General features: G+C 41.0%; 52 protein-coding genes and 1 pseudogene (2 of these 53 cut by a window edge). 29 read left to right on the top strand and 24 right to left on the bottom strand.

The window, feature by feature from the left end:
• Positions 1-254: the 3' end of a type I restriction endonuclease subunit R gene (locus tag KUL10_RS16535; protein ID WP_110430058.1), read on the top strand. Its footprint begins 3,037 nt before the window's first position; the window shows 254 of its 3,291 coding nt (coding positions 3,038-3,291); the start codon falls outside the window, past its left edge; its stop codon occupies positions 252-254.
• Between the two features lie 5 nt (positions 255-259).
• Entirely contained in the window at positions 260-1,087 is an 828-nt protein-coding gene (locus tag KUL10_RS16530) for a M48 family metallopeptidase (protein WP_110430057.1), read from the top strand.
• Between the two features lie 73 nt (positions 1,088-1,160).
• On the opposite strand, the gene KUL10_RS16525 is transcribed toward KUL10_RS16530, so the two are convergent.
• From KUL10_RS16525 to KUL10_RS16510, 4 genes are all read right to left on the bottom strand, one after another.
• Positions 1,161-1,454 carry a hypothetical protein gene (locus tag KUL10_RS16525; protein ID WP_110430056.1) on the bottom strand — a complete coding sequence of 98 codons (294 nt, stop codon included), beginning with the start codon at positions 1,452-1,454 and terminating at the stop codon, positions 1,161-1,163.
• Between the two features lie 439 nt (positions 1,455-1,893).
• Entirely contained in the window at positions 1,894-2,424 is a 531-nt protein-coding gene (locus KUL10_RS16520) for an adenylate kinase (protein ID WP_110430055.1), read from the bottom strand.
• A 102-nt stretch (positions 2,425-2,526) separates the two neighbouring features.
• Complete coding sequence (locus KUL10_RS16515; protein ID WP_110430054.1) at positions 2,527-3,036, bottom strand: hypothetical protein; 510 nt, start codon at positions 3,034-3,036, stop codon at positions 2,527-2,529.
• Between the two features lie 75 nt (positions 3,037-3,111).
• Complete coding sequence (locus KUL10_RS16510) at positions 3,112-3,699, bottom strand: TetR/AcrR family transcriptional regulator (RefSeq protein ID WP_110430053.1); 588 nt, start codon at positions 3,697-3,699, stop codon at positions 3,112-3,114.
• 251 nt (positions 3,700-3,950) lie between these two features.
• On the opposite strand from KUL10_RS16510, the gene KUL10_RS16505 reads away from it, so the two are divergent.
• The 6 genes from KUL10_RS16505 to KUL10_RS16480 are packed head-to-tail and all read left to right on the top strand — an operon-like array spanning position 3,951 to position 7,744.
• Complete coding sequence (locus tag KUL10_RS16505) at positions 3,951-4,175, top strand: hypothetical protein (RefSeq protein WP_110430052.1); 225 nt, start codon at positions 3,951-3,953, stop codon at positions 4,173-4,175.
• 2 nt (positions 4,176-4,177) lie between these two features.
• Positions 4,178-5,617 carry a S9 family peptidase gene (locus KUL10_RS16500; RefSeq protein ID WP_110430051.1) on the top strand — a complete coding sequence of 480 codons (1,440 nt, stop codon included), beginning with the start codon at positions 4,178-4,180 and terminating at the stop codon, positions 5,615-5,617.
• Between the two features lie 36 nt (positions 5,618-5,653).
• Complete coding sequence (locus KUL10_RS16495; RefSeq protein ID WP_110430050.1) at positions 5,654-6,376, top strand: NAD(P)-dependent oxidoreductase; 723 nt, start codon at positions 5,654-5,656, stop codon at positions 6,374-6,376.
• A 12-nt stretch (positions 6,377-6,388) separates the two neighbouring features.
• Positions 6,389-6,793: a DUF4440 domain-containing protein gene (locus tag KUL10_RS16490; RefSeq protein ID WP_110430064.1), complete on the top strand. Its 405-nt coding sequence runs from the start codon at positions 6,389-6,391 to the stop codon at positions 6,791-6,793.
• 47 nt (positions 6,794-6,840) lie between these two features.
• On the top strand, positions 6,841-7,299 hold the full coding sequence (locus KUL10_RS16485) for a hypothetical protein (protein WP_110430049.1): 459 nt from the start codon (positions 6,841-6,843) through the stop codon (positions 7,297-7,299).
• A gap of 1 nt (position 7,300) precedes the next feature.
• Entirely contained in the window at positions 7,301-7,744 is a 444-nt protein-coding gene (locus tag KUL10_RS16480) for an acyltransferase (RefSeq protein WP_110430048.1), read from the top strand.
• Positions 7,745-7,828: 84 nt separating this feature from the next.
• On the opposite strand, the gene KUL10_RS16475 is transcribed toward KUL10_RS16480, so the two are convergent.
• Positions 7,829-8,059, bottom strand: coding sequence for a hypothetical protein (locus KUL10_RS16475; RefSeq protein WP_146216799.1), 231 nt, complete (start codon positions 8,057-8,059; stop codon positions 7,829-7,831).
• A gap of 86 nt (positions 8,060-8,145) precedes the next feature.
• Positions 8,146-8,535, bottom strand: coding sequence for a serine hydrolase domain-containing protein (locus tag KUL10_RS16470; RefSeq protein WP_110430046.1), 390 nt, complete (start codon positions 8,533-8,535; stop codon positions 8,146-8,148).
• A gap of 178 nt (positions 8,536-8,713) precedes the next feature.
• Between KUL10_RS16470 and KUL10_RS16465 the strand changes: the two genes are divergently transcribed.
• From KUL10_RS16465 to KUL10_RS16450, 4 genes are all read left to right on the top strand, one after another.
• Entirely contained in the window at positions 8,714-9,082 is a 369-nt protein-coding gene (locus KUL10_RS16465; RefSeq protein WP_110430045.1) for a GntR family transcriptional regulator, read from the top strand.
• Between the two features lie 14 nt (positions 9,083-9,096).
• Positions 9,097-9,936, top strand: a complete 840-nt coding sequence (locus KUL10_RS16460) for a hypothetical protein (protein WP_110430044.1) — start codon at positions 9,097-9,099, stop codon at positions 9,934-9,936.
• A 133-nt stretch (positions 9,937-10,069) separates the two neighbouring features.
• Positions 10,070-11,155, top strand: coding sequence for an AraC family transcriptional regulator (locus KUL10_RS16455; RefSeq protein WP_233499867.1), 1,086 nt, complete (start codon positions 10,070-10,072; stop codon positions 11,153-11,155).
• Between the two features lie 60 nt (positions 11,156-11,215).
• The gene (locus KUL10_RS16450) at positions 11,216-11,599 is read left to right on the top strand and encodes a hypothetical protein (protein ID WP_110430042.1); all 384 of its coding nucleotides are present in this window, start codon (positions 11,216-11,218) and stop codon (positions 11,597-11,599) included.
• A gap of 98 nt (positions 11,600-11,697) precedes the next feature.
• On the opposite strand, the gene KUL10_RS16445 is transcribed toward KUL10_RS16450, so the two are convergent.
• Complete coding sequence (locus tag KUL10_RS16445) at positions 11,698-12,735, bottom strand: trypsin-like serine protease (protein WP_110430041.1); 1,038 nt, start codon at positions 12,733-12,735, stop codon at positions 11,698-11,700.
• 372 nt (positions 12,736-13,107) lie between these two features.
• Here KUL10_RS16445 and KUL10_RS16440 point away from each other — a divergent pair, with 372 nt between their 5' ends.
• From KUL10_RS16440 to KUL10_RS16430, 3 genes are read left to right on the top strand one after another with little or no spacing between them, the layout of a single operon-like run.
• Positions 13,108-13,683, top strand: coding sequence for a gluconate 2-dehydrogenase subunit 3 family protein (locus KUL10_RS16440; protein ID WP_158525414.1), 576 nt, complete (start codon positions 13,108-13,110; stop codon positions 13,681-13,683).
• 31 nt (positions 13,684-13,714) lie between these two features.
• Positions 13,715-15,418 (top strand): GMC oxidoreductase, encoded by a 1,704-nt coding sequence (locus tag KUL10_RS16435; protein WP_110430039.1) that lies wholly within the window; start codon positions 13,715-13,717, stop codon positions 15,416-15,418.
• A 43-nt stretch (positions 15,419-15,461) separates the two neighbouring features.
• On the top strand, positions 15,462-16,331 hold the full coding sequence (locus tag KUL10_RS16430) for a DUF1080 domain-containing protein (protein ID WP_199509299.1): 870 nt from the start codon (positions 15,462-15,464) through the stop codon (positions 16,329-16,331).
• Between the two features lie 27 nt (positions 16,332-16,358).
• On the opposite strand, the gene KUL10_RS16425 is transcribed toward KUL10_RS16430, so the two are convergent.
• Genes KUL10_RS16425 through uxaC form a run of 5 tightly spaced genes read right to left on the bottom strand, consistent with a single transcriptional unit; the run spans position 16,359 to position 22,173 of the window.
• The gene (locus tag KUL10_RS16425) at positions 16,359-17,657 is read right to left on the bottom strand and encodes a TRAP transporter large permease (protein WP_110430037.1); all 1,299 of its coding nucleotides are present in this window, start codon (positions 17,655-17,657) and stop codon (positions 16,359-16,361) included.
• On the bottom strand, positions 17,657-18,181 hold the full coding sequence (locus tag KUL10_RS16420) for a TRAP transporter small permease (RefSeq protein WP_199509297.1): 525 nt from the start codon (positions 18,179-18,181) through the stop codon (positions 17,657-17,659). Before KUL10_RS16420 ends, KUL10_RS16425 begins: the two co-directional genes overlap by 1 nt.
• Positions 18,178-19,167, bottom strand: a complete 990-nt coding sequence (locus KUL10_RS16415; protein WP_199509295.1) for a TRAP transporter substrate-binding protein — start codon at positions 19,165-19,167, stop codon at positions 18,178-18,180. Before KUL10_RS16415 ends, KUL10_RS16420 begins: the two co-directional genes overlap by 4 nt.
• Positions 19,160-20,761: a mannitol dehydrogenase family protein gene (locus KUL10_RS16410; protein ID WP_110430035.1), complete on the bottom strand. Its 1,602-nt coding sequence runs from the start codon at positions 20,759-20,761 to the stop codon at positions 19,160-19,162. Before KUL10_RS16410 ends, KUL10_RS16415 begins: the two co-directional genes overlap by 8 nt.
• The gene (gene uxaC, locus KUL10_RS16405) at positions 20,758-22,173 is read right to left on the bottom strand and encodes a glucuronate isomerase (RefSeq protein ID WP_110430034.1); all 1,416 of its coding nucleotides are present in this window, start codon (positions 22,171-22,173) and stop codon (positions 20,758-20,760) included. Before uxaC ends, KUL10_RS16410 begins: the two co-directional genes overlap by 4 nt.
• A 251-nt stretch (positions 22,174-22,424) precedes the next feature.
• Between uxaC and KUL10_RS16400 the strand changes: the two genes are divergently transcribed.
• A complete protein-coding gene (locus KUL10_RS16400; RefSeq protein WP_110430033.1) occupies positions 22,425-23,804 on the top strand; it encodes a hypothetical protein in 1,380 nt (459 codons plus the stop codon).
• A gap of 5 nt (positions 23,805-23,809) precedes the next feature.
• On the opposite strand, the gene KUL10_RS16395 is transcribed toward KUL10_RS16400, so the two are convergent.
• The 6 genes from KUL10_RS16395 to KUL10_RS16370 all read right to left on the bottom strand — a co-directional run bounded on the left by KUL10_RS16395 (position 23,810) and on the right by KUL10_RS16370 (position 31,440).
• A complete protein-coding gene (locus tag KUL10_RS16395) occupies positions 23,810-24,280 on the bottom strand; it encodes an FKBP-type peptidyl-prolyl cis-trans isomerase (protein WP_110430032.1) in 471 nt (156 codons plus the stop codon).
• A gap of 107 nt (positions 24,281-24,387) precedes the next feature.
• Positions 24,388-25,728: a DUF4861 family protein gene (locus tag KUL10_RS16390; protein WP_110430031.1), complete on the bottom strand. Its 1,341-nt coding sequence runs from the start codon at positions 25,726-25,728 to the stop codon at positions 24,388-24,390.
• Positions 25,718-26,509 (bottom strand): gluconate 5-dehydrogenase, encoded by a 792-nt coding sequence (locus tag KUL10_RS16385; protein ID WP_110430030.1) that lies wholly within the window; start codon positions 26,507-26,509, stop codon positions 25,718-25,720. Before KUL10_RS16385 ends, KUL10_RS16390 begins: the two co-directional genes overlap by 11 nt.
• A 13-nt stretch (positions 26,510-26,522) precedes the next feature.
• The gene (gene kduI / locus KUL10_RS16380; protein WP_110430029.1) at positions 26,523-27,353 is read right to left on the bottom strand and encodes a 5-dehydro-4-deoxy-D-glucuronate isomerase; all 831 of its coding nucleotides are present in this window, start codon (positions 27,351-27,353) and stop codon (positions 26,523-26,525) included.
• A gap of 160 nt (positions 27,354-27,513) precedes the next feature.
• Complete coding sequence (locus tag KUL10_RS16375; RefSeq protein ID WP_110430028.1) at positions 27,514-30,081, bottom strand: glycoside hydrolase family 2 TIM barrel-domain containing protein; 2,568 nt, start codon at positions 30,079-30,081, stop codon at positions 27,514-27,516.
• Positions 30,082-30,090: 9 nt separating this feature from the next.
• Complete coding sequence (locus tag KUL10_RS16370) at positions 30,091-31,440, bottom strand: alginate lyase family protein (RefSeq protein WP_110430027.1); 1,350 nt, start codon at positions 31,438-31,440, stop codon at positions 30,091-30,093.
• Positions 31,441-31,921: 481 nt separating this feature from the next.
• On the opposite strand from KUL10_RS16370, the gene KUL10_RS16365 reads away from it, so the two are divergent.
• The 5 genes from KUL10_RS16365 to KUL10_RS16345 all read left to right on the top strand — a co-directional run bounded on the left by KUL10_RS16365 (position 31,922) and on the right by KUL10_RS16345 (position 38,652).
• Positions 31,922-34,822, top strand: coding sequence for a TonB-dependent receptor (locus tag KUL10_RS16365; RefSeq protein WP_110430026.1), 2,901 nt, complete (start codon positions 31,922-31,924; stop codon positions 34,820-34,822).
• A 163-nt stretch (positions 34,823-34,985) separates the two neighbouring features.
• A complete protein-coding gene (gene uxuA, locus KUL10_RS16360; RefSeq protein WP_110430025.1) occupies positions 34,986-36,179 on the top strand; it encodes a mannonate dehydratase in 1,194 nt (397 codons plus the stop codon).
• Between the two features lie 179 nt (positions 36,180-36,358).
• Positions 36,359-37,063 (top strand): FadR/GntR family transcriptional regulator, encoded by a 705-nt coding sequence (locus tag KUL10_RS16355; RefSeq protein ID WP_233499866.1) that lies wholly within the window; start codon positions 36,359-36,361, stop codon positions 37,061-37,063.
• A gap of 29 nt (positions 37,064-37,092) precedes the next feature.
• On the top strand, positions 37,093-37,719 hold the full coding sequence (locus KUL10_RS16350; RefSeq protein ID WP_110430024.1) for a bifunctional 4-hydroxy-2-oxoglutarate aldolase/2-dehydro-3-deoxy-phosphogluconate aldolase: 627 nt from the start codon (positions 37,093-37,095) through the stop codon (positions 37,717-37,719).
• Between the two features lie 276 nt (positions 37,720-37,995).
• On the top strand, positions 37,996-38,652 hold the full coding sequence (locus tag KUL10_RS16345; RefSeq protein ID WP_110430023.1) for a phospholipid-binding protein MlaC: 657 nt from the start codon (positions 37,996-37,998) through the stop codon (positions 38,650-38,652).
• A 161-nt stretch (positions 38,653-38,813) separates the two neighbouring features.
• Here the strand turns inward: KUL10_RS16345 and KUL10_RS16340 are convergent, their stop codons facing one another.
• A complete protein-coding gene (locus KUL10_RS16340; protein WP_110430022.1) occupies positions 38,814-39,320 on the bottom strand; it encodes a DUF4920 domain-containing protein in 507 nt (168 codons plus the stop codon).
• 249 nt (positions 39,321-39,569) lie between these two features.
• On the opposite strand from KUL10_RS16340, the gene KUL10_RS16335 reads away from it, so the two are divergent.
• From KUL10_RS16335 to KUL10_RS16325, 3 genes are all read left to right on the top strand, one after another.
• Positions 39,570-42,305, top strand: a complete 2,736-nt coding sequence (locus KUL10_RS16335) for a pitrilysin family protein (RefSeq protein ID WP_110430021.1) — start codon at positions 39,570-39,572, stop codon at positions 42,303-42,305.
• A gap of 185 nt (positions 42,306-42,490) precedes the next feature.
• Entirely contained in the window at positions 42,491-44,647 is a 2,157-nt protein-coding gene (locus KUL10_RS16330) for a S46 family peptidase (RefSeq protein WP_110430020.1), read from the top strand.
• A 269-nt stretch (positions 44,648-44,916) separates the two neighbouring features.
• Positions 44,917-45,255 carry a hypothetical protein gene (locus KUL10_RS16325; RefSeq protein ID WP_110430019.1) on the top strand — a complete coding sequence of 113 codons (339 nt, stop codon included), beginning with the start codon at positions 44,917-44,919 and terminating at the stop codon, positions 45,253-45,255.
• A gap of 458 nt (positions 45,256-45,713) precedes the next feature.
• Here the strand turns inward: KUL10_RS16325 and KUL10_RS16320 are convergent, their stop codons facing one another.
• The 3 genes and pseudogenes from KUL10_RS16320 to KUL10_RS16310 form a co-directional block, all read right to left on the bottom strand.
• Positions 45,714-46,577 carry a hypothetical protein gene (locus KUL10_RS16320; protein WP_146216797.1) on the bottom strand — a complete coding sequence of 288 codons (864 nt, stop codon included), beginning with the start codon at positions 46,575-46,577 and terminating at the stop codon, positions 45,714-45,716.
• Between the two features lie 91 nt (positions 46,578-46,668).
• Positions 46,669-46,893, bottom strand: coding sequence for a hypothetical protein (locus tag KUL10_RS16315; RefSeq protein ID WP_110430017.1), 225 nt, complete (start codon positions 46,891-46,893; stop codon positions 46,669-46,671).
• A 542-nt stretch (positions 46,894-47,435) separates the two neighbouring features.
• Positions 47,436-48,996: pseudogene (locus KUL10_RS16310) on the bottom strand (transposase).
• Positions 48,997-49,310: 314 nt separating this feature from the next.
• Between KUL10_RS16310 and KUL10_RS18565 the strand changes: the two are divergent.
• The 5 genes from KUL10_RS18565 (at position 49,311) to KUL10_RS16290 (ending at position 51,809) form a co-directional block, all read left to right on the top strand.
• Positions 49,311-49,493 (top strand): hypothetical protein, encoded by a 183-nt coding sequence (locus KUL10_RS18565; RefSeq protein ID WP_146216796.1) that lies wholly within the window; start codon positions 49,311-49,313, stop codon positions 49,491-49,493.
• Positions 49,483-49,686 carry a hypothetical protein gene (locus KUL10_RS16305; protein WP_110430016.1) on the top strand — a complete coding sequence of 68 codons (204 nt, stop codon included), beginning with the start codon at positions 49,483-49,485 and terminating at the stop codon, positions 49,684-49,686. The genes KUL10_RS18565 and KUL10_RS16305 overlap by 11 nt, the downstream gene beginning before the upstream one ends.
• Positions 49,664-49,942, top strand: a complete 279-nt coding sequence (locus KUL10_RS16300) for a type II toxin-antitoxin system RelE/ParE family toxin (RefSeq protein WP_110430015.1) — start codon at positions 49,664-49,666, stop codon at positions 49,940-49,942. Before KUL10_RS16305 ends, KUL10_RS16300 begins: the two co-directional genes overlap by 23 nt.
• The gene (locus tag KUL10_RS16295) at positions 49,942-50,235 is read left to right on the top strand and encodes a HigA family addiction module antitoxin (protein WP_110430014.1); all 294 of its coding nucleotides are present in this window, start codon (positions 49,942-49,944) and stop codon (positions 50,233-50,235) included. Before KUL10_RS16300 ends, KUL10_RS16295 begins: the two co-directional genes overlap by 1 nt.
• 416 nt (positions 50,236-50,651) lie before the next feature.
• Complete coding sequence (locus KUL10_RS16290) at positions 50,652-51,809, top strand: iron-containing alcohol dehydrogenase (protein ID WP_110430013.1); 1,158 nt, start codon at positions 50,652-50,654, stop codon at positions 51,807-51,809.
• Between the two features lie 103 nt (positions 51,810-51,912).
• On the opposite strand, the gene recD is transcribed toward KUL10_RS16290, so the two are convergent.
• Together recD and KUL10_RS16280 are read right to left on the bottom strand one after the other, a co-directional pair.
• Entirely contained in the window at positions 51,913-53,802 is a 1,890-nt protein-coding gene (gene recD, locus KUL10_RS16285; RefSeq protein ID WP_110430012.1) for an exodeoxyribonuclease V subunit alpha, read from the bottom strand.
• A protein-coding gene (locus tag KUL10_RS16280) for a UvrD-helicase domain-containing protein (RefSeq protein ID WP_110430011.1) crosses the window boundary here: on the bottom strand, positions 53,799-57,671 show its 3' portion. 213 nt of this gene lie beyond the right edge of the window; only the last 3,873 of its 4,086 coding nucleotides appear in the window; its start codon lies beyond the right edge, outside the window; the stop codon is at positions 53,799-53,801. The genes recD and KUL10_RS16280 overlap by 4 nt, the downstream gene beginning before the upstream one ends.

The raw sequence follows: 57,671 nt of genomic DNA, 5'->3' as shown, positions 1-57,671 counted from the left end.
TCAAGCATTTGTTTGACAGTGATTTCTTAACTGAAAAGACACTAGACAACGACAAGCTGGTGTCTCTTGCTTTTAATATTGATGCTGTTGTGAATGATGCGGTTGCTGAGTATTCAATTAACCCTACGGAAATCGAAAACGCCATACACATGAAGTTGTTGCCGATGTTGTTTGGTGAGCTTGGGCTTGAAAGCGCTCAAAAAATAATTGAAGAAGTGCTCAAGATCACCCGCTTAGGTTTGGCGAGAGGTTGATATAGGTGAGCAAGCAATCTGTTGCAGCAGCTATCACACAAAACGAAGAGAGCACCTCAAACAATGAGCAAGGTGCTTTTGTTTATGGCCATCACACCATACTTTATGATGTGATTCGAAAACATAAACCTGATGACGCTCTTAAAAAAACAGCTCGCAAGGTTGTAATTAAAGTACATCCAGATCAACGTGTCGTCGCTACTGTTCCATTTGATGCAACTGAAGACGCCATTCAAGCGGCAATGCTGAAAAGAGCGCGATGGGTATGGCAAAGCATCGAAGACTTTTCAAAACAAAAAGATACAGTGTTACCAAGGCGATATGTTAGTGGTGAAACCCAGTTTTATTTGGGTAAACGCTACGTACTAAAAGTGGTAATTGATGCTGAACAAGTAAGTAATGTAAAGCTAAGTCGGGGCAAGTTGCAGGTAACGCTAATGCACGCATCTGAATTAAATAATAACCAACAACAAACAAAAGTAAAATATCTTGTAGGCCAATGGTATCAGACAAAAGCTAAGGCAATATTTCATGAAAGGCTAGCCGAATTGCTTCCACAAGCTACTTGGGTAACAGGCATTCCTTCTTTTCGTGTAATGGCAATGAAAAAACAATGGGGAAGCTGCTCAGTAAAGGGCAACTTAATGCTTAACCCACACTTGGTGAAGGCTCCAATGGAATGCGTTGACTATGTAATCCTTCATGAACTTTGCCATATCGCGGAGCACAACCACAGCGATAAGTTTTGGCGCTTGTTAACCCAAGTAATGCCCAATTGGAAAGAAGTAAAAGCTAAGTTAGATGATATGGCGGAGATGTATTTAAATGGTTAATAAATGTGTAGGTCAGGCCAGCCCTTTTTAAGGCTGGCATCGCCATTTAATAGTCAGCTTTAGTAGTTTAAGTTTACGGCCAAATAGGGCTGTTAAGCCAATCAGCAATAATAGTCATGTCTTGCTGGTTTAATGTTCTTGCCGCATCAACGAAATCAAATTGAAAACGATTGTCTTGATCCCATATCGACAAGATAAAATTTCCGCGAAGATGTTCTCGATGGGAAGCCAAGGTGAAATAATCCTCGACATTCTCGTCAATGCGCTCTTGTTTCTCAAAATCAAACATATACGCTAAGTCTGGCATCTTCTCCTTTACCCATAATGCAAACTTTCCCGGATCTTCAGATGTAGAATAATTAGTCATGACGTCCTTCCTTGGTTGAGGTGAAATCCACTCATAAGATTTCTCTACTCATTAATGTAACCGATTTTTTTTGAAACGACCTAAAAGATAAATTTTTTTTAAGGAATGCAAACTAGACACTCTTTTATCAATAAAAAACTTTACCACGAAACTTTGCCACAAAAACAGAGTTATGATATCTTACCTATATAAATCAATAGGTTGTGTGTCAAAAAGAACCTCGGGGAGAATCCCTCTCTCTCCGCCAGATAATAATGGAGCCCACTAGCGCAGTGGGCTCTGTCGTTTTTAGCATTTTAAAAACTCGTCTCTGCCATTTAACTCTGCCACAAATTGCATAGTGCATAGATTTAAAAACGTATGTGTAACTTGGTGAAAGGGGTTAAACGGGCGCTTTCAGTTGTATCGCAGTTCAAAAGAATACTCAATTTGAGCCATCTCAGTTTTCACTACACATGTTTTCTACGAGACTATTTAAGTCTGCAAGTGAGCGAACAATATACACACTTTTTTCATTCTTCAAAGCTTCTATAGAAAGTAAAAATTTGTCATTCCAGAACTTTGGACAAAGTCGAAGTGTTTTAATTGTATTAACGGTCCCATTCAATATTGAACTGTGTTTGGGCCACCCTTCCGGTCGCTTGTGAAAACCCATAAAAAAACGTTTTGCGACAAGCCAGTAAGTAAGCGAATAGGGTAAGTCTATATATACAAGCGTATCGGCGGCATCAATGCGTTGATAGAATGAACTCAACGCATTTAGCGGTCCAAAACCTTCGATGATCCATTCCTCAGAAGACATAATATGAGCGTGCTTGGTTTCATAGTCTTTTCGGTCTATTTCTTCACCATTATCTTTATACAATATGGAATCGAGAGGGTATAACTGAATGCCTGTTGCCAAAGCTAAACGACGACTGAATGTTGATTTGCCGTTCGCTGGTTTACCGAAGACTGCTATCTTTTTCATTATTCGACCAATTATTTAGTGTTGATTATATTCCCGAAAAATCGAATTATGTGGAGCTTCTATGAAATGCTTAACCTGTCTCCACAATCTCTATATTAATCTTTACCCGTTGAAATCTTTTGATGAGTGCTCAATATCAACAGGTCCTGATGCGTCAGAATTTTTAATGCAAAGAAAGTAAGCCCATGCAATCAATAAAAGCTGCAAAGGTGTTCGAATAAGTAAATAACTTGCACCCCACAGGTGTCCGCCTAGACCAGTTGCATTTAATGCAGCGTAGATATTTGCAGGAAAGAAAACAACGAAAATAACAATGGCAGATTTTGCTGCAGAATTTTGGAATTTGGGTATAAAAAGGGCAATACCGACGACCAGTTCCAACACACCTGTAGCGTAGATTATTAGGAGTCGGTATGGCACCCAAGATGGAAGCATATGAACCATCCCTTCAGCTTTAACCGCGTGACCAATTGAGAAAAAAATAAATGCCACACCCAAGCCCCAGCATGCATACTTTCTAACAGTCAGTTCGGAACCATTGAATTTAGCTATCAGAAACGCTAAGGCCAGTGGTAATGTTAGTAAAACGAGAATAATGATTGGAGTTGTCATAGTAATATTAAGCCTATTGTCTAAAAATACTTTTTTCTTAACTCGTAGTGCCCAAGAGCAAGTTTAACTTGCAAGTTAATCGAGAATCTTTGTTAAACCAAAACGGTAGAGTTTTTCTAACTCTGACCTTTTTGCTCCAGCTCTTGTACGTAGACTTAGCGTTTGCATCAACCCCTGCAAGAGTTGTGCTCTTAAGTCGCTATTATCACTTACTTTAGCAGTTTCAAGTCGGTCTTGAAGAAGAGCATCAATTTTGCAAATGATAGCGTTATAAAAACTGTTGACCGTTCTGTTTTCAGCAGCTTCAGCAGGCATAGTGCTTGTTGCCATGCAACCTAGGTTGTCCTCGCAATAGAAGTCCAATAAACAATTGAAGAAGCGTATAAATGCTTCCTGCAAAGATTCATATTTCAGCGCTTGGGCGAGCGGTGTTGAAATCGTTTCGAAATAATGCTCAACACACTGAGTAAAAATTGCTTCTTTATTCCCAAATGCATTGTACATACTGGGTCTTTTTATTCCCATCGCATCAGAGAGTTCGTCAAGGGACGTAGCTGAATAACCTTTGCTCATAAATAGAGCGACAGCGCCATCCAATGCTAGTTTTTTATCAAACCCTCTGGGACGCCCACGCCCTTTTGATGTTGTCGTATTAGTTTGCATAAATTTACTTGAAAAAAATTTCTTAAATTAATTGTATGCGAAGTGGTACAAAAATAAAAGTGACATATTTAGGATGTTAATTACGAAAAAATGTCGGTGTATTAGCGGTAGATAAATTGTCGCAAGAATGCTTAAAAACAAACAACTTATATGTGCTACTTGTATTTGTAGTACATGTGAGCTATTATCGGCTTATTGTACTGTTAGTTCAAGTGGTACAAGTTATGTGAAATATAAAGGAGCAAATCAAAATGAAAATAAACAAACCTCAAAGAATAGTATTCGCGGATTTAGTCATTGGAGGAGCGATGTTTTTACTTGCGTACTTATTGAAGGATGCGACACCAGAAGCACAGACCCAGGGATTAATCGCTATTATGTTTGCCATATTTTTGCGTTTGAAGAGGCAAGACAACAATACTCTATGCAATGACACAAAGTGTTTGCGCGGATCGAGCGAAACAGCAGGAGAATAGTCATGAGAGTCTTAAGAAATGCACTAGCACTTCTATTAGTGTGTAATTTCTTATTGTCTTTTCCTTCAATTGCAGAGGGGTTAAAGGGGAAATGGGAAGGGAACATTGAAATTGGAACTCAGTTGGTACCTGTAGTATTCAATATTACTGTTAGTGATAACCAACTCAAAGCAACCATGGATAGTCCTATGCAAGGTGCTAAAGATATTCCCATTGAATCAGTTTCTGTCAGTGGCAACCAGGTAGTATTTGATATTGCAGTCGCGGGCGCGCGATATGAATCAATTAAAGAAGGGGGCAGTCTAGTTGGCACTTGGAAACAAAGTGGTCAATTATTGGCGCTTACGATGACAAAGCAGTCCAATCAGGCCACAACTACCAAAGCATCACAGCCAGTAAAAAAACTATATAGGCCACAAGAGCCAACGCCGCCGTTTGATTATGTCAGTAAAGAAGTTAGTTTTCTTAACTCAAAGGATGGAATTGAACTGTCAGGGACACTCACCTTGCCCAAGAAGCCAATAGCGGCAGTTATATTGGTTTCCGGTTCAGGACCTCAAGACCGTAATCAATTATTTATGGGGCACAAGACTTTCTGGGTCCTAGCTGATTTTTTGTCTAGTAACAGTATCGCAGTGCTGCGTTTCGATGATAGAGGGGTTGGTAAATCACAAGGCGTATTTGAAAACTCAACGAGTTATGACTTTTCAGAAGATGTCAGTGCTGGAGTTGATTTCCTAAAGTCTGTTCCAGAGCTCAATGGCAATATATTTGGGATTATTGGTCATAGCGAAGGTGGTTTGATTGCTCCGGTAACGGCAAATAACAACGCAAATGTGGATTTTATTGTTCTGATGGCAGGACCGAGTCAAAGCGGGCAGTTTGTATCTGAAAATCAGATGAAAAAAATATTACTTTCAAATGGATTAACTCAAGAGGCCGCTAAGGCGGGTAGTGAAATTACCACTGAATTAAACAAAACTGTGCTCGAAAATACTAGCACACCTTATACGGAGTTAAGGGCGAAGCTTTTAGCAGCCTATTCGAAAAAATGGGACTCACTATCGCAAGATGTAAAGCAACAAATTAAGCGACTAGGTGGAGGGACGTTGCCTGAACAGAGAATAAAAATGCTGACAGGGAATTGGTACAAAACTTTTCTAACACATAAACCGAGTGTGTATTTAGCGAATTTAGATATACCTGTTTTGGCCTTGTTTGGTGAAAAAGATGTTCAGGTAAGTGCATCTGAACATTATGAATTGATGCAACAGACATTAAAAAACGGACATCAGCATTCTCAGTCCATTATTTTAGAAGGCCACAATCATCTTTTTCAACGTTCTGAAACAGGCGCAATGAGTGAATATCAGCATATAGAGGAAACCTTATCCCCAGTGCTTTTGGAAAAAATAAAAACGTGGATATTCGCTGCAAAATAGTACAGCACTGAAATGAAGTCTTAAGGTAGAGGAATTATGAACAAAGTATTGGTATTTGGAGCCAGTGGATCCACAGGTAAACAAGTAGTCAAAACGCTACTGGATAGGCAAATAATAGTGACTGCGGTAGTAAGAAATTCAGTCTCTTTTTCTAAACATGTTCCCGATGAAGCAAATCTAGTTGTGTTGGAAGCAGATATTACTAATGAGCCAATGTCTTTTTATTCAAATTGTATTGATGAGAATGATGCGATCGTCAGTTGCTTGGGCCATAACATGACGCTGGCAGGTGTATTTGGCTCACCGAGACTTCTTGTTCACGATGTCATGCAAAATATTGTCAATACAATAAAAGACACTAAGCCTAAAGCTTTAAAAAAGCTGATATTGATGAGTAGCGCTGCGGTAACAAACGCCCATATATCTGAAGTTCCACCTTTATCAGAGCGTTTGGTAGTGAGCGTTTTACGCACATTTGTACCGCCGCATTTAGACAACGAAAAAGCAGCTGAACTTCTTCATTGCCAAGCGACGAAAAACAGAAGTATCGAATGGGTAATAGTGCGCCCTGACGCACTTTTTGATGAAAAGTATGAAAGTCCATTCGATGTTTGTGATTCTCCGTCGCGAAATTCAATATTTAACTCTGGAAAAACGAGCAGAATAAATGTCGCCAACTTTATGTCCAAACTAGTGACCGACGAAGCCTTGTGGCACAAGTGGAAAGGTAAAATGCCCGTTATTTACAACAAAATATAGGAGGATATGCAAGTGAGTAAAAACATAATCGAACGACAGATTGAGATTGCTGACAACGCAATAATGGCAAGAGACTATGATGCGTTGATGTCAGTCTATACCGATGATGCGGTCTTGGTTATTGAACCTATGCGCAATGCAGTTGGCAAAGAGCAAATTCGAAATGCCTTTATGAAAATAAGCGAATTTTTTGATAACGGATTGAAAGTGGTACAAAACGGGTTAGAAGTCTTAAAGGCAGGCGACACTGCACTGGTATTGGCAAACACGGTCGTTTCTGGTCCAGATTTTCAAGCTGTTGAGCGCAAAGCGACCTACGTCTTTAAAAAATCAAATGATGGGATTTGGCTTTGCGCTATAGATAATTCCTACGGTCATGAAATTATTCAAAAACCACCTATCAAAAGCTTACTTTGAATAGCTTTACCAAAGAAAAAACATAGAAAACACAATTTAGGATACACATGAAAATACTCAACACCATTTTGATTCTTGCATTTCTTTCGTTCTCGGCTAATGCGCAAGACGACTCATGTAGCAATGATTGCAAGAAAGATCTAGTCGAAAATTATCTAGACAATATTGTCAAAATTTTTGTTCTTGGTTCTACAATAGATGACATCGACGTATTTCTATCTCAACTCCATGATGATATAAAATATGAGCATGAAGAATATGGAGCAAACTTTACTAAGGTATCGTGGCGGGATGCGTTTGCTCGTCAACTCGAAAAGGGATTTTACCAAGAAAGACGTAGAATGGATGGAAGGATATTAAAAATCATTTATGGAAAGAATCATGCGGCAGTTGAATATACCTACGGTATATATTCAGAGGAAGGTAAATGGGAGAAAGACCACGTGAAGTTTGCTTTATTTGGATTCAAAGAGAGTAAGATTTCGTTAGTAAGAGAATATTGGTGATATGCGCAAAAGAGCCTCGTTATCAGAATACGTCAAAATAAGAAATGGTGTCCCTCTTGGTGCGCAGCATTCTTTGAGAAACATGCTGCATCGTTCTTTTGGTGCAGGCTCTTTTGCTAAGTTCTGGAATTATTGGAATCCTATCTGGGGTTTTTATCTTTCGAGACTTGTCATGAAACCCGTGAAAGCATTCGCCCCGACGTGGATTGCCGTTCTTGTCACGTTTGTGATTAGCGGTTCACTGCATGACCTTGCTATATCGCTATTTTATCAGAATATTTATTTTCTCTTCACACCATGGTTTGGCTTAATAGGCCTAGTCGTCGTCTTTACCGAAAAATTCAATATCTCATACGCAGGCTATTCATGGGGTGTCCGAGCGCTTACAAACAGCTTTTTCATTGTATCGAGCTTTGGCATTGTCCATATAGCAATGGTCTATTGACCAACACAAACGTTTAAGTACTCGTTCGCCCAGTGGGACGCAGCCTATCTAAAGACTGCGTCGTGGTGAATTTCATGTTCGGCTCTACATCTTATAATTTGACTCATGATAATCACTGTCAAACGTTTCAGAGAGTGTTTTAGCCCTGTTAAACGCTGTTTGCGCGGAATGTTTATCTCCAAGCAAATAATGTACATAAGCCAAGCTATCGTATGCCTGTGGAGCTTTAGGATAAAAGTGGCTAAGTGTACTGATAACCTCAAGTGCTTCTTTTTTGGCACCACTTTTTGCCAGTTGCAAGCCTGTCTCGTTCAAAGGTCGGCCCAGGAAACCCTTATACCCTTTGGTCTTATAGATTTCAGCAAAGTCTCGTTTAATATTCGCCAGCCCTAACGCTCTGATTAGTCAGGGCTGCTTTCTTCACGGTGCAAAGAACTATTTGTCGCAATGGCATCGTCTAAGCCCAAATCAAATGCTGAGAGAGTAGTTTCGTAGGACAGGTTTCCTTGCTCGATCATTTGCAAGACTAGAACTGCTGTGTAGTGTTTCGCGATTGAGCCAATATTGAAACGGATACTGGGGTTGTTGGGTATATTATCTGCGATATTGGCAAAACCAAAAGAACGTATCGATAATTGTTCGCCGCTTTTTGCAATCAAAATATTTCCTGAAAACCAACCGCGCTCCACATAGTCATGGATTATCCGATCAGTGTCATCCAAGGATGCTGCTGAAGAATACGCTGTGTAAATAAGCGCAACGACTACAAAAAAGACTTGTTTAAGGCTCATACTGATTCCTTGGAATGCCAAAGTTGATAATTTTTTCTGTGTTTATTGATGCACTAGTAAGGTGAGTGGTACAAATTATTTTATTTGTACTATCAAGTCAAGTGGTACAAGTGGATTGGTTTATTGTATAATTCGTTCAATAAGCGGTCGCGTCAGAATAAAAGAGACTAAATTTGGTATGAATATCAAAATAGATATAGAGAGTGATATACCCATTTTTACTCAATTGGTGGATCAGATTAAACAAGGAGTCGCAAGGAAAAATCTAAAGCCTGGCATGCCTCTACCCTCTATTCGCAAACTGGCAAATGAACTCGGTATCAATCCCAACACTGTGTCTAAGGCATACAAATTGTTGGAAAGAGACAGTGTAATCATTGGTAAAGGGTACCGGGGGACTTTCATTCACGAGCAGGCACAAGAACACTGTGAAACAGACCTAAATGCAACAGCACTTGCTGTTATTGCAACTAGTGTTAAGCAGCTTCGCGATCTTGGGCTCACTGATTCTGAAATACGCAATGCCTTTACGACATCCATGAAATAGAGGGAAATAGTCTAGTGAACTTTTTAAATGCTCCCCCTTTATTGCTGATTAACCTCGCTTTTCTATTTCAGCTATTTTTTATTTCAATCTTTATTTCCAGAGCATGGCGAAAGCGTCGAAAGGTGTTATTAACCAACTACCCGCAAGCGGTGTTTACAAATCTATATGCGCAAGATGAACAAACCGAACATCAACGTCTAATCGTTCGAAAATGGCTTGATTACTTGGCGTTTGCGATTGGCCTAACAATCCTTATTGTTTTGAACTTTGTGGGTAAAGCGCAAGAAGTGCTAGCGGATTGGATGCTTATGATCGGGTTAACTCAACTTGTCCCGTTGTTTATCTCTGCCTACTGGTGCAATCAGAATAGTCAAATCCTATCTACGCGTTACCCCGAAAAGGTTCGCAAGGCCCAATTACATGTCAACCGTCTAACTGACTATATTTCAATTCATAGAGTCGTGGTGGGAATAGTCATGTACGCTGTCACGGTTACTTTGGCTGCATACATGCACTTCTTTGCAATGCAAGGAGAGCATAAAATCTTGTACTTAATCGCGCTCAGCAGCGCAGTGATTCTTTATATAAGCAGCTTAATCTGGAAGCTAGTATACGGGCATAAAAAAGACCACTTTATTGATCAGCAAGAAAGAGCATTGAAAATATCTGATAAGCTCCAACATCTTATATCATCACACACAGCCTACAGTTGTTTTGTAGTTATTGTCCTGCTAGTTGATATGTTTCAGCTAAACCAAAGCTACATGAATCTCTTTGCCTGTCTGTTTACTCAAGCAATCGTTTTTCAAACACGAAATCAATATTACCCTATCAACCCGAGTGTTTATAAATAAACCGAACAACAGCTGTTAAGGAAGTAGTAAAGAGCTTTCATTCTCCCTATACTCCCAATGGTCATCTAAACTTTGTATTGGCTTTTTAGTGGTTAACGTTTTTCCAACAGTTATATATTCCTGCATGGTGGGCATGACAGTGCTTGCACTATTAGAAGTGCTCGGACGGGGTAGCGAAAGACAAAATGTTTGTCTTAAAGCTTTGTTGTTACTACTGCTAGTGCATTTAGCCGGTGAGCTTTTTATATTTACGGGTGCATACACATATGCGCCGGAACTTGCAGGTGCGCATCTACCGTTTAGAGTTTTACTGGGGCCCGCCTTGTTTTTTTATGCTCATGCTTGTATGTCTTCAAACAAGGCAATCGATAAAAGAATTGTCACTTTGACTGTATCGGGTCCGATTATCGTATTACTGGCCATGTTACCCTTTATTTTTATGATCAGTGCTGCTGATAAATTGGCGCTAGCAAATCCGGCAACCCGCGATCCAAAGCTATGGGAAATAGCCTTGTATACTTGCTTTTTCGCTACTATTGTCTTTGTGGTGTATACAATAATGTTTTTATTTTTTGCGTCTAAGTTGCACCTTTTACACCGCAAGCAACTGATGGAACGTTTCTCAGAAATTGAGCAGCGTTCATTGGATTGGTTTAGGCCGATGTTGTTTGTTTGGGGGGCTGTATGGCTTATGTATGCAGCAGAGTTTTTGCTAGGAGCAATTGGTTGGCGATGGTTTGGTTCAGGAGTGGTGTTGCCAACTTTTGAAGTAATTGCGCTGGCTTCATTTATTCAAAAAGCACTTAGCCAGAAAGTGCTTGAAGCGACTGACAAAGGGCAACCATGCACAACTGTTCCCAAGGCTGGGCTGCTTAGCACTGAAAAAATGCAGCGAATTGCAGAAAAACTAGAGCGGGCAATGACTCAAGATAAGTTATTTTTACTAGACAACTTGTCACTCAATAAGCTGTCAGAGGCGGTTTCTGAATCTGAAAATCATATTTCTGAAACTTTCTCTCAATATCTACATACTAATTTCTTCCAATTTGTTAATGGTTATCGCGTCGAAGCAGCAAAATTGGCGTTAAAAGAGAGCGACAAATTAGTCACAAGTATAGCTTACGATGTTGGCTTTAATTCTAAATCTACTTTCAATACTGCATTTAAAAAAGTAGTCGGCCATAGCCCTACAGCCTATCGAAATTTGCAGGAGCACTGATACCCAATCAGGCTTTTGCAAATTAGTGACTTGCACTAGTGGGGATCAGAAAGAGGCGTTATGATCTGCTTGCATCCAACCCCTCTTGATTTTACAGTGTTGGAATTAAACAAAAAACAAAGTCCAAATTTGAGTTTATTGAAGCGTTCTATTTTTACTGACATTGCCTCTGCTTTAGCAATTTTGTCACTTATTTTGTTGACGCTAATGTGGACAGAAGCTCGAAAAGATGTCATTTACTTGTGTAATAATGTTCACGTTGGGGTAAGCAAAATACGTGTAATTGGCTTGCTAAATACCTACAGGTTTATTCGTTTTACAGACTCACAAACACCGTCTGGTAGCAAAATTGTGGCGGACAGTTGGTTGCATTTCGGCATGTATAATTGCACAGTAAGATTTGGGGTTTTTGACCAAGTTGTACAAAAAGAATTTGGACAGTGACTTACAAGAATGGCATATAAAAGAAGGACGTATCAACAGTGCGAAAAAAGCCCAATATTACATTAGCACTGGGCTTTAAAATTGTGTTCTGTGACGATTTAATTCTTGGCCGTAACAGCTACTTTTCGTCGTGTAAGCGTAAGCAGGCCAAACATACCGACAGCACTTATTAATAATGAACTAGGCGCTGAAATCGGGTTTGCAAGGTTATTTAATGTAGTTTGTGTCGTGTCAATCCAATCCAGAAATGAGCTGACTCGGGTAGAACCAGAAAAGTCTCCGTAACTGCCATTAAACGGAGCAGGACGACCCTCTAACCCAACAGTGAAAGAATGTACGCCAGCAACGTACCATTCTCCATTTTCCTCAACAAAAAAGCCACCGCCGCTATCACCACCGCCAATTGTATATTCCAGGTCCAGTGCTGTGCCTGAAGGCCGAGTTGTTATTGCTGCGATAGGGTTTTCTATAAAAGATAGTCCGTCGCCTACCGTGCCATCACCATTTCCATCTACTAATGCTGGATCTGTTCCTGCTGGAGCATCGAAATCGTCATAAATTATGCGGTCATGATCTTCACCGAATAGTCCGGTACCGTCTAGTTGGTTGTTTCCCGCACGCTTTGTTCCTGACGCTTGTGTTGCACCCAATAAACCATTTCCGGTTGCACCGAAGCCTACGTGCGTACCAATGACTTCACCTTGTTCTCCAGTGTCATCTCCACCTGTGTCATACAGATTGGCTACATCGACACCAAATACGTTTTCTGACAACATCATCAAAGCAATGTCCCAGCCAAGAAATACACTGGAATCTGGAACCCAATTTTCGTGTACCATCCATGCTTCACCAAAGTAAAAGTCGCCACCAACTTCAAAGCGAGTCACTGTTGTATCCGCATTATCTAAACAGTGTGCTGCAGTGAGCACCATATTTTGCGCAATTAAGGTACCGGAGCAGCGACTACTAAAGCTAGACCCTGCTCCGCCGGTATTAAATAATAAATCACCGACTGCCTGAAATTGTGATTGTTGTGCCAATTCACGATACAAAGCATCGTCCACGTCGTGTCGAATGACGCCTGCTTGCGAAGAGAGAGAGAGCGCTACAAGGATGCTCGCGAGAAACTTTTTCATGGGGTAATTATTATAAGGTTTATTATTGCTCTATATTAGACATTTATTGAGCAAAATTGAAACACTAATTACTAAAAAAGTAAGTAAGTTTCAATAAGATAAACATTTAGTGTTTTACGGCGGGTTTTGCCTTGTAAATATTTGCTTCAAATTTCATTTCTTATCGATGAAGTATCAAAAATATGCGTGGATAATGCATAAGATTGATAAATGTAAAGCGATTGTTATATTAAGTACGACTGCATGGTAAGACTGCATGCGAATAACTACGACAAAACGCAGGAATAAAGGAGTTTAGGTATTAACAATCAAGATGCTAGAAAAAAGACGTTTGTTAGTAGACGAAAAGTGCTGTTTGGAATGTTAGGGGCAATGGGGTTTGTTGTCACAAGTGTTCAGGCCAAAGCAATTATGCGTTTTGTTGCTAGTGATCTCACAAATGGGGACAACATTGGCCACAAACAAGCGATTCCATCTATAGATTTACAGTTTTATACACCAACGGAGTTTGAAATATTGACGCATCTGGCCAACCTAATTATCCCAAAAACCGATACATTGGGTGCAATTGAAGCAGGTGTGCCTGTTTTGATGGACGTTCTTTATTCAAGCTGGGCGAGTAAGCAAACTCAAGGCGAGCATAAAGCTCACTTAAAGTTACTGCTCAAATATCTCAACCAACAAATTCCCTCGTTTACGTCGACTTCCAAAATTCAAAAAACAAACGTCATCGAACATATTGATAACTTAGCCTTTGTTAACGTACAAGACAAAGAAACTAAGACCAACAAGACAATCCTTGAAGCATACAAGTCGATAAAGCATATGGTTACCCGAACATACTATTCAACAGAAGTAGGCGCTAGCAAAGAGCTACGTTATTTACTAATTCCGGGTAAATGGGATGGTTGTTTACCAATGACAGAAAATACGCGCACATGGGCTTAGAGCAAACACAAGACAAAGGAATGAAAGCAAGATGACTGAATATGATGCCATTGTTGTAGGTTCAGGAATTAGTGGTGGGTGGAGTGCAAAGGAGCTTGCTGAAAAGGGCCTGAACGTGTTAGTGCTAGAGCGCGGCCCTAAATTGGAACATGCAAAAGATTACGATGATTTTAAAGCACCGTGGCAACGACCTAATTTTGATTGGATCAATCAAGATGAACTTCAAAAAGACTACCCGATTCAAAGTCGTCACGCAGGTTATGCAATGCATGAGAGTAATAAGCATTTTTGGGTGAAAGACAGTGAACATCCATACTCAACGCCAAAAGACAAGCCTTATGCATGGGTCAGAGGTTACCACACTGGCGGCCGCTCACTTATGTGGTGGAGGCAATCTTATCGCTTAGGGCCGCAAGACTTTACCGCTAATCTAGAAGATGGTCACGGAGTTGATTGGCCAATACGCTATGAAGATTTAGCGCCTTGGTATGACTACGTTGAAACCTTTGCCGGTATCGCTGGCACACAAGAAAACATTCCGCATTTACCGGACAGCGTTTTTCAGCCTCCTTTTGACTTAACGTGTGTTGAAAAGGACTTTAAAAAGAAAGTTGAGCAGCATTTTAAGGGGCGAAAAGTAATACCCGCGCGCGTTGCCCATTTAACGAAACCAACTAAAGAACAAATGTCATTAGGTAGAGGGCAGTGCCAAGTGCGAAATCGCTGCGCTAAGGGCTGCAGTTTTGGTGCGTACTTTTCGTCATTATCTGCAACGCTACCCGCGGCAATGCGCACAGGACGCTGCACTGTGGTTCACAATGCAATCGTTCACTCCTTAGATTATGATGAGCTTAACAATCGTATTCAAGGCGTTAAAGTCATCGATGCCAACACGAATGAAGTCAAAAGGTATAAGGCTCGCTTGGTATTTTTAAATGCATCTACTATCGCAACAGCCATGATATTATTACAGTCTAAATCAAAGCGCTTTCCTAATGGGCTTGCCAATGACTCTGGGCATGTGGGTCACAACCTTATGGATCATGTTAGCGGTGGTCATGCTACTGGGGATATTGCTGGATATACAAATATTTATTATCACGGCCGCCGACCGTCGGGTATTTATGTACCGAGATTTACAAATATAGGCAACGATCAGCGAGAGTTTAAACGCGGTTTTGGTTATCAGGGGGGCAGTCATAGAGTTGGATGGTCAGGAGAGCGAGCGGGTGTGGGTGAAGCGTTTAAACTTGCTAATCAGAAACCAGGTACATGGAGAATGCATCTATACAGTTTTGGTGAAGTGTTGCCCGACTACAATAATCATGTCTCGTTGCACAAAACTAAAAAAGACAAGTGGGGACTCCCTCTTGCTCATATTTCTGCAAAGATGGGCAAGAATGAAGAATTAATGATGCAAGCGGCGCAACAAGAAGCTTATGCAATGCTTAAGTCTTTTGGCGCAATCAATATCAATAGAGGTCCAGATGCGCCAATCAATGTCTCTACTCCCGGTGATAGAATACATGAAATGGGAACAGCGCGAATGGGCCGAGATCCAAAAACCTCAGTGTTAAATAAATGGAGTCAAGCTCATGACGTCCCTAATTTGTTTATTACCGATGGTGCAGCGATGACTTCGGGGGGCTGTCAAAATCCTTCGCTAACTTATATGGCACTGTCTGCGCGCGCGGCAGATTATGCTGTTAAGCAGTTTAAGGCTAACAAGATTTAGTGATTTACTCACTCTCGTAGAAAATAAATAGGAAGGGATGATTTTGAAAACGCGAAGTTTGAGTGTGTGCTTGATTGGAATACTTTTATTGCCGTCTTGTGTGGTGATTGTTGATAGCGGCATCGGTAAACAAAAAAGTAAACCACAGCCCAGTGTTGAAGCGTCAAAAAGTAGTGGTGAGCGCAACCAATGGCGAGCTATATTTAATGGCAAGGATTTATCTGGATGGACACCTAAATTCGCAGGTCATGAGGCTGGTATAAACTACTTAAATACTTTTCGGGTTGAAGACCAAAAGCTGATTGTCGATTATGAGCGATATGAAGACTTTATGGGCAGTCCCTTTGGGCACCTAATTACGAATGTACCTTATCAAAATTACCATCTAAAAGTTGAATATCGCTTTGTTGGAGAGCAAGTCACAGATGATCCGGCATTGTCATGGGCTTACCGAAATAATGGTCTAATGCTGCATTCACAGTCTGCTACTAGCATGCAACTAGACCAAGCATTTCCAATGTCAGTTGAGGCTCAATTACTTGGAGGAAATGGTGAAGTACCTCGTACTACAGGCAATGTGTGTACGCCGCTGACGCATATTATTCAAAATGGAAAATTAATAAAAAAGCACTGCATCAGTTCATCCAGTGCGACCTTTCACGGAGACCAATGGGTAACCTTCGAAGCTAAAGTATTTGAGTCTGGAAGAGTTGAGCATTTTATAAATGGTGATTTGGTTTTTGAATATGACCAATTAATCGTTGATACCTCTGACAGTGCCGCCGAGAAGATAATTGATAGTATGCAACTTGATCAATCTTCGGGTGTGTTTTATTTGAACAAGGGGCATATCGCTATTCAAGCAGAAAGTCATCCGACTGAGTTTCGAATGATAAGTATCAAACCGCTCTAGCTGCGCGCAACCGGCGCGGGGTGATGTTTACATCAACCCCAATAATCGCGGTAAGAACAAACTTATTTGTGGGACAAATGCAACTAGCATTAAGCCGACTAGCATGGTTAAAAATAAAGGTAGTAAAGGCCTAATAACAGATTGAATCTTGATTTTAGCGACACTACAGCCCACGAAGAGCACTGAGCCAACAGGCGGTGTGCAAAGGCCAATACACAGATTAAGTATCATCATAATTCCAAAATGAACTGGATCCATGCCAGTCGCGGCTACTACGGGCAAGAATATAGGTGTAAAGATTAACACCGCAGGTGTCATGTCCATGAAAATACCTACGCAGAGTAGAACTATGTTGATTATTAGTAAAATAATGATTGGATTGTCACTGATGGATAGCAACACCGTAGTGATGGTTTGAGGGATATTTTCATATGCCATCACCCAACTTAGGCTGATTGAAGTCGCGACAAGGAATAACACGATACAGGTTGTTTTAATGGTATCCAAAAGTAGTGGACGGATTTGCGCTATTGCAACCTCTTTATAGATGAAAACCAATACGGCTGCATACAAAACGGCAATGGCGGATGCCTCTGTGGCGGTAAATAATCCATTGACAATGCCACCAATCACAACCACTAACATCAATAAGCTAGGTAATGCCGATACAAATGTTCTGACTATTTCGTTAAAGCTTGCTTTTTCACCACGAGGATAATTTCGTTTCTTAGCCATGATACCGGCGGTCAGCATGAGTAATGCACCGATTAACAAGCCTGGTAAGTAGCCAGCCATAAATAGCGCAGCAATAGAAACGCCACCCGAGGCCAATGAGAACACAATCAAAGTGTTGCTTGGTGGGATAATTAGACCTGTGGTTGCTGAGCTTATATTAACTGCTGCCGAATAGCTTTTATCGTAGCCTTCTTTTTCCATTCTAGGCCCCATTGCACCACCAATAGCAGAGGCTGATGCAACCGCCGAACCTGATATCGCACCAAACATCATATTTGCCACGATATTTACAAACGCTAGACCTCCTGGAAGCGCGCCTACTAAAGCTCGTGCGAAATCGATGAGTCGACGTGCAATACCCCCACTGTTCATAAGTTGACCAGCGAGAATGAAAAACGGGATGGCCAATAAAGTGAAACTATCTAAGCCGGTTGCCATACGCTGAGCAACGGTGGTTAGGGTAGCCATTGCAGGCACGCTGACTAATAAAGTGATCGTTGCAGAGATAGCGATGCTAAACGCAATGGGAAGTCCAATCCCGAGTAAAATAATGAAGCTAATTACTAATACTAATACTTCAGTGATGGCCATTATTGAATCTCCTTTTGTGTTTGTTCATCCATTGGGGCTAATGCTAGGCATACGCAATATGCAACGATAAAAATGCCGCTAACCGGCAAAGCCAAATAGATGTAGCCCATGGGTAGCTGAAGTACGGTAGATGTTTGTTCTAGGGTCAGGGTTATTTGAACGAGGTTTAAACCGCCAATAATTAAAACGCCAATGGCGAAAATAGCCATCAGTAGTAACAATAAACGAGACAAGAAAATTGCTTTTGGGGGGCTTAATTGGTCACTTAATAAATCAATCGCTAGGTGTCCTTTTTGCCCAACTACCCAGGCGGCGCCGAGTAAGGTTAGCCAAATCAATAAGAATCGGGCCAGTTCATCTGTTACCGTACTCGGAGCTTGTAACACATAACGGCTAAATACTTGCCACAAAACAGCAACGACTAACACACTGATTATAATGACTAACGCTGGCTCAAGAAGGTTATCGAGCATGCGTCTAACCTTTTGTGAAAGGTAGTTTTCGGTTTGAGCTAGATTGTTCATTGTGTGACGTCCATGGCTTTTATGCGTTTGATATAATCATAAACTTCTGGCGAAGATTTATACTCTTCAAACATTGCTTGTACAGCGTCTGCAAAAGGCTTTTTATCTGGGTAAATAACCTTCACTCCCGCGGCTTTAACGGCGTTTAATGCTTCTTCTTCTGCTTCTGCCCATAATTTGCGTTGATGGACAGATGAAGCATCGGCGGCAGCCTGTAACCAAGCTTGTTGTTGTTCATTTAGTCGATTCCATAGGTGTGTTGAAATCATAAGTACATCGGGTACTGAGGTGTGTTCATTTATAGAATAGAACTTCGAAACTTCGTAATGGCGTGAGTAATAAAAACTGGGAGGGTTATTTTCGGCACCATCAACAACGCCTTGTTGCAGAGCTGTATATAATTCACCCCATGCGATTGGGGTTGGAGCTCCCCCCATCGCTGAGACCATGCTCATTGCGGTTACACTGGGTTGAACACGAATCTTCAGACCTTTCAGGTCATCCGGTGTGTTAATAGGCTTGTCGTTACTGTAGTAGCTTCTACTCCCAGCATCGTAAAAAGTTAACCCTCGAAGCCAAAATTGCTCGCTTTCAGTAAGTAAATCTCGTCCAATATCACTATCCATCACAGCATGTGAGTGTGCTTTGCTTGAGAAAATATAAGGAAGACTCACAACTTTTACATTTGGTGCAAAGTTTTCTAGCACAGCGGCTGACACTTTGGTCATTCCTACACTGCCTATCTGAAGTAACTCTAATGTTTGTCGTTCGCTTCCTAATTGTTGGTTAGGATAGATATCAATTTTCATCGTGCCATTAGATGATTTAGCTAGCTCATCAGCCATGAACTGCATACCTAAGTGAACGGGGTGTTGAGTATCTAAACCATGCCCTAGCTTTATCGATACTTGCGGGGATTGTTGCGAACAAGCGCTTAACACTATCAGCATGAATAGCAATAGTGGGCCTTTTAGGTAATTATTCATCTTTACATACATCCTTATGAATGTTTACTGCGGTGTTTAAACAAAAAGCATTAATGGTTTTTGGAATACTTTTGGTCGTTTGTAACATTTGGTACTGCTCACTTATCAAATCAATCAACACTTCTTGGTTTAAAAACACCTGTCCGAAAATAGGTTCAAAACGAAGCAGTGCGACGACTAAAGACCTTGCATCACCTGTAAATTTGATGTGGATTTCCTTTAAGGTTTCAGCGTAAGGGTCTTGCACATCGAACGGGTCTCCTTGCAGGTCGATACCTGATACATAATGACACCAAGCTGCGAAAACCAAACATATGGCCTTGCAATGCTCAGATTGATTAGGTGTGGTTTGGAGGTGATATTCAATTACTCTGACAAGTCTTTGTGGAAGCTTTTGAGAGCCATCCATTGCGATTTGATAAGTTTGATGCTTTAAATGAACATTGTTGAAACGTGCTAACAATTGCTCGCAGTATTTTTGTATTTGGATGCCGCTAGGCACATCTACGCTTGGGAGTATTTCTTGAATCATAATACGCTTAATAAGCGCAGCCAAATTTGCATCCTGCATGACATCAGAAACATAACGTTTACCGGCTAGATATCCCAAGTATGCAATAGACGAATGGCTTCCATTGAGCAAGCGAAGCTTCATGGTTTCAAAAGCATGGACATCTTCGACAAGCAATGCTCCTGCTAGGTCCCATGCAGGACGACGGCCTACAAATTTGTCTTCTATCACCCACTGCTTAAAGGGTTCAGTTGTCACAAGCCCATGGTCGCTCAAGCCGGTCATGGTCGAGAACTCATGTAAATCGTCATCAGATGTAGCAGGCACGATTCTATCTACCATGGTTGAGATAAACGAATAGTCGTCGCAGATTCGCTGTGCAAGTTCCGGATCTACTTGAGTCGCAAACGCAAGAACTACGCGTTTAAGTAATTCACCATTATTTGGTAAATTGTCGCAACTAAGTATGCTAAGTGGTGCTCTGCCTTGGTCAATTCGGTTTTGAATGGCTTTTACTAAAAAGCCAATCGCCGTCTTCGGTCTTGTTAAGTTGACTAAATCATATTGGATGTCAGGATGTGTTAGGTTGAGCGTGCCATTCGCGGGGTCGTGGCAATAACCTTTTTCGGTAATAGTAAGTGTGACTACATGAGTGTTTGAACAAGATAATTCAGTTAACACGGCATCTGTTGATTCAGGCGCAACCAAAACCCGATCAATAACATTGATTAGTTTTAACTGAGTCGATGTTCCTTTTTCAACAACTGTGTACAAGCCATCTTGTGGATTCAGTTGTTTGGCAACACTATTACTGCGCAAGCTTACACCTATTATGCGCCATTGCTCGTTTGCGTTTTTTGAGCCTGTTTGCTGAGCTGCATTAGCATCTTGCGTGAATACAGCCTGATGTGCACGATGAAATGCACCGATGCCTAAGTGAACCACTTTTGGTGACACGGATGTGTCCAGTCTTGTAGGCGTGTGCTCACCTTTAAATGTTTGACATAGCGCTACACTTTGCTTATTCAGCCTTGGTAGAGAAGCCATTTTTGATGACTGTTGGTCGTCGAGGGCTTTACTCATAATTTGTAGGCCTTTTTGGCTAATCCATAGCTCAAATCATGAGCTAATTCGAATGCTTCATCCTCATCTAAGCGATGCTCTGCAACTAATTGAGATAAGAAGTTACAATCCATTCTCCGCGCCACATCGTGACGGGCAGGGATCGACAAAAATGCTCTGGTGTCATCATTAAAGCCAACAGTATTATAGAAGCCTGCGGTTTCTGTGACCTGCTGTCTAAAGCGTCTCATGCCTTCAGGACTGTCGTGAAACCACCATGACGGCCCGAGTTTAATCGCAGGGTAGTGTCCTGCTAACGGCGCCAGCTCTCGGCTGTAAACTGTTTCATCAAGCGTAAAAAGAATAATGCTGAGTTGTGGGTGATTCCCATACTTATCCAATAGTGGCTTGAGTGCGTTAACGAACTCAATTTGCATGGGAATATCTGCTCCCTTATCACGCCCAAAATGCTCAAATAAATTTGGGTTGTGATTTCGGAATGACCCAGGATGAATTTGCATAATCAGACCATCCTTTATGCTCATTTTGGCCATTTCTGTGAGCATCTGTGCCCGAAATAGTTCTGCTTGTTCGGCGCTATGGTGTCCACTTCGTACTACCAGATATAAATTAGCGCATTCGCTAGGTGACAAATCTGCTGTTGCTGCGCTTGGGTGTCCATGGTCGCTGGCAGTTACCCCCGTGCTTATGAAGTATGCTCTACGAATAAGTAAAGCCTTGATATAACTATCAAAATCTCCGCAGTGCTCACCCGTCATCTGGGCTAATTTATCGATATTGGCGTTAAAACCCTCAAAATCCGGATCAACAACGGGATCGGGCCTAAATGCCGATATCACGCGTCCTTGCCAATCAGATTTAAGTATTTTTTGATGGTGCCGTAAGTCATCTAGGGGCGACTCTGTAGTCGAGATAACTTCTATGTTGTAACGCTCAAATAAAGCTCTAGGCTTAAATGCGTCTTGACTTAGTTGTTGGTTGATTCTGTCAAAATATAAATCCGCAGTAGATGCATCTAAACGTTCTGTGAAACCGAACACCTTCGCAAAAACATAATCTAACCAAAGCCTCGAAGGCGTACCTCTAAAAAGGTGATAGTTGTTTGCAAAAAGCCGCCATACTTTGCGTGGGTCTTGTTCGTAATTACCCCCCAATGCGCTTTTAATGCCAAGTTGCTGCATGCTAATACCTTGGCTATATAACATTCTAAGTACATAGTGGTCGGGGGTGAGTAAAAGAGACGTCGCATTTTCGAAATTATCGTTGTTTGCAAACCAACTAGGATCCGTGTGGCCGTGTGGGCTGATAATTGGTAAGCCTTTAACTTCGCTATACAAGCGTTTACAAATTTCTCTCGCATTACTCTCTGCTGGAAAGAGTCTCATTTCGTCCAGATGTAGCTGTTTGCTCATTTTTTGTCTCTATGTAAATTGGTCATGCCGCCTTACCACTATGTAAGCATTATGTTAATTGTAAGTCAATGCTTGTTTTAATGGAAGAAAATGATTGGTTAATTGATTAAATTTGAATGAAAATGATTTTTTGATATTTTGGTCATGGCATTAATAACCATCGTTCAGTCGAGGGAAAATTTGGAGTGCACAAGCTAAATTAAATAGTTCATACTTTATTTACTTGAGTCCATAAAATTTAGGAGCTGCTCATGGTGAGCAATACGTCTTTGCTAAACCTCTTTTTCCTTCTATTAATCGCTCCTTTCATAATCATTTCATGCGATGCTACGGCAACTACTAAAGTCACTAATCAAGCCAATAATGTGAATTTAGGAACGTACTTTAATAAAGTAATGAATGCCACGCCAATAATGCCGGCTAAGGCAAATTATTCGCATGTAATGACAAGTGTTTGCTTATCTCCACAAAATGCAAATTCACCAGCGAACAAGTTTAAAACAAACAAGCAAAGTCAAACTGAGCTTATCAATTGGGAAAGTCGTGTGGCTCATGATTGGACGTTTTTTAATATAAGCGCCGATGATGGAAAAATCTTGGTTATTGATTTTAAACAGCTGGATCAAAATGTGGGTTTTAGGTATTTGGCAAATGCTCATACACAAACTGAGTTGTATGAGCCATGGAGTTCATCAAAAATTCAAGCATATTCAGCCGCGATGGCCAAAATACGTGCACAAAATAAAACCTTAGGCGCAAACGCCTTCATTGGCGACATTGCGATAGCAGATATGATTAGCAGTATTAATTCGTACGAACAAACGGGACTATCACCTGATGACTCAAATGCGCTTGCGAGTCTTTTTGCCAATATAGCCGGACGTGATTATTTAACCGATTTGTTTTACCAAGAGTGGTTGAATCTAAGTCAACAGGGCGCTTTTTTCCGCGGTGCATATGGACCGTTTGCTCTTGAAGTTGACGATGAAATAGTAAGTTTAGGTACTACAGCCCTTTCACTTGAAACGCGTTATTACGAAACCGCGATTGACGATCCTGGCTATCTAGCATATCGATGCAGTGATTGCGGACTAACGGGCAATAAACCCATGTATACGCTAGCCCAAGCAGAGTGGCTAAAACGCTTAGCCACTCATCAATCACATAAAGAAACTCGTCATCCTTATCTAGAACAGCAGGATGTAGATGTTTTGTTCTATGGAAATGCAGTTTTGTCCGCTAGCTCGCCAATTGGCGGTATGAAAAACGGTATCTCCAATATGTTACAGATAGCAATTGCACAAGCCATTTCTGCGAAAAACATCAATAATGATCTTGAATTGGCTAAAAAAATATTGGATAGACACACTCAAGGCGAATGGAGAGTGTTTCAAAAAATAGGGTGGGGAATAAGTGAAACACGCTCGGCGACCGAGAATGTTGTTCTAGCGCATGTATGCCTTCCGAACTATCAAGGTGGAAGAGCTTTCACCGTCGTAGCTCAAGCTGCTATTGGTCTCGGTAGCGATATAGAATTAATGAATCAAGAACAAGAATATGCAGAACTTGGAAGAGTAGGGCAAAAAATGCAAACAAATCTTACCGTGGCAATGAAAAAACTACTTCAATAGATAAGCTACTCAATAGCGAGTAATTCAACTTCGAAAACCAAGGTTGAACCAGGTTTAATCGCCCCCGTACCTTGATTTCCATAAGCAAGTTCTGAAGGGATAAAAAAGCGAAACTTATCGCCGACGACCATGAGTTGTACGCCTTCGGTCCAACCTTTTATCACTCGGTTTAATGGAAAGCTGATGGGTTCACCGCGGTCGACGGAGCTGTCAAATACAGTGCCATCCAATAAGGTACCGTGATAATGCACTTTAACTACTGAGTTTGCAGAAGGGTGCGCTTCGCCATCTCCTTTTGAGATAATTTCATATTGCAGGCCAGACTCGGTTTGCGTGATACTTTCTTTGCCTTTATTTTCTAGCAAAAATTGCTCGCCAATTGCAATGTTTTCTTGCGCATCTTTTTTATTGTTGGCACTTCTCATAATTAAGAAAATGACGGCGACGATGACCAATGCCAAAATTACAAACTTCATATAGATTTCCTTTCAGGACTTTACTACAAGCTTAGTGCTTTGTTTATTAAAGAACATATCATTCTTTCAACACCTCGCATAGCCTTCAGTTAAACTCATAATAGAATTTAGAATGAGAATTCAATACTTCTTAGCATTTCGGTTTCACGCTTCATTTTACTTGTAAATGCATCTATTGAGTCGATGTTTTTAAACCGCGGTTGCCAAATTGCGTAGAACCGATACTCTATTGTTTCATTAACTTTGGGCTTAAAAATGCTCAGTTCTGATCGTTCAATGCCTGTTACTGATTCACCGATTGAGTCAAATGAACTATGCTGGTTTGCGCGAGATAAAACAGCCATGCCCAGTGACGTGTTCAGCTCAGCTTGCAGACCGAAAGTGCTCAATAGACTTGTACCTTCTGCTTTAATTCTATCTAAATTTGCATCATGAAAGTTTACAATCCCAACTGCTAACGAGAAAGGGAGGGAGCTAGACTCGCTGATTGTAACCTGGCCAACATAATGGTCTTGCTTTGACCATATTGAAATACGATGCTTTAAATCGAAGATCGCTCCATTAAAACTTAATGCGTGGTAATCAATGTCGAAAATACTCCTTATTGGCCCTTCTTTAACTAGGGTGAAGCGACTTGTTTTCGCTTGACTAAGGCGCTTATATCTTTGCTCAATATCATTAGCCAACGGGTCAACAAATGCTAATCCGCCAGCGCCTAAAGAGCGTCCTACCTTGAGGATATCCATTCCCCAGTCTTGCATTTCATGGTAATTTTGCCCAAGTCCTACTGTGTCTAATACTAAATCAGAATGTGTTTTGCCAAAAATGTCAAAACCATTGCGTTCGTCAAAATATGAGCGAAAACCAATTCGTTGATTTTCCCATGATGGACCTTCCATTTGAAATTGGCGGGCAAAGTCATTAGCAAGGCCTTGTGCACTGCGCGATAAAACTGAAAGTTCTGTAGCGCTTGTTTTCTCGGGATTAGAAAATTTTGCAAAACGGATATTGGTGCTGTTGTTTAGTGGCACCATTTTAATAGTAGGAAGGCTTTCAACACGGATGAGCACCTCATCATTAGCTGGTAAATCTATTAAAAACACCAATTCATCCCATTTTCCATCAGCGTTTAGATCGTCTTGTTGGCTAGTTAGGCGTTGGCCATCAGTAATCAAGCTAAGGCGAGGGTTTAAAATAGCCTTAGCCTGAAGCTCTTCAGTTGCTATCTCGTTGATTAGCTGTTCTCTCGTCACCGTCACTGGCACGTTTTCGAACGCTAGCGTGCTTGTGTTTTTTATAGTCAGAATTGAAAGTAAATGTTGGTTGGCTTGTTGATGATCAGCCGTTATGTCCAAGGAAGTTTGCTCACTTTCACTTGGTTTTGAACAAGCATTTATAAGCAGCAATGACAGAAACAAGGATAGAATTTTCATCTGACTAAACTTCATTGCTTGGCTTTCCTATTGTTGCCAAAATTCCACCGTCGACATACACAACTTGGCCGTTTACAAAATCGGATGCCTTAGACGCGAGAAAAACGGCAGTTCCTTTGAGTTCACTTGGATCTCCCCATCTTCCTGTAGGCGTGCGATTAATAATAAATTCATTGAATGGGTGTCCGTCAACTCTTATAGGAGCTGTAATATCAGTAGCGAAATAACCAGGGCCGATACCGTTGACTTGAATACCATCTCTGGCCCATTCAGTTGCTAAGTTTCGAGTGAGCATTTTAAGACCGCCTTTTGCAGCTGCGTAGGCCCCAACGCCGTCCCGTCCCAATTCGCTCATCATCGAACAGATATTGATAATTTTGCCATGTCCTTGGACTTTCATATGGCGGTACACTGCCTGTGCGACTGCAAATGGCGCGGTTAAATCAGTATCTACTATGCGTTGGAATTCATTAACCGGCATACTTTTCAGTGGCTCCCTTGCAATGATGCCCGCATTGTTTATCAAGATATCTATACCACCATGAGTCATCACTAATTCATCAATACAGGCTTGCAAGTTATCATAATCAGTAACATCGAAAATCGCAGCACACGCATCAACTCCTTTGGCATTTAGGGCTTCACAGGCTTTATTGACCGCGTTTTCTTTGCGACCGTTAAGCAGTATTTTAGCACCAGCCTCTCCCAAACCTGTTGCCATAGCTAAGCCTAGACCTTTATAGCCACCCGTCACTAAGGCTACTTTTCCGTGTAAATCAAAAAGAGATGTTGTCATATAATTCTCGCGTTTATTTAAAGTGGTCTAAATCGATTGCATCCATGTCGTCAAAAGCTTGGTTTTCTCCCGCCATCGCCCATATAAATCCATAGTTACGTGTACCAGCTCCACTGTGTATGGACCAGCTTGGAGATAATACCGCTTGATGGTTTTTGACAACGATATGGCGTGTTTCATGGGGTTCACCCATCAAGTGCATGACGCGATCATTTTCTTCTAAGTTGAAATAAAAGTAGACTTCCATTCGACGATCATGCGTGTGCGCCGGGAAGGTATTCCAGACGCTGCCTATATCTAGGATGGTGAGTCCCATGACAAGTTGGCAACTTTGAACGCCTTTTTCGTGTATGTACTGATAAATTGTGCGTTTGTTACTGGTTTCTAATGCGCCTAAATGGATGGGATTAGCATCGTTTTGAGTACTTTTACTTGTCGGATATTCGGTGTGAGCTGGTGTTGACACCATATAAAAAAGCGCGGGATTAGCTGCATCATCGCTACTAAATGCTGGATCAGGTTTGCCTCGCCCAATGTATAGACAGTCTAGTCGGTCCAAGCGATATGTTTGCTCACCTACGGTTACAGTACCTGTTCCACCAACATTTATGATCCCTAGTTCACGGCGTTGTAAGAATGAACTTGCACGCAATGCGTCGCCTGCTGATAGGGTTAGCGCTTTTGTTTTTGGCACTGCGCCGCCGGTAATTACACGATCAATTTGTGAATAAATTAATGTGATTTCATCGTTTACCATGAGTGTTTCAATTAGGTATTCCTCACGCAGGCGCGACGTATCGTAGTGTTTTGCATCTTTCGGGTTGGTTGAATGTCTTATTTGCATGGTTTATCCATTTCTTTGATTGATCGTATTAACTTATTTCAGTAAACGTTTCTTTAACTGAAAACCTTATGTTAACTTGCATCTACTACTCCATAACCAGTGGCAGCCAATAGCGGTGAACAGGCAATTTAGCGATGCTTTGCAGTGGACGCCTGCCATGCTAATGCCCCATCGATCGCGCAGTGTTTCCACTGGCGGCTGGCACTTCAACATACACACCTTTTATATTTTGTGTTCTAAATTCAATCGTACTTGGCTTATCTCCTGCAATAAATTCAATCGCTGCATAGCCACTGCCCATTTCAATCGTGCTGCTTTTAGTAGGAGTGCCATAGTTTTCACGTAACTGACCTTCATCGCCAATATTGAAAAAATTGACTCTTTCTTGGTAGCTCAATACACGATTACCTTTTTTATCACGTGCCTCAGCTTCGATTAAATAACGATTATTGCCCAACGCTTTGGCCGTAAGTTTGATGTGGTCGAACTTACCGTGTTTGCCGACCAAATAAGTGATTTCGCGCGCATCTTCAGCGACTTTTTTGTTGTCAATGAAACCGTTAACGTCTAGTTCATTTAAACCTTCATTAAACGGAACTTGCCAAACCAAACCGCCCGCTGGCACAACGCCTTTTTGCTTGGTTTTTTTACCTAATGACTCTCCGTTCAAAAACAACTCTGCTTCTTGAGTGTTACAGAATACAGTTACGTCGCGGCCTTCATTAGGGCCATTTCTATGTGTCCACGTGTCTGATTCGATCCAACAGAAAGGTTCTTTTTTCCAGTAGCTGGCGAATACGTAGTAGGCATCTTTTTTGTTACCTTCGCGGTCGACCAAGCCTTTTTGATTCATGTAAGGCAATGGATTTTCTGGGCGCAGTGGTGTACCGAAGTCTTTAAATGCCCATTGCGCGTTTCCTGCAAAGTTAGGCAGGCTTTCGGAAACGTTTAAGTGCCAATCGAATAGGTCAACGATATAGCTTTCATTCCAATCGGTGTCTTTTGCCACGCTGCGCACTACCGCTTGATTGACTGCTTCTTCAACTGATACTTGGGCACCACGCAAACCAGCTTCGGTTACTGGTGTTTCGGTATGACGGCCTACGTGACTCGAACCGCCGTATTCCATGTGCAAAAACGCAGGGTATTGTTTCATTGCTTTAGTCAGTGCTTCTTCGTACTGGTTGTATGAACCGCCGTACCAACCAGCCCAAATACTGGGTGAAAATGCATCCACGATGTCCCAACCCGGATAGTATTTGCGGATAGTGGTGAGCCTGTGTGGATCAAGCGCTTTTGTCATATCGTTGAGTTTGGTGAGATAGGGATTAATGACTTCATCTGCACCACCGCCCACAAAGTCTTCTTCCCAATACATTTCATTGCCCAAAGACCAAAAAATGATACTTGGATGATTGTAATTTTGCGTGATCATCGCTTGCAATTGGTGCTCGGTATTGCGCTCCCATTCTTCACCGCCTTTACCACCACGGCACCAAGGAAGTTCATCCCATATTAATAAACCCAATTCGTCAGCGGCTTTATACACTTCGGGATCTTGCGGGTAGTGACCTAAGCGAACAAAGTTTGCGCCCATGTCTTTGATCATCTGCATATCAATTCTATGCTGTTCGTTAGAAACGGCTGCGCCAACTCCTGCATGCTCTTCATGCCTGTGTGTGCCGCGAATTAACACTCGCTCTCCATTGAGAAAGAAGCCTTGGTGTGGGCGCATTTCAAACCAACGATAACCAAAGCGTTCTGAATCACTATGCGTTAGTTGATTATCTATCTTGAGTTGTACATTAAGGTGATAAAGGTTTGGTGAATCGGGCGACCACAATGTAGGCTGGCTTATGTCGGGCAAGTTGAGCTCGGCATTGTTATCACCCTTGCTTAAACGCAAGCTTTTGCTTGTTTTGGCAACTGTTTTGCCTTGTGCATCGATGATTTCGGTGATTAATGTGGCTTTGGCTTTTTTGTCTGCAAGGATGTTAACACTGGCGAGGGTGCTTGCGCTCGTTTTACTCACGCGAGGTGTCGTGACAGCCGTGCGCGTAATGTAAGTGTTTGGCGTATGTTCTAACCAAACATCACGTGTAATGCCACCAAATAAGAAAAAGTCGGATTTTTGAGAAGGAATTAGGTTAGGGTTATAGTGATTAGATACTCTTACCAATAAGCGATTAACAGCTTGCTGCTCTTTGTTTAGAAAGTCAGTGATATCGAAACGAAAGCCGATGTAGCCGCCGATGTGTTCTCCGACTAAGCGGTTGTTTAGATACACTTGTGTTTCGTAGTTAGCACCTTCGAAATATAAAATAGTGCGCCCACTTTGATTGATTTCACTGCTGTCGATTTCACGGCTATACCAACTCGCGCTTCTCCGATAGCCAGGGGTTTGATCAACTGTGTCAAACGCATTCCAAGTATGAGGCAGGTTTAACGATACCCAGGCGCCATACTTGGAAGAACTAAGCCGTTGATTAAGCTCTTTAACTGAACTTGCATTGTTTTCAAAGTAGCCCCAGTTGTCATTAATGCTATGTTGTTTCGTTGCATGCTTTGTCAGGCTTATTAGGCCACTAGTACCTTTGTTGGAATGAGAGTGGGATTGCACATGTGATGCGGTACTCAATATTGACAACAAAAGAATAAAGCGGACAAGGAATCCACAATTGTTATGTTGGTTTTTCGTTAAGCATGACGGTTTTAATCGCTTTAGCATGATGACTTCCTACTGTAATATTTTACAAGGTTTATAAATTGATAGACGTTCTCTTAGTGCCAGCGAGTCTGAGAGCTTGCGTTGATCTAGCATTACCAGATATTGGCTTTGTATTTGTTGTGAGTCGTCAGTGATACGCCCTTTACTTAATAAACTGCAACGTATCCGTTCTTTTTGTGCTTCTTTATGATTGGCTAAGAGCTCATCATTAAAAGGCGGTATTTTTATGTCTGTGTAAACTTGCTGAAGCAATGTGCTTGTAGCAATTAAACGCTCTACTGGTAAACGTTTTTCTTGTTCACCCGGCCAAATCGTCGAAGTATTTAAATTGTTGTACAAGTAATTATGAGCGCTAATTAGACGAATTGCCTCTCTACTGCCCTCAGAGAAAAGTGACGTTTCTAATCGTTGCGCCATGTTCACTATCGTACTAAACGCATAAAGGTTAAAGACACTATAATGAAAAGGTTTGGTGCGCGCTAATTCGTGTGCTTGTTTTCCTTGCTCATCAATTTGCGTAAATACGCGCTTTCTTGAGTTTGTCATGAGTTGAATAGCTAGTTCTGGCATGTCTAAATATGAAGCCAAACCGATCAATGTCGCATCATAAAATGTGCCGTGGTTATTGCGTTTTTTAGCCTCATCTTGACCGTTTTTACTTTCGATTAACCAACCTAAAAAGACGCTAAACCACGTGTCTAAATTGTCTTTGGTTTTTTGATTCAATGCTGGTGAGGTAAGTGTAATTGCATCAAGCACGCCGAGTATTTTTCTTATTTCGATGATGCCGATGCCTCTGCCATTTGATTTTCCGGGCACTGCCTGTGCAAATGACATATGTGGTGTCATGCCTAAATCGTTGTCAAGAAACCAAGCTTGCAAATGACGCTCTACTGATTTGGAGTACTTACTGTTGCCAGAAAAATAGTAAGCAAGGGATAGTACCTTTAAGCGTTCAGCTAGGTTATCAAACAGCTTTGAGTCAGAGTTTGGCCCCCGAACACGGTGATTAACTTGACCATCCTTGTTTATCCAAGGTAAGCCGTCGCGTTTCGATGCATCTGGCCACCAATAAGGCCCAATTGTAAAGTAGTCGCGTAAGTTTCCGCTTTCGGGTAGCGACTGATTTTGTGTCACACTTAAGGGCGGTGAACCTGCATAAGCTTCAGCTTTAGAAAAGAGTTGTACAGCAAAAAGGTTACTCGAGTTTTTCGTATATAAATTGAACTTTGCATTTGCTAGTGCATCTGCATCCAACAACAAGAGTTTATCAAGTCGTTGTTCATCAGCTGATACAGTCAAGGTGACTGACAGGCTTAAAAGCAGAATAAAAAACGTCCTTGTTAAAATTGAATACATTGCTAGTGCCTATTTCAGTGAATCAAGTTTAAGGGTTTTGGTAAACACCGAAAATAGTGCGTCTTTGCTATGCTTTCGTTGTTCTTTCATTTTCAAATGCTCGTTTTCAGTTTTACGTATTTATGCTTTAAGCCAATGCGAAATAAATAACATGTAATATCCGGTAATGTGGCATGACCAATTTTTGTAGTTTGCAATCAAATTTATCGAAAAGCAAGAGAATATATTTACATTTGGCTAACAAAATTTATTAAACATATATTTTCCTCACAATTCTCAATTTATTTAAAAAGATATTTTAAATATTTAATACTTATAAAAAACAATGTTTTAGATTTATTTTAAAACATTTTCTTGGTGTTTTCTGTCAAAGTCACTTAAAATAATTGGCATGACCACTTGACAATATGACCGTTCTTGCGGAATCTATGTAAAGGATTTGTTAATAAGACCAAATGAGGCACATAGCCCGGAGCATCACATGCAAGTAAGACCTACACATACCGTTAGACAAACCTTTAAACAAAGTTTAATAGCCGCAACGGTTAGTGCATCCATGGCACTGATCAGCTTGAATGCATTCGCGCAAGAACAGAGCGACACAACTGCAAGCGACAAAAAAGTTGAAGAAAGCTTTGAGGTAATTGAAGTCACAGGCATCGCTGAATCTTACAGAAATGCAATTGCAGAGAAACGCAATGCGAGCACTATCGTAGATGCTTTATCGTCTGCGGACATTGGGGCTTTGCCTGACTTGTCAGTTGCTGAAACACTAGAGCGGATAACGGGGGTTGCAGGTGATCGCTTCAAAGGCAACGCAAGCGAAATTTCAATTCGTGGTTTAGGGCCATTTTTAGGTCTTTCTACGGTTAATGGTCGCGCCATATCTTCAGGCAGTGGTAATCGTTCAGTTGCCTTTAGTCAGTTTCCATCCGAGCTTGTCAACGGGGTTGTTGTTTACAAAGCACAACAAGCTGACCTTGTCGAAGGTGGGGTATCGGGTACAGTTGATCTAAAAACAATCAAACCAATTGATTATGGAAAAGAGCGCTTTCAGGCTGAAATGCGCGTAAATTACAATCCGTATCACGCAAGGCAAAACGGCGAAGATGGTATAGGTTATCGACCATCATTCTCCTATACAAATAGCTTTGATTTAGACAGTGGTGGAAAACTTGGCTTTGCTATAGGTTATGCCGGCGCTGATGTTTCAGCTCCTGAAGAGAGCTATAATACAAGCTCTACACTGCGAAATTGTAACTCCGATTTTGCGCTCGACGGCGGCAGCAATTGTAGCTTTAGTGATTCCAATGCCGCTGCAAATGGCGGAAATGCAGAGGACGGGCCTTATTACTTTATACCCAATTCATTTTTTTATCGCCAAATGAAATCTGAAGAAGACAGAGATGCCATGATCTTTGCGCTTCAATATCAACCTAACTCAGACCTCGACATCAATATTGATGCTGAAAGTTCAAGCCGAAATTACTTTGAAGATAGACATGACTTGCTTTTCGATGATGGTCGTCGTCGCATCGCAAATTGGCAGGCTAATGATGCTGGTGCGCTTGAGTCATATAGTGGTAACTCAAGAATTAGCTCATATGGAGAATATCGCGTCCGTAATGAGGATTATAAAGGTTTTGGCGTGAATGTTGATTGGAACGCGACAGACAAACTCAATGTCAATTTTGATGCTTCATATTCTGACACTGAACGCTATCAAACTCGCACGTATACCCGCTTTAGAAGTGACCGTTTTTATTACGACGTTTCAAATGCAGGCAGCGACAACTTTCTAAATGTCACCAATGTTTATACTAACTTTGACGATCCACAAGGCTCTTCTTTTGATTGGACAAATAGCATTCAAGATTTGACCTTTTTTGATGCCAATAGCGAAGCAAGAAACTATCGTTTTGACATTTCAGATAACATTACTGCTTATCGTTTAGACTTTGACTATTTGCTTGAAAGCGATGTATTTAACAGCGTTAAAGTGGGAGTCTATCGCTCAAACCACGACCACGATAACTTTCAAGAAGAGCGCCGTTCGCTAGCGACACCAAGTGGTGAGCGTGATGATAAACTAGCACAAGTGGGTGCGAATTGTGCGATTGATTGGCCACAAAAAGACTATGGTGAAGACGCAAATTCGCCAGTGTCTCAATGGGCGACTTACGATACTCAGTGCGCTTATAACGTGCTAGTGGGTGATAACGACTTATCTGTCGACCCTAGCAGTCCTTCATCGGGTGATGTGGTACTAAGCGAAGATGTGACTTCGCTCTATGCGATGCTATCGTTTTCAACGGAATGGGGGGATATTCCGGTAGATGGTAACTTTGGGATTCGCCATGTGATGACCGACATTGAATCTATTGGTACACGCAATTCATATTCCGTACAGACCGATCCTGAAGGCAATATCCTGTTTAATGAAAACTCGGATACCGAACGAAATGTCATTAACAATGACTTTAGTAATACATTACCTAGCTTAAATCTAAGCGTCGGTTTGACTGATGACTTACAACTGCGATTTGCTGCATATTCAGCATTGTCTAGACCTGATATGTGGTTCTTTGGTGCAGGGCGTGAAATTGGTGGGGTGGACTCAAGTGATGAATTTACGTCGGTGGTTGAAGCCTTAGAAGATAATGTGAGAGCTCGAGGTAATCCTTTCTTAGAAGCATTGGAGTCAAACAACCTTGACCTAAGTTTAAATTACTTTATGGGCGCTGATACCTTGCTGTCAGCAGCGATTTATCACAAGTCATTTGATGCGCGTTTTGATTCACAAAGTGAAGTCGAAAATATCATTGTAGATGGTCAAACTTATCAGGTGGAAGTAGATGGTAGACCCACGATTTTGGATGAATCATCCAGTATCAAAGGCCTTGAGTTAACTGCTCAACATCGATTTAGTTCGTTGCCAGCACCCTTTGACGGCTTGGGTCTGGTGATAAATTATAATCACGCTGACTCTGATTTTAAAACACCAGAGGTTGGTGGTTCTATCACCGATGAGGTGCGGGATCAAATTGTACCCGCCAATATAGCAGGCTTATCTGACAATACACTCAGCTCTCAGGTGTATTGGGAAAATGATAAAGTATCAGCGCGTTTGTCATACAAGTTTCGTTCGGAGTACTTAAAGCCGTTTGGTCCAAGCCTAGCGCAAACAAATCGCTATGTAGATGACCAGTCTTCTCTTGATTTTGATTTGTCTTATAAAATCACGAAAAACTGGACGGGGCGGTTCCAGGTAATCAATATAACTAACGAACCTTACGTTGAGCAACGTGTTGCACGTGGTGCGTTTAATAGAATTGAGTATTCTGGCACTCGCTACTTCCTTGGCTTGAAGTACCGTATGTAGTTTTCTGAGACTGATAGGATGAAGGCGACCACTATTTTGAAATCCTTGAAAGTATTGAGATATAAAGTCGCCAAAATATAAATATAAGTTTAACAACAGTTCAATTAGCAAAAGCGGAGACTGAATAGCCTTTAGTTCTCGCTCATTTAAAAAGGTAATCCTTGTGATAGAAACTTGGAGATGGTTTGGTCCTAGTGACTCAATTACGTTAAGAAAAATCAAACAAGCGGGTGCAAGCGGCATTGTGACGTCGTTACACGAAGTAGCAACGGGTGACGTTTGGACAAAAGAAGATATTAATGCCCGTAAAGAGATGATTGAAGCAGAAGGATTAACATGGGAAGTAATTGAAAGTATTCCTGTACACAACGACATTAAAACGCGCTCACGAAACTATCGTCAGTTGATTGAAAACTATAAGCAATCGGTTAAAAATGCAGCCGAATGCGGCGTTTATACTATCTGTTATAACTTCATGCCAGTGGTTGATTGGACGCGCACTAATTTAATGTATCAACTGCCTAATCAAAGTCACGCCTTAAGATTTGAGATGAGTGATTTTGCAGCGTACGATATATTCATGTTACAACGTGAAGGCGCTCGTGAGTCATACAGCGCTGCGGTTGTTGCGAAAGCAGAGCAGGTATTTAACGCGATGCCAGAATCTGCTCGCTTGATGTTAGAGAAAAACATTATTGCTGGTTTACCGGGAGGTGAGGGATCTTATACCCGAGACACAATCAAAATCGCCATCGAAGAATTTATTACACTAGGCACTGAAGGTTTCAGAGAAAACCTTTTCGCGTTTTTGCGTGAAGTCGTTCCCATTGCTGAAGAATATGGTGCGCGCATGTGCATACACCCAGACGACCCTCCGTTTTCACTTTTTGGTCTACCTAGAGTCGTATCAACGGCTGAAGATGCGCGTAAATTACTGGCGGCTTACCCGAGTGATGCGAATGGCTTAACCATGTGTGCGGGCAGTTTCGGTGCGCGAGGTGATAATGATTTAGTACAAATGGTCAAAGAGTTTTGTGAGCGAATTTACTTTGTGCATCTGCGCAATGTTACCCGAGAAGAAGATGGTTCATTTTATGAATCAGACCACCTCGATGGTGACAATGATATGGTCGGGCTGGTGGAGGCCCTAATGAGTGAAGAAAAAAGGCGTCGAAATCAAGGATTACCCAGTGCGTTGTGCGGCATTCCCATGCGTCCGGATCACGGTCACTTATTAGAAGACGAACTCAAACAAGCCGATATAAAACCTGGCTATGGTTATATGGGCAGGTTAAAGGGCCTAGCAGAGCTAAGAGGAGTGATGCACGCAGTTTCAGCGCTAATGAAACGAAGCTAATCATGTTACATGCGTCCTGTTGACTGATAGGTTTTTATTATTGCTTGAATAACGACCAGTTCTTTACGAAATTTGTGATGCTTTATGGTTTTTTGCATTTGTAGTTATTTCTGTTACAAACTAGAATGCTTTATGAGTAAAGTTTTATCAATGAAATTGGATCGCAAAAGAGAATAACAATGAAGTCGTTGCAATTACAGGTAGTGAAGAACGACCGTCTTTACATGAAGGTGGCAGAACAACTTAGAGGTTTAATAGAGAACGATACTATTAAACCCGGTGAACGTTTTCCATCTGAAAGAGAGTTAGCAGAGCAACTTGGGGTCAGCCGCCCAACGGTTAGAGAAGCAATGATTGCGCTAGAGATGACAGGCGTAATTGAAATCCGCTCTGGCTCGGGCATATACGCTTTAGAATCTAAGCCTATTAATTCACTAACGTTGGATGATACTGGCATTGGCCCCTTCGAAATTTTAGAAATACGGCAACTGATTGAATCAGAAGCTTGCGCGCTTGCAGCATCTCGGATAACCAGCGCAGAGCTAGATGAACTTCGACAAGCTGTGCGCGACATGGAAGAAGAAGAAAAACGCCCAGACGCGTCAGAAAAAGCTGACCAACGCTTTCATGAAATTATTGCTCGCTCTTGCCAAAACAGCGCTATTGAGTCTGTCGTTTCTTGGTTGTGGAAGCTTAGAAATGAATCAATGCTAAGCACTTCATTTTTAGAGCGCATTAGAAGCGAAGGTATACACCCGTCTATCAGTGAGCACCAAGCAATCCTGACCGCGTTAGAACAACGCGACCCCATTGCGGCGCGCAACTCAATGAAAAAACACATTGAGTCAGCGACAGAAAATGCAGCGAGGCATTTTCAGAAGTAGTTATCCAAACCAATGAAAACGGTCAATTGATGCCTAGTAGATGTGATGTTACGCAAACGCTTTTAGATTCAAAAGTCATCGCGATTGTTCGTTTGAAAGAACAAAATCAGGTTGCCGATTGCATTGACAGTTTGGTTAAAGGTGGCATTAAATGCCTCGAAATCACATCTAATACACCAGGATATTTAACTGAGCTAAAAGCTGCTATTAAGCATTACCCTGAGATCCTAATAGGCGCTGGCACTATTACCAACACTCAAAAAGCACAATATGCTATCAATGCGGGAGCTCAATTTTTGGTGACTCCTAATACTGATCGTCATATTGTTGAACTTGCTCATCAGTTTGATATCCCGGTGTTAATGGGCGCGTTTACGCCAACAGAGATTAATCACGCTACACAGTATGGTGCTGACATTATAAAACTCTTTCCTGCGGGAGTTTTGTCCATTGATTATTATAAGAGCATTCGTGGGCCATTCTCGAATACTCCGATGGTCGCCGTGGGCGGAATTGATCTAGAAAATGCCTCTGAATGGTTAGAAGCTGGTATTGATGGAATAGGCTTGGGCGCTTGTTTATCTAAAACTTTCGAAGATATAAGTCAAAAGGATGCACACATCCGATCTATTCGACAGTTTCTTTCAACTATCTAGCTTTACAAAAGACCATTAGCAAGTCGAGAATCGCAAGCATCAATCCACATTTTTATACCTTTCTAAAATTTAGAACGTTAGCTCTCATTTATACCGATTTTAGTTTCAATAAATTTACGTAAACTATCTATTAAGCGTTACATAGACCTCAAAGCTATTCATCACATTTAATAATGAAATGCATATCAATAGATAATTATTTAAATGTTTTTGTGGTCTGTATCATTGGCATCAATCTAGACATAGAGTCTATAAAAAAGAATTAAGGGTAGAGACATGAACAAGTTTAAATATTTGATTGCCACGTTACTATTAAGTGCAAGTGTCGTTGCGTCAGCATCAAGCTTTGCCGCAAGTCGAACAGTGACACAAACAGAATCGCAGATTCAAACTCAAGTTACGCAACCACATTTAATTGTCAAAGAAGCTGCCGAAGCTACTTTTTCGAAAATACTTGAGGCTAAAAACGCTCAGCTAACAGAAAACAAGGTCTATAAAGACATAATGGAAGATGAATTAATGCCAATTGTGAGCTACCAGTTTGCGGCTTATAAAGTATTGGGTAAACATGCTCGCACGCTTTCAAAGGAAGAGTTAAGAGAATTTGTTGACGTATTTAGAGACTATTTATTAGGCAACTATGCTGCACTTTTAAATGATTACGATGGTCAACAAGTCGAATTTCTTCCGGTAACAGTCACTAGCAAGAGTAAAGAAGTCGGCGTGAAAGGAATAATGAAAAATGAAAATGGCCCTGAAACTAACTTCGTGTTCAAAATGAGAAAAATGCGCTCTGGTGAATGGAAAGTTTATGACATCATCGCTGAGGGTATTAGCATGGTCGATGCAAAAAGAAGCGAGTTTTCTCCGATTATTCGTACCGAAGGCGTTAATGCGTTAATTTTAAAGCTTAAAGAGATTAGTGCAGCTTAAAACGTTCAGCTTGTTAGTTTGAAGTATAAAATGCAATTTAAAAAACGAGCAAATGTATGCTCGTTTTTTCGTTTCTCTGATATGAATATTAAGTCGTTTAACTAAACAAGGTCGCTTCGTTATTCATTGCGCTCGGTTGTTTTTAGCAGCAATCTATTACTTTAGGTTTTAGGAATGACAATACTGTCCGCAACAAACTCATAGACAACTCCTGCATTTAAGGCACTGGAATCTGTTTTAAGATCGTCTTTAAAGTGTTTTGCTTGCGCAGGCGCTCTTTCAATTTGAACCAGTTCGCCCGTCATTTTAACTTGCTTATTTGACGAATCACTGGGAATAAAGAAACCGTAGTCCTTAAAAGAAACTCTTATTGCATGCTGCGCTTCTTGTGCAATAAAAAAGCAGCCTTTTTTCTGACAGACTTTAGTAATTTTAGTGGCTACTAAATATTGATGCCCGACGTTTTGCTGAGCACTTTCCATTAATTCAGTAAGACTTAGTTTTTTCAAGTCATTATTTGGAACGGCACCAAAAGTTTCAGATTCTTTTGTAACTAGCACAGGCTCAGAAAGTCGAACTACTTTGTTGCTGTCGGCAACAACTGCTTGTGCAAAACTTACAAAGGTTAAGGTAAAACAGCCGAGTAATACTGAAGCTTTTATATTCATAATCGTTTTTCTCAATTGAATTGATGTTTTTATGATGGCGGGTTTCTTGTACGCTTTAGATTATAGAAACAAGTAATGTCATGAATATGATACTGCTGAGTCGTAAAGTCAAACATCAAACATCTTTTCCAACTTTAACATTTGCTTACAAATCGTCATCCAATAATTGCTTACAAGCAATTGTTTCTCAATTAGTCTAATTAAGCGAAATTTTAATAGCGACATTTAACATGTAATACGGAGATATTCATGCAAGTAAACTTTCTGAGAAAAGTAACGCTAATTACGTTCACTTTATTCGGGCTTTCGGCGGTTGTGTCAGCCAATGAAATCCAACTCTCTTATGACAAATTTAAACTCGACAATGGCTTAACGGTTATTGTTCACGAAGACCGTAAGGCGCCTGTAGTGGCTGCTGCGGTATGGTACAAAGTAGGTTCTAAAGATGAGCCAGTGGGTAAAACAGGTTTTGCTCACTTATTCGAACACCTCATGTTCAATGGTACTGAAAATTACGACGATGAATGGTTTAAAGCACTAGAAGAAGTCGGTGCGACAGGCCTAAATGGCACTACTAGCTTTGATAGAACCAACTACTTCCAAACGGTCCCAACCACTGCTATTGACAGAGTGTTATGGATGGAATCAGACCGCATGGGGCACTTCTTAGGTGCAGTGACTCAAGAAAAACTTGATGAACAGCGCGGTGTAGTCCAAAACGAAAAACGCCAAGGTGAAGACCAGCCTTACGGTAAGGTATTCACTCGAATTATTGAAGGTTTGTTTCCGAAAGGACATCCATATTCTCATTCAATCATTGGTTCAATGGAAGATTTGAATGCAGCCTCGCTCGATGATGTGAAAGATTGGTTCAAACAGTACTACGGTGCTGCCAATGCAATTTTAGTCTTAAGCGGCGACATTAATGTTGAAGAAGCAAAACCCTTGGTTGAGAAATATTTTGCTCATATCGAAGCAGGTCCCGCTTTAACAAAGTGGCAAAGCTGGGTGCCGGAGCGCGAAACGAATACCTTCGAGATTATGCAAGACAAGGTTCCTCAAAAACGTATCTATCGTTTGTGGGTTGCACCGGAAGACACTGATCCTGTATCCACTGACCTATTTGTTGCAGCAAGTGTATTAGGAGATGGCAAGAATTCTCGCTTATATAAAGAATTAGTCTACAACAAGCAATTAGCCACTAATGCTGAAGTTTTTAATTACGAACTGCAAATGGCTTCTATTTTTGGCGTAGTAGTGGACATCGCAGACGGTGTGGATACTGCGGTTGTTGAACAAGAAATTGATAAAGTGATGAATCAGTTCCTTAAACGGGGCCCAAGTAAATCCGAAGTCAATTTGGTAAGTACAAAAACTCAAGCCAGTATTATTCGCGGTTTGGAACAAGTAGGTGGCTTTAATGGTAAGGCGCAAACCCTTGCTCAAGGTGAGTTGATTGCAGGCGATCCGGTTTTCTTCAAGACCGAATTAGTCAGACTTGAGCAAGCAACAAGCAAATCTGTAAAAGCCGCTGCAAATCGTTGGTTAAAAAACGGCTACCATCAAATTACGGTTGAGCCCTTCCCACAGTACGCAACTAAAGAAAGCAAAGTTGATAGAAGCACTGGTTTACCAGGTATCAAAGGTGAAACCTCTTTAAGCTTCCCAGACATCGAAGAAACACAGTTGTCTAATGGGATGAAAGTGGTATTTGCCCAACGAGATACCATTCCGGTAATCAATGTTGCAGTTCAATTCGACGCAGGTTATGCGGCTGATTCTGGTAACAAACTAGGTCTAGCAAACTTTACTGCAGCCATGCTTGATGAAGGCGCAGGCAAATATGATGCGCTCGAACTAGCCGGCCGCATCGAAGAGTTAGGGGCAAACTTATCGGTCAGCTCAAACTTAGACACAACAGTGGCTTCAATGTCGATGCTTAGTAAGAATGCTAAAGAATCATTGTCCGTGCTTGGTGACGTCTTAGTTAAACCTACTTTTGATAGCGAAGAAATAGAGCGTCAGCGCACTCTGATTCTTAGCCGAATCGCACAGCAAAACTCTCAGCCTGTTGCGATTGGCCTAAATACTTTACCACCGATTCTTTACGGTGAAGGGCACCCTTACGGTATTCCATTTACCGGCACGGGCACGGCTCAAAGTGTTCAGTCAATTACTCGCGAAGAGTTGATCAACTTTAAGAATCAATGGATGCGCCCAGATAATGCAACTATTTTTGTGGTAGGTGATACAACGCTTAACGAGATCAAACCTAAGCTAGAAAGTGCGTTTTCTTCATGGAAAAACGTGGGTGAAAAACCGGTTAAAGAAATGCAAGACGTCGCGTTACCAGAAAAAGGTCGTGTGATCATTGTTGATAGACCAGGATCATCTCAATCACTGGTGTTAGCAGGGCATTTAGCACCTTCTACAGGCGCTGAAAATAACATTGCTATCAGCACGATGAATCAAACCTTAGGCGGTACATTTACAGCACGCGTTAACATGAATCTTCGTGAAGACAAAGGCTGGGCATACGGCGCTTATACCTTCTTGCAAGAAGCTAAGGGTCAACGTCCGTTTATGGTCTATGCGCCTGTTCAAACAGACAAAACAGGGCCTGCGCTTAAAGAGCTTGTAAAAGAGTTGAACGCTTACAGTGCTGAAAAACCACCAACACAAGAAGAGCTGACGCGAGCCACTCAAGATAGCGTGCGTTCATTGCCCGGTCAGTTTGAAACTTCAGGTGCGGTAATGGGCAGCTTGCTTTCAAGTACTCGCTTTGATCGTCCATTGGACTATCCAACGACATTGCCTCAGAAATATCAAGCACTTAGCGTAGATGACCTAAAAGCAGCTGCTGCAGAAGTGGTTCATCCTGAAAAGTTAGTGTGGGTGATCATTGGTGATGCACAAAAAATCGAAGCAGAAGTCAAAGACGCACTTGGTTTAGAGGTGTCTATTCGTTCGATGGCAGATTTGTAATTAGTTAATAAACCCTTAAAACTCAAAGGCCAGATCTCAAAAATCTGGCCTTTTTTTGTGAAAAAAACTTCTCCCTTTAACCGGCAATATTCGTCGTTTCAGCTCGGTTATTATGGCAAAACATGCTATCGAGTGTTAATTTACCGATAGAGGGAACTTAAACAAAAACGACAAGAAGAAATTCAATGAAAAAAACAATAATCATCGCGAGCTCTTTATTAGCATTGAGCCTGCAAACTGCAACAGCAAAAGAAGGTATGTTCACGCCTGAGCAGTTACCACTCATCAAAAAAGACCTGAAGAAAACCGGGTTAAAAATATCGCCAGAGTCACTTTCTAGCTTAACAGGCTTCCCAATGGGCGCAGTCGTCTCGTTAGGTGGATGTTCTGCGTCTTTCGTTTCGCCCAAGGGGTTAACGGTTACCAATCACCATTGCTCAAGAGGTTCAGTACAATACAACAGTACAGCCGAAAACAACTATTTAGAAAATGGTTTTTTAGCCAAAAACCTCAGTGACGAATTACCTGCAGCGCCAGGATCACGAATTTATGTAACCGAAGCATTCAGCGACGTCACTGACAAAGTCATCGGTAATTTAGATGATGATTTGCAAGGCAAAGCGCGTTACGACGAAATCACTAATCGACGCAAGGCCCTCATTGCAGAATGTGAACAAGATGAGGGCTACCGTTGTTCAGTGAGTTCTTTTTACGAGGGAAAAGAATACAAACTGATCAAGCAGCTTGAAATAAAGGATGTCCGTATTGCGTACTCACCTGCAGATGCAGTGGGTAAATACGGCGGTGATATTGATAACTGGATGTGGCCAAGACATACGGGTGACTTTGCATTCTACCGAGCCTATGTCGATAAGAATGGTAAATCAGCTGAATATAGCGAAGACAACGTACCTTACCAACCTAAGCATTTTTTGAAAGTCTCTGCTGAGGGCGTTAAAGACGGTGATTTTGTGATGGTCGCAGGTTACCCCGGTTCTACAAATCGTTATTCTCTTCTATCCAATGTTGAACACGTATTTTCGTGGCTTTATCCGATGTATATCGATTTGGTCACTGAGTGGATTGAAACGATAGAAGCCAGTGCCCCTGAAGGCAGTGATGCGCGCGTTAAATATGAATCTTCATTGGCGGGTTTAAATAACTTTTTGAAAAACACCAAAGGGCAGCTGGAAGGTGCTCAAAGAGTCGGTTTAGTTGATCGTCGCGCGCAACGCGAGGCGCAGCTCAATGCTTGGTTAAGCAAAGATAAGAGTCGCAAAGATGTGGCTAAATCAATCGCCACACTCAATGAAATGGCAGCAGAAAAAGCAGTGTCAGACAAGCAAGAGTTTTGGTATGGATTTGCAACACGTCCTGCATTACTTGGCGTCGCGCAAACGTTATATCGCTTATCGATTGAAAAGCAAAAAGAGGATGAACAGCGCGAGCAAGGTTATCAACAACGCGATATTGTGCGCATTCAAGAGCGAATGAAGCGCGTAGATCGCCGTTTTGATGCAAGCGTTGACATGGCCCTATGGGAAATGTATCTCAATAACTATTTGGCCGAGCCAGAAGCGCATCGTGTTGAAGCGCTAGATAGTGCACTAGACCTTGATGATGTGACTGATTTAAGTGCTAAATTAAGCGCATACTATCAAAATACAAGCCTAAACCAAGTTGAGCAACGACTGGCATTGATGGAAGCAAGTCAAGCCGAACTAGAGGCAAGTAAAGACCCATTTATACAACTTGCTGTTGCGCTTTACGATGAAGAAATGAAACGTGAAAACGAAGCAAAAGAACGCGCAGGAAAACTGGCGGCACTTCAGCCAATTTACATGGTGGCGATCATCGATTGGCAGAAGAGCGAAGGGCAAATCGTGTACCCAGATGCGAACAGCACTCTGCGCGTGACTTACGGCAATGTAATGGGCGGTTCACCCAAAGATGGCCTAATTTATGAACCGTTCACGCTTTTAGAAGGCATTACCGAAAAAGACACGGGTGTCGAACCATTTAATTCACCAAAAGCACAATTAGCCTTAATCGAGAAAAAGCAGTACGGCAAATATAAATTAGATGAGATTGGCAGCGTCCCTGTTAACTTCTTAAGTGATTTGGATGTGACTGGTGGAAACTCAGGTTCAGCCACATTAAACGCTAATGCAGAGCTTGTTGGCTTGCTCTTTGACGGCACCTTTGAAAGTGTTAACTCAGATTGGGATTTCGACCCTCGCACAACACGCAGTATTCACGTCGACTCTCGTTATATGCTTTGGGTCATGGAGTATTTAGACAACGCGCAGAACTTGATTGAAGAAATGACGATAGTTGATTAATTAATTTAGTTTTTTTGGCTATTCGCATTCTATAGTTGGGAATTGATAAATATCAGTTAACGGCCAAAAGTATCAGTTATTTGGAAACCAGTATTTGGGTTTTTAAGAACTGGTACTTATGAGACAAAGCGGAAGCTCGGGCTGTTTCTATCTGGAACGGCAATCACCCCACAATCGCTCCACAATCAAATTACCAATAAACACTATTCAATAACTTGCGACTCGCTTATGATTTATCCACGCGGTTTATTTAACACAAGGCATTTCACATGAACCAACACGTATTGACCAAGACAATATTTATATTTGTGCTATTAGCAGGATTAGCTTGCAACGTCGATGCGTATGGTGAAGTTGCTTCATCAGCAAATAGTGGTGGTACCAGAATTACGCACAAGTTTGAAGCTATGAAGTTTGGTGCATCTGAAGAGATTGCTCAATTATCAGTTAATATATGTTCAGAGTATTATAGCGACGCAACTAAAGTTGCAAAAAACATAAAAGAAGTTATCGTTGATTTTCTAATCGCTAAAAAGAAAGCACAAAACCCCAATCTAAAAGATGTCGCACCCCCCAACTCCACAAGAAATAATACGGTTTTTAAATAAATATAGAAATCAAATGCTGTGTGGCAATACAAACTACATGGTGAAGTCATTCATGCACTGTGCATATCATCAATTATTTAATGTATTCCTATTTGAAGACCTCCTTATAGAAGATGAAGAGCTATACATAAACATTAATGCGATTAGCTTCGCAACTGCAAACAATTGATGAGACTGAATCACGCTCTCATTGTCTGTCAGTGATAGAGCATTCTTGATAGCAGTTGTATGTTTATCTATATGGTCACATGCTCGACTAGTTGAAGAACTAATCTGCATTTTATCATACAATGAATCACTGACTGTTATTGAAGGATAGTTGAAATTAAACTGTCATGTATTTCTAAAACAAAAATAGTATTGTTATAAACAGTAAGTGTAGTTTACCTATACAATTCATTTGTACAAAAATTTTATTCTGTTGAGTGGCTAAACAATCTAAAAATGGTAATAAAGTATTAGCGTTTTTCTCTGGATAGAATCGCTAGCATATCTTTATTAGATTGTTTCCATGCATCTTCACTTTGGTCACTACTTTTTAAGGCACTAGAATATTTGTCTATTACTATGGAAGCTTTATCATTAATGTTTCTCATACCTTCAATGTTTAAGAGCAGTGTGTCGGTAAGTTTATGCGATTTAATTATCTCTAACAAAAGGCCGTTGTATTTAATTAGTGCGTCAAAAGAACGATCCGATTCATTAAAATTTCGTCGGTATACTTGATATTCAGACGAAATAGCGGCTGTTTTAAAATAATTGGATGAAATTTCATCATATCTCTCCTGTGAAATATTGTCGCTGCTTTCACTTTCAACTTGTGTAGAGTATTCTTTTTGAGCAGTTTGGACAAAATTAGATATGCAACTGCTCCTTAATTTAATGTCATCCATAATATGATTTTTTGTTAATTCCTCGTGAGGAACAGTTGAATGATAACTGTAAGGTGTAACGTTATCTTTCTCATTATTACCGCTATCTTGCGCTTGCTTTAAGCTCCCTGCCTTTTCTGTGTCTGTATTGATTGATAGTAAATCTGGACGCAGCCAGTAGAATCCGTAAATTACGATTAGGTTTGCAGACAAAAATCCAAAAAAATATGCTGTTTCTTCGAAGGAGAAACCCTTTTGAAAAGGCCAAACGAGAAACATCCAGCAAAACATTGAATATACCGCAAAACAAGCAACGCCGAGGCCAACTTTCTCGATTGTCTTAACAGGCGCAAAAGGAAGTGCAAAGCCTCCTGGTAATAAAAAAATTGTAGGGAAAAAAACGTAAGAGAAATGCAACAAAAATTCAAGCATTCTTTGGCAAATATCCATTTTTAAAACATATTAGATTTTATAAAACTAACGTTGCGGGACTATTTTGTATAGGGGTGATTCCGACCCCTTTTATTATGTACCGCGGCTGTTAGGGTATCCTAATGGTAGTTGTACTGCCCCCTTTAACCTTTCCATATCCTTTACTACCAAACTGCTTTGCTGAAACTTCATAGGTAGAGTTAGAGCTCAAATCAAATGAAAGTTCACCAGTATCGGTATTTGTAAACCCTTTGGACTTACCAGAAATACTTATTTCTGCCTTAACGCACTTTCCCGATGAATTGACAGCGCGAACGGTGGTGTAATATCCCATAGATTAATCCTTTTAAATTTTTTTATTACGTAGATGAGTGTAAAATCCTGTTAATAATATATATTTATCACATTCTCTTTTCAAGGTTATCTACAATAAACGCTTCACGTAGCAATAAATAGTCACCATCTTTTCATGAAAGTTATGCGCTAGAAAGAAAAAAGGTACAGTGAATCTGCTCAATTAACGTTTGGATGACCCGTGTAGAAACGTCGTTCAAGAGTGTAGACTTTCGTTTTACACAAAATATCATGTTAAAAAGCCATGATTGCAAACTTGAGTAAAAGCAGTCGTTCGGCTGAGTTCTTGCAAACTGCAAAAATCACTTGAGGATAAGAAGAATTAAAGCTATTTACTACCCCCCTTAACAGCTGTACTTTTGATTAGGTTGGTTGTTTAAGTGTTCGGTTGGGGACGTTTTGCATGGCATTTTAATCTTCAAATTCATACGTAGATAGGCCTTTGGTACAGAAAATTGGTGAGCAGCATGTCAAAACTCCTACCATAAAATACTTAGTTTCGTAGTAATGTTGACTCGTTGTCTATGCACCAAAGTTGAAGTCGCGTTGGATTTTGAAATCTTTTGCATACCGTTCGTTAGGTGGCGCACGCAAAGGTGGTAATAGCGATGCTTGTATAGAAATGGGGTGTTTTTTATCTAAATGCGCCATTATTTTTTGAATTACGACGGTGTCAATAATGCAGGCAATGATGGTCACATTGTGCTTTTGACATTTTTCGCACTCGGTAATGTCAATATTGAATACTCGCCTTACTAGCCGGTTACCGGGCGCTGCATCCAACTCATGCCCCTCGCCTGATAAGACTTATCCGATTCGCACTCCTGTTGTTTAACGAGCTTAGGACTTTTTTTCCACGTTGTGAAGCGGTAACCTGAGCTCTAAGATTGCTATTGGGCGCGAATATGCCATAAAACCGAGTGAGATTGAGTCTTGGTGGTGGAATAAGAGCAGCTAGTTTGCCAATGAAGTCGAGCGGTTCAAAGAATACATGGGTAGTGCCATCCCGATAGGGCGTTTTCAATTCATAGCGCACTTTTCTATAGTCAGTCATACTTAAACGTTGCTCACTAATGGCGAGGCGACTGATATAGCGGCACAGCCTTTCTAGCTTTTTTGGCTCGTCGGCATTAGCGAAGACGCCTGCATGTAGAGAAAATCCACTTATATTGGCTACCTGACCATATTCACCATAATTGCTTGCCGGAAGGGTTTGCAAAGTGAACACTTTCTGGCCTTGTTGAGGACCCATTGCTATGCGATAGCTGACAGAAGCGCCTTGTAATTGGAGAAGGCTATCTTCATCATCAACAGGCAAGTTGAGAAAACTGTTTTCCATATCACGCTCAACCAAACCTACTTTCACAAGATATCGAGCGATACGTTGACTGATGGTGTAAACGAGTTCGACCATGTTATCATGCGATGGCGCTCACGTGCCCGCCCTTTGGGTATTGATGCGAGTGAAGGTGGTGCCACCCCATGAATTTTCGCTAATTGCGCCTTCAAGAAACAGCATATGGAAATGGATGTTTAGGTTCAGGGCGCTGCCGAATCGCTGAATAAGGTTAACGGCCCCAGTTTTCGCTTGTTTGTTGGTAAAGCCTGCTTTGTTAATAATGTGAGTGGAAATGTCGCGGTGAATGATTTGCATCACTTTGCTCAATTCACTTGGGTTTCTTGCTAGCAGTAATCGAAGTGGAATGGGGAGGCTCAGCACCCATTGCCTTATGGGATAGCCCCGTAATACATCATCTACCAATAAAGCTGCACTTTCTGCCATTCGTCTTGCGCCGCAGCTTGGGCAAAATCTACGTCGCTTGCAGCTAAACGCGACTAACTTTTCATGTTTGCAGTCGCCGCATACCACGCGTAAAAACCCATTCTCAAGTCGACCGCATTTGAGAAATTCATCAAATTCCTTTTGAACATGATATGGCAACGACTTTCCTTGATAAGAAAGATGCTCTTGAAAGTCTGGATAGTGACGCTCAACCAATTGATATAGCAATGTTTGCTCTGGTAGATGACGTTGATACTTGTGTTTGTTTGGAACTTGCAACAATGGTGTCCTTGCCACCAATTTTTTGTATAGTTTGCTGAAAATGTTTACGCTTGGATACTGGATTTAGTACCTGAATTTGAATAGCGTTCAGCTTCTGCTATGCGAACAAACCGGAAGTTGACTTCTTTTTTATTTAATAGCACTCGAGACGTTCAATTAACCTTATCTGAAAAAAGCACAGGTGATCCATAGAGCAATATTGGCAAGTGTTTAGAAGTCGTTTTGACTTTGTGATTGCTATGCACGCATAGTAATCACAGAAAAAGTTGTAGAAACTATTACCGGAAAAATAGTAAGCTTCTGAAATATATAAAGTATGACGGCCGTGTGGAATGAAGCTATCTCGTTTTTTCAATGCGGTCTGCTTGGAGTTTCGTCATGGTGGCAGATTAATGCCCTTACCGAATACTTTTTATGACATCAAGCAGCTCCAAAATTTCGACCCAACGACCTTCGGTATAGTTCTTGAGTTGGCTTTCAAAGTCATTAAAGCACAGGATAACTATGACGTATAAGCGTAAATCAGAGTTGATAATGGAGGTTGATTGTAGTGAGCGCGTGCAACAAGCGCATATTGGCAGTCGCTGTCGCTCCTTCGGACATTTTGCATTGGCTAAAATGCCGCAAATGCGAGCGTTAGGCTCTATTGCTTGTATTGTGTTGCGCACCACGCTACAATACCGTCATGATCAAATCGTTCAAGCATAAAGGTCTTAGACTGTTTTACGAAAAAGGTAAGACATCTGGCATTCAAACACACCATGCAAAAAAGCTTCGAATGCAACTTGCTGCTATCAATACTGCGCATGAGATTGACGATATTAATATCCCAGGATTTTCCCTTCACAAATTGAAAGGAGAGCGAGCGGAGATATGGTCTATATCTGTAAACGGAAATTGGAGAGTAACATTTGAGTTCAAGGATGGTAATGCTTACATTCTGAATTATGAGGATTATCACTAATGAATATGCATAACCCGCCACATCCTGGCGAATTTATAGAATCTATTTATCTTGAGCCTTACGGTGTTAGTTGCCGCACATTGGCAACTCATTTAGGCGTAGCTGCTTCTACTTTGAGCCGAATAGTCAAAGGCAAGAGCGCAATAAGCCCCGAAATGGCATTAAGACTATCCAAAACGTTAGGAAGAACACCCGAAAGTTGGTTAAGTATGCAAGATAATTATGAATTATGGTTGGCAAAGCAGAGTTTGGATTTGGGTAAAGTTCAACGTCTAGATCTGAATGTCGCCTAACAAATCTATGAACCGGATGTTGGCAAAATAGGCCACCATCGGTTATAGAAATTGTTAAGTGAGGGCAAATTTGGCAAATAAACACCGACTGTGATGCACGAGCAGCAAACAACAAATTGCTAATTTTTGACCGAAAGTAGGTAAATCTTGAGCTTCTGCAGTGCGAACAAACCAGAAGTATAATTTGATTTAGAAGACAAAAACTCCAATCAACCTTTGCACAATGCAAACCTATAGTAACGGTACTATAATTGAAGTTTCTAACCCTACAATGCAAGTAGGCGCTTTTTGGTAAAACCTGCACCCATTTTAACTTCTAATACGTAAGAGAATAGTTAATGCGGATTTATCGCTTGAATAAAAAAAGTTAAACCGCACCTTATAAGTACAAAAACAAACAAGTTAAAAGGCCTCACATGTATAATTTTGAATTTAAGAATCAAACCGAAATACTTTTTGGAAAAGGACAGTCTGCAAAGATTGCTAGCCGCATACCTGCAAATGCAAAGGTTTTGTTTTTGTATGGCGGTGGTTCGATTAAAAAAAATGGCGTTTACGATGATGTGTGTAAAGCACTCGAAACTTTTACCTTTACTGAGTTTGCAGGTGTCGAGCCAAACCCAACTTATGAAACCTTAATCAAAGCGCTTGCAGTTATTAAAGAACAAAATCTTGATTTCATTCTTGCTGTGGGCGGCGGCAGTGTCATTGATGGCGCTAAGTTTTTAGCGGCTGCCACTCACTTTGAGGGCGATCCTTGGGATATTCTTGAAAAAGGCGCGGATTTTAGCAACCCATTACCTATCGGTGCTGTGTTGACTCTGCCAGCAACGGGGTCAGAAAGTAATGGTAATTCAGTGGTTACCAAAAAAGCTACGCAGCAAAAGCTTCCTTTTGGGCATCCGAGTGTGCAACCTCAATTTGCAGTACTAGATCCGCAGTACACGTTTTCATTGCCAGTAAAACAAATAAGCAATGGCGCCGTTGACGCCTTTGTGCACGTAATCGAGCAATACCTAACGTATCCCGTTAACGCGCCTATTCAAGATGGCTTTGCGGAAACGATATTAAAAACCTTGATTCAAGAAGGCCCTAAGGCTTTGGAAAATCCAAATGACTATGACACACGTGCAAACGTAATGTGGGCAGCGACGATGGCCTTAAATGGGCTAATCGGGCAGGGCGTGCCACAGGATTGGTCTACGCATATGATTGGACATGAATTTACAGCTTTGTATGGACTGGATCATGCTCAAACCTTAGCAATAGTCTTACCGTCGTTAATGCGTAAACAAAAAGCTCAAAAAGCAGAGAAGATTAAGCAACTTGGAAGAGAAGTCTTCAAGTTATCAGCTGAATCAGATGAAGTATTAATTGATCAAACAATAGACGCTACTCAAGCTTTCTTTGAGTCTATGCAAGTAAAAACTCGGATTTCTGATTATGGACTAGGACGCAATACTATCGATGAAGTACTGGCTAAGCTGAAAGAAAACCAAAGACTTAAGCTTGGAGAGCATCAGGATATTACTTTAGAGGTGTCGAAGGATATTCTTGAAATGGCTTACGAGTAGGCTAACACCCGTCATTCTCGGCTTCTTCGGGAACCTCCTTGGAACCAATTAATACTTAAACAAACCACATCAGAAGTCAGTAACCAAGCTGACTTCTGATATTTTAATTAGCACTAAGCTCCAAACAATACCGCAACATCGTATCCCTCTGATTCGTCCGATTTAAGCTCTGCATTAATACCTGCTTTGTTGCAACTATATCTACCTGTTGTTTTGCTCTTGTAACACCGGTGTATAGTAGTTCTTTTGTACAAGCTTCACTGTTACCAAAAGGTAAGATAATCAGAACTGTGTTGTATTCACTGCCTTGTGTTTTGTGAATCGTTAGTGCAAATGCACTTTCAAATTTTGGTAAGCGGTTAATACTTAGTTCGAGTGGGGGAGCATTTTCTCGTTCGATGACCGCAATCAGTTCTTTAGCTTGGGACTTACCATGTTGTTTATCCCAAATCACGCCAATGTCACCATTATGAAGGTTATTTGAATAGTCATTTTCAACAATAATAATGGCTTGTCCATGAAACAAATTGATTTCGTTAACGTACGCCGGTAACGAGCACAAATGTTGGCAAATTCGCTTGTTTAGGCCTTCGACCCCATATTTTCCTTTTCTAACAGGCGAAAGCACTTTAAATTTCCCCATTTCATTTAGCAGTTCTTTTGGGGATTTTGCTGATACAAGTGCTTGTTGGTATTCATTTAGCAAAGCACTTATTTTACGCTGAAGCTCATTGTAGAAGTCACTTTCAGAACAGTCGTGTTTGCTAATTAAAGAATTGTGTTGTCCAGCAAGGAGGTCGTCCAGTTTCTTGAAGTCTTGTTGAACAATTGAGCTTGCTAGTTTGTTGACTGATTGATTAGAACGTCGGTTCTGCTTAAGAGTAACGATATGGTCATATGCACTGCAACTTGAAGGTTGTAAGTCATAACGACAAAACTGTTTTATGAACGTTTGGTTTTCATCAGACATTTTGTCATCGCTATCACGGCAAAGGTCACTCAAAAGGTTTCCTGCTTCTACAGAGGGAAGTTGGGCCGTATCGCCAACCAAGATAATTTGAATTCCTGGTTTACAGGCTTTTAGCGTCTTGGTAAATAACGCGACATCAACCATCGAAAACTCATCTATGATTAAGATGTCACAGGCAATTTTCCGTTGCTCATTTTTAAGTGTGCTGGTTTTTCCAATCGATGCACCAAGTAATCTGTGTAATGTAATTGATTCTGGTGAAAGCACTCCGACAATATCACGGACCAATTTTTCTTCATGCTTTGCCAGAGAATTGAAGTTTTTTGACAAAGATTCACTGAGACGTTGAGCAGCCTTACCAGTGGGAGCTGCTAGTTGAATAATCTTGTTTGGAAAAAAGTGTGTCAGGAGCACTAAAATTCGAGCAATAGTATGTGTCTTACCTGTACCTGGGCCTCCATTTAGAATCATGAACGAATGTCTAAGCGCATTTGCCGCAGCGATCGCTTGTAAGTCAATTGATGACTGGATAGGAAATAAGTCATTGAAAAGGTCTTTGCCACTTTGTTCGATTTGGTTTAAGCCAAGTGTTTGTGTACTCAAATTACTGATATAACGGGCGATGTCTTGTTCGTATTGGTAGTAACGTTGAATAATTATCTTATTGTCGATAACAATATAGGGAATGACTTCATTCTGTTGACTTGTCCATTGTTCAAAAATAGCCAACAGAATATTTGATTCGGGCATACATATGCCTGCTTTGAAATCGATTTCTAATTCGACTAAATCACCATGGGGGGCTGAAGCAAACAATCTTTGATTGGCTATTTTTTCAATAGGAAGACAGGTGTTTCCTTGTTGTAAATGCTGATGCGTACTCAGCAACAACGCAAAGAGAATATCCTCATTTTCGTTATTACCACTGGCTGAGTAGGGGTAATACGTGAGTATTCTATCTACTAAGACAGCTTCTGATGCACTGACTCCCGCAAATGACTTAATACGCGTTTGCCAATTCATGGTGTACTTCCATTATCTGTAAATACACTATCTAAACCTTGCCATGTCGCGGCACTCAATGGCGTTTGGTATATGCCAGTACCAAGTGGGAATCTGGGAGACATGCCACGTAGAAAGAGGTAGTAAACACCACCGAAATGTTGAGAACGCTCATAATTTTCTCCCAAACGATGACTTAAAAAACGGTCGAGGGCCCAACTGTAAATGAGATATTGCAAGTCATACAGATGGGATTGTATTGCATGTTGCATATGCTCTTTTTGATAATCGCTAGCATTATTTCCCACATGGTTAGATTTGTAATCGGCAACGTAAAATTTTCCATTGTACTCAAAGAGTAAGTCAATAAAACCATGCATCATTCCATTAAGATCGGCATGGTAGATTGAGAAAGGTAGGGCTTTTTCTCCTGAGACCTCTCGACGGTGAAGCTGCATCAACTTAATCAAATCACGCGTGTTGATTGAGCTTATGGGGAAGTAAAACTCAGGCTCTTTTAGGATATGTCCTGTTTTAAGTGAGTTGAGTGTACATAGTGTTTCACCTGTTTGATGGGTCATCGATGGTAAAGGGGTTGAGATAATTTCATTTAACCAGTTGTTCAAAGCAACAATATTACAGCTTCGATTACCTGATAAATAGTTGGTCAAATGCTCGTTTGTGTGCTCAATCTTGAGTGTTTTTTCTTCGCTGAAGTCGTGATCTTCCAATAGGTTGTGCAACAAATTTCCCGTATCAGCGCTTCTTTCTATTGAAAAACGCAAATCTAAGTGACTCGCACTTTGACTATCTTCAACAGTGTGCTTTTTGGAATCGCCCTTATCATCAGACTTTCCTTTATCTCCAAGATCTACATGTGCGCTTTGTTTACTGACTTTCGAAAATGAAGAGAGTTGCCAAACGCTATCAGTATTACCTAAAAAAGTTGAGCTAAGCACTTGTTCATCAAGCATCTCATTGTATACCGGGTCTTTTTCAATAAAATCTTGAGTTTCTGTTGCATTTTGATTGTCTTCAGTTTGGTATTTATCTAATGCAAATATGGAGGGCTCTTTTAGTGCCAAAGCTGCCAAAGTTGATAAAAGGTATTCGGATAGTTTCCGATGTATATGTTTACTCGTTCTTATATCAGACGTTTGATTTAAAAGGGCTTTTTCTTCTTTATTGATAATTTGCTTGGCGACAAGATCAAATAGAGGTGATTTCACCAACAAGCTAAATCGACCGACGCCCAAATAACAACGATGAATCGCACGAGTAATTCCCACATATAGCAAACGCATTTGTTCTTCTTCCCACTCTTTTTGCTGAGCGTTCGCTGCGGCTCTGTCAGTGCCAATTTGTACCTCAACTTGTTTACTTTCATTTGTGGAAATCTTAGTAAATTGGCAAAGGTGATCTGAGCGATAGTTCTGAGGATCAAAACCTGCAAACGGAATAAAGACAATCGGATACTCCAGACCTTTTGAACCGTGCAAAGTCACGATTTTTACGAGTTCATCATCTGACTCTAAACGCTGATGAGTTTCTTCTCCATCATTGTTTTGTCGTTCATCGGAGTAATCAGGAATCTGTTTTTGCAACCAGTTGAGCAACTGATAAGCATGCTCAGTTACTTTACTTTGAGTGTTTAGTAACTCTGCCAAGTGAGTGTAGTTGGTGAGGATACGCTCATTGGTACTATACCGGTTTTGTAGTCTAAAGTGCTGCTTAATCAAATGGTTAATGAGGGCAAATATACCTTTGCGTTCCCACATTTTCCGCAAGTCAAACAACATGTTTTTTACGTGGTCAAATAAGTGGTTATCACCCTGTAATTTGACAAGTTGCTGGGGACGATAGCCCAGAAGATCGGTGCTAAGTGCCCTAAAGAATTTCTGATTGTGGTTAGCGTGTAAGATACCATCAAGCGCAATTAATAAAGACTTGGCTTCTTTACTTTCATATATGTTGGTTTTGGAGCTTAGATACACAGAAGGAATACTTAGGTTTCGTAATTCGGTTTGCACTGTTTCAGCTTCGCCCTTTGCCGCAACCAGCACGGCGATATCTTTCAACTCAACCGGCTGACCATCTATTTTAGCTTGCTTACACAGACGGCTTATCTCTTGTGCGAGCGCTTTAGCCTGATCAGTTTTGTATTTTGATTGACCCAGTGGCTTTTCATTTTCATACAAAAAGAGATCGTTGTGATGTACCGTTTCGTTAATCTGAAAAACAAGCGCTCCCTTCTTGCTATCGACTAAGCCCGTCAAAGAGTCATCGACCGCTTTTGCGCCGGAATAAATCCAGGGGTAGCTAATTTCATCGCCAAACACAGGGTTTGAATTTAGGGTATTTGAATCACTTTGTCTTATGACCGTTGGAGTGCTTTTGGTCTCACTGACCTGACTTTGATCTTGCTGGCTTTGTGGTAGCAATGCCTTGAGATTCGCTATCGATAGTTGCTCGGGTAAGATGCTTTGCCCATAAAATAATATGTTGTAAGCATCAATCATTGCCTGGCTTGATCTAAAGTTATGCTGCATTGAATACTTTGGGTAAGCATTTTGATAGGCGCTGAGATAAGTATTGATGTCACCACCGCGAAACCCATAAATGGCTTGCTTGGGATCACCGATCATGACAAGCAAATGGTGTGTACTGTCTTTGGGGTAGCACCTTGAAAAAATTGAAAATTGAGCTTTATCAGTGTCTTGAAATTCATCAATTAGTGCATAGGGGTAATGATGCTGAATGTAGTTAATTACCGTTTCATTGTTTTGACTGACCGCACTAGATAACTGGTGAATGGTATCGTCGTGGTCAATCACGCCTAGTTTTTCTTTTTTTAGATGAAGGTTACTTCTGATTTCTTCAATTGCTTTTTTAATCAACGAATACTGTGATCGTTTAACTTGGTTTTGGGCTTCATTTTCAAGCTTAACGAGCTGCTTCTGAAATGTGATAATTTGCTTTAAGTCAGCTTCGTACTGAGTGCTGAACTCAACTAGAGTATCTCCCAACGCGACAATTTGATTGGCATATGTTGTAATTAAACGCTTATCCTCTAAAGCAGCAAAATATTTTTTCGCAATCGTCGTTTTTAGTGGTTTCGTAAACTTTGTTTTGGCACCCAGTAATAGCACATCTGAGAACAACCAACTTTCGATGGTTTGAAAGTAATCAAGCATATTGCTATCAGCTTGCTCATTTAAAACAGCGTAAATCGCTTGTTTAAAATCGGCAATCAACGAACAAGTACTTACTAGTTGTTCATCGATAACTTGCTTTTTTAACGCATTTAACTTTTTGCAAAGGTTCTCAAGTTCATTTTGTGTTGCTGTGATTTCGTGGTCAAAGCCTTGATCTTTTTCAGGGATAAGTGTTAATGGTTTAAAGCCTTCTATCGCCCCTTTAAATTCAAGATAGAAGCGACTAGGCTTAATCAGCCCAAGCGTTTTTAGTACTTCAATTATTTCAGTATTTGATTGATTGCGCCTAAACCAATCTTGTACTTCTTCTATGCTATACGGCGCACTAGAATGAACAATTTCAGGTGAAAAGGCCTGTTGGCTCATAAAGGCAGTTTGCTTTATGACGCGCTGACAAAAACTGTGAATGGTAAAAATTGACGCCTCATCCAGATAGAGAGCTGCTTTCTTCAGAAGCAATTTTGCTTCATTTTTATTGTGTTCAAAGCGCTTCTCCACTAAGTCTTGAGCACTTAGTGGAGAAGCATCCGGTGCTGATGCGCTCGGTATATTGGCAATCATTTCTACAAATAAGCCTTCGAGCGTGTCGGGTGAGTTAGATAACTGAAACAACAATTCATTGGTTTGCGAAGCGATGCGGCCTTTTAATTCTTCAGTTGCTGCTTTTGTGTACGT

This window comes from Glaciecola sp. KUL10 (genome assembly GCF_003203515.1).
Lineage (GTDB): Bacteria > Pseudomonadota > Gammaproteobacteria > Enterobacterales > Alteromonadaceae > Glaciecola.
The sequence above is the reverse complement of the archived record's forward strand: the minus strand, read 5'-3'. Positions and strand labels throughout refer to the sequence as shown.

Coding starts and splice junctions, on each gene's coding strand:
- KUL10_RS16525 (WP_110430056.1), bottom strand. CDS start 1,454: ATGACTAATTATTCTACATCTGAAGATCCGGGAAAGTTTGCATTATGG.
- KUL10_RS16520 (WP_110430055.1), bottom strand. CDS start 2,424: ATGAAAAAGATAGCAGTCTTCGGTAAACCAGCGAACGGCAAATCAACA.
- KUL10_RS16515 (WP_110430054.1), bottom strand. CDS start 3,036: ATGACAACTCCAATCATTATTCTCGTTTTACTAACATTACCACTGGCC.
- KUL10_RS16510 (WP_110430053.1), bottom strand. CDS start 3,699: ATGCAAACTAATACGACAACATCAAAAGGGCGTGGGCGTCCCAGAGGG.
- KUL10_RS16505 (WP_110430052.1), top strand. CDS start 3,951: ATGAAAATAAACAAACCTCAAAGAATAGTATTCGCGGATTTAGTCATT.
- KUL10_RS16500 (WP_110430051.1), top strand. CDS start 4,178: ATGAGAGTCTTAAGAAATGCACTAGCACTTCTATTAGTGTGTAATTTC.
- KUL10_RS16495 (WP_110430050.1), top strand. CDS start 5,654: ATGAACAAAGTATTGGTATTTGGAGCCAGTGGATCCACAGGTAAACAA.
- KUL10_RS16485 (WP_110430049.1), top strand. CDS start 6,841: ATGAAAATACTCAACACCATTTTGATTCTTGCATTTCTTTCGTTCTCG.
- KUL10_RS16480 (WP_110430048.1), top strand. CDS start 7,301: ATGCGCAAAAGAGCCTCGTTATCAGAATACGTCAAAATAAGAAATGGT.
- KUL10_RS16470 (WP_110430046.1), bottom strand. CDS start 8,535: ATGAGCCTTAAACAAGTCTTTTTTGTAGTCGTTGCGCTTATTTACACA.
- KUL10_RS16465 (WP_110430045.1), top strand. CDS start 8,714: ATGAATATCAAAATAGATATAGAGAGTGATATACCCATTTTTACTCAA.
- KUL10_RS16455 (WP_233499867.1), top strand. CDS start 10,070: ATGACAGTGCTTGCACTATTAGAAGTGCTCGGACGGGGTAGCGAAAGA.
- KUL10_RS16450 (WP_110430042.1), top strand. CDS start 11,216: ATGATCTGCTTGCATCCAACCCCTCTTGATTTTACAGTGTTGGAATTA.
- KUL10_RS16445 (WP_110430041.1), bottom strand. CDS start 12,735: ATGAAAAAGTTTCTCGCGAGCATCCTTGTAGCGCTCTCTCTCTCTTCG.
- KUL10_RS16440 (WP_158525414.1), top strand. CDS start 13,108: ATGGGGTTTGTTGTCACAAGTGTTCAGGCCAAAGCAATTATGCGTTTT.
- KUL10_RS16435 (WP_110430039.1), top strand. CDS start 13,715: ATGACTGAATATGATGCCATTGTTGTAGGTTCAGGAATTAGTGGTGGG.
- KUL10_RS16425 (WP_110430037.1), bottom strand. CDS start 17,657: ATGGCCATCACTGAAGTATTAGTATTAGTAATTAGCTTCATTATTTTA.
- KUL10_RS16420 (WP_199509297.1), bottom strand. CDS start 18,181: ATGAACAATCTAGCTCAAACCGAAAACTACCTTTCACAAAAGGTTAGA.
- KUL10_RS16415 (WP_199509295.1), bottom strand. CDS start 19,167: ATGAATAATTACCTAAAAGGCCCACTATTGCTATTCATGCTGATAGTG.
- KUL10_RS16410 (WP_110430035.1), bottom strand. CDS start 20,761: ATGAGTAAAGCCCTCGACGACCAACAGTCATCAAAAATGGCTTCTCTA.
- uxaC (WP_110430034.1), bottom strand. CDS start 22,173: ATGAGCAAACAGCTACATCTGGACGAAATGAGACTCTTTCCAGCAGAG.
- KUL10_RS16400 (WP_110430033.1), top strand. CDS start 22,425: ATGGTGAGCAATACGTCTTTGCTAAACCTCTTTTTCCTTCTATTAATC.
- KUL10_RS16395 (WP_110430032.1), bottom strand. CDS start 24,280: ATGAAGTTTGTAATTTTGGCATTGGTCATCGTCGCCGTCATTTTCTTA.
- KUL10_RS16390 (WP_110430031.1), bottom strand. CDS start 25,728: ATGAAGTTTAGTCAGATGAAAATTCTATCCTTGTTTCTGTCATTGCTG.
- KUL10_RS16385 (WP_110430030.1), bottom strand. CDS start 26,509: ATGACAACATCTCTTTTTGATTTACACGGAAAAGTAGCCTTAGTGACG.
- kduI (WP_110430029.1), bottom strand. CDS start 27,353: ATGCAAATAAGACATTCAACCAACCCGAAAGATGCAAAACACTACGAT.
- KUL10_RS16375 (WP_110430028.1), bottom strand. CDS start 30,081: ATGCTAAAGCGATTAAAACCGTCATGCTTAACGAAAAACCAACATAAC.
- KUL10_RS16370 (WP_110430027.1), bottom strand. CDS start 31,440: ATGTATTCAATTTTAACAAGGACGTTTTTTATTCTGCTTTTAAGCCTG.
- KUL10_RS16365 (WP_110430026.1), top strand. CDS start 31,922: ATGCAAGTAAGACCTACACATACCGTTAGACAAACCTTTAAACAAAGT.
- KUL10_RS16355 (WP_233499866.1), top strand. CDS start 36,359: ATGAAGTCGTTGCAATTACAGGTAGTGAAGAACGACCGTCTTTACATG.
- KUL10_RS16350 (WP_110430024.1), top strand. CDS start 37,093: ATGCCTAGTAGATGTGATGTTACGCAAACGCTTTTAGATTCAAAAGTC.
- KUL10_RS16345 (WP_110430023.1), top strand. CDS start 37,996: ATGAACAAGTTTAAATATTTGATTGCCACGTTACTATTAAGTGCAAGT.
- KUL10_RS16340 (WP_110430022.1), bottom strand. CDS start 39,320: ATGAATATAAAAGCTTCAGTATTACTCGGCTGTTTTACCTTAACCTTT.
- KUL10_RS16335 (WP_110430021.1), top strand. CDS start 39,570: ATGCAAGTAAACTTTCTGAGAAAAGTAACGCTAATTACGTTCACTTTA.
- KUL10_RS16330 (WP_110430020.1), top strand. CDS start 42,491: ATGAAAAAAACAATAATCATCGCGAGCTCTTTATTAGCATTGAGCCTG.
- KUL10_RS16325 (WP_110430019.1), top strand. CDS start 44,917: ATGAACCAACACGTATTGACCAAGACAATATTTATATTTGTGCTATTA.
- KUL10_RS16320 (WP_146216797.1), bottom strand. CDS start 46,577: ATGGATATTTGCCAAAGAATGCTTGAATTTTTGTTGCATTTCTCTTAC.
- KUL10_RS16315 (WP_110430017.1), bottom strand. CDS start 46,893: ATGGGATATTACACCACCGTTCGCGCTGTCAATTCATCGGGAAAGTGC.
- KUL10_RS18565 (WP_146216796.1), top strand. CDS start 49,311: ATGAAGCTATCTCGTTTTTTCAATGCGGTCTGCTTGGAGTTTCGTCAT.
- KUL10_RS16305 (WP_110430016.1), top strand. CDS start 49,483: ATGACGTATAAGCGTAAATCAGAGTTGATAATGGAGGTTGATTGTAGT.
- KUL10_RS16300 (WP_110430015.1), top strand. CDS start 49,664: ATGATCAAATCGTTCAAGCATAAAGGTCTTAGACTGTTTTACGAAAAA.
- KUL10_RS16295 (WP_110430014.1), top strand. CDS start 49,942: ATGAATATGCATAACCCGCCACATCCTGGCGAATTTATAGAATCTATT.
- KUL10_RS16290 (WP_110430013.1), top strand. CDS start 50,652: ATGTATAATTTTGAATTTAAGAATCAAACCGAAATACTTTTTGGAAAA.
- recD (WP_110430012.1), bottom strand. CDS start 53,802: ATGAATTGGCAAACGCGTATTAAGTCATTTGCGGGAGTCAGTGCATCA.